The following is a 57671-nucleotide window of genomic DNA, read 5'->3' on the forward strand; positions in this document are numbered from 1 at the left end:
AGCTGGTCAGTGAGCAGCCGTCGCTGGACCTCGAAACCCTGCTGCACAAACCGGCCTTTCTGCAGCTGTCGCCTGACGGCAGCGGCATCCATGGCCAGATCTACCGCGCCGCGCAAGGCGATTCCGGCAAGCGCTTGACCCGTTATTCGGTGACCTTGCGTCCGCAACTGGCGTATCTCGCGCACCGCATCAACCAGCGCATCTTCCAGAACCTCAGCGTGCCGAAAATCATCGGCCAGGTACTGGAAGAGCACGGCATTCAAGGCAACGCCTACGAATTCAAGACCGGCTCGATCTATCCCGAGCGCATCTACTGCGTGCAATACGACGAGTCGGATCTGCACTTCATCCAGCGCCTGTGCGAGGAAGAAGGCATTCACTTCCACTTCCAGCACAGCGCCAACGCGCACAAGCTCGTTTTCGGCGATGACCAGACGGTGTTCCCGAAACTGGCCCCGGTGCCCTATCAGCAAGACTCCGGCATGGTCGCCAGCAACCCGGTGATCAAGCGCTTCGACCTGCGCCTGGAAACCCGCACCAGCCGCACCACCCGTCGCGACTACGACTTCGAAAAACCGCGCCTGACCCTGGAAAGCGAAAACCGTGGTGACGCCCTGCCCGACCTCGAAGACTACGATTACCCGGGCCGCTTCATCGACCGCGAGCGCGGCAAGCACTTGGCCAAACGCGCCCTCGAACGCCACCGCAGCGACTTCCAATTGGCCGAAGGCAAGAGTGATCAGCCACTGCTGGTCAGCGGCCATTTCCTCGCTCTGACCGAGCACCCGAAAGCCAAATGGAACGACCTGTGGCTGCTCACTGAAGTCCTGCACGAAGGCAAGCAGCCGCAAGTGCTCGAAGAGTCGGTGACCAGCGACACCACCGCACTCAAAGACGATTTCCACCAGGGCTACCGCAACCGCTTCCAGGCCACGCCATGGGACGTGCCCAACCGCCCGCCGCTACGCCACCCGAAACCGCGCATTCTCGGCAGCCAGAGCGCGGTGGTCACCGGCCCGAAAGGCGAAGAAATCCACTGCGACGAATACGGCCGAGTCAAAGTCCAGTTCCACTGGGATCGCGAGGGTCAGGCCGACGACAAGACCAGCTGCTGGCTGCGCGTCTCCAGCGCCTGGGCCGGCGCCCAGTACGGCGGCATCGCCATCCCGCGCATCGGCATGGAAGTGCTGGTCACCTTCCTTGAGGGCGACCCCGATCAACCGCTGATCAGCGGCTGCCTGTACCACAAGGAAAACACCGTCCCCTATCCACTGCCGGCGAACAAGACCCGCAGCACCTTCAAGACCCTGAGTTCGATGGGTGGTGGCGGCTACAACGAACTGCGCATCGAAGACAAAAAAGGCCAGGAACAAATCTACCTGCACGCCCAGCGCGACTGGGACGAGAACATCGAGCACGACCAGAAGATCCGCGTCGGCAACGAACGCCACGACACCGTCGAGCAAAACAGCTACAGCGAATTCAAGGCCGAAGAACACCACACCGTCTACGCCGACCGCAAAGTCGAAACCCGCGCCAATGACCACCTAACCGTCGGCGTGAACCAGCACATCAAGATCGGCACCGGCCAGTTCATCGACGCAGGGCAAGAAATCCACCTGAGCAGCGGCATGAAAGTGGTGATGGAAGCCGGCGCCGAACTCACGCTGGTGGGTGGCGGCAGCTTCATCAAGATCGATGCTGGCGGCGTGACCATGAGCGGCCCGGTGATCAACATGAACTCCGGCGGCAGCCCCGGCAGCGGCACCGGCGCCGCGCCCTTGATGCCCGGCGTGTTGAAACAAGCGGATGCCGACAAGGCTGGCCAGGTTCTGACCCCGGCGCAAATCAACACCCTCAAACGCAACGCGCCGTTCTGCGAAGAATGTGAAAAATGCAAGGCAGGTGCCTGTGCCATCTGAACGAATCACCCCCAAAGACTGGCTGGCGCAACAGCCGCTGCAAAGCGGCGAGCGCCTGTACCTGATCGTCAGCGCCGCCAGCGACGCCGACGCCCTGAAAACCCTGTACCTCACCGAACCCACCGCCCAGCTCATCCCGATCTGGGGCGGCACGCCCTACTCCACCTGGCAACCGGTGATGCCCTACCTCACCGAACTCAAATCCAACTCCGCTTTCCTGCCCTGGATCGCCGAAACCGACGCCCTCGACTGGGGCTGGCTGGCGGTGTCGCGTTCAGAACCGAACGAAGTGTTCGAGCATCTGCGCAGCCTGACGCAGGTGAAAATGCCGGATGGTACCGAGGTGTTTTTCCGGTTTTGGGATGGCCGGCATATTTATCCGATTCTGCGGGGGCTTGGGGAGAAGGCTGGTGAAGTGCTGCCGGTGTTTGAGCGGTATCTGATCAATGGGCAGGCGCTGGAAGTGGGCACGCGGGTGGTGCCGAAGGTCAAGGACTGGCCGTGGTGGGAGGTGCCGAAGGGGTTGCTGGAAGGGTTGAGCAAGGACAATCCGGCGACGCTGGTCAGCAACCTGATGCAATGGCTGGAAGAAGACCGCCCGGACCTCTACACCGCGTGGCCCGAGAACAATCTGAAGCTGAAAATCACCCGCTTCGTGCGCCGCCCGGATGCGCCGCAAAATCTTAAAGAAGCATTGATAAACCACCTGATTCTGGAGCAAGGCTGATGGATCGCGTTGCCTTTGTTGACAACCAACTGAACACCTTCAAGGACAGTCTGAAGCTGTATCAGGAACAAACCAAAACCTGGTATGCACAGGCCCTCGACAAGGGTAGCCGTGCCGCGGACATGCCGTCCTTGTTGGGCATGGAGCGTGTCATCAAGGCGGGCAACACCAGTAAAACGGTGAGCATGACCGACGGTAACTTCACCTCGAACGTGGCTCAATGTCCGCTCAAGGGTCCGTTGCTGATCGAGAGCAAATTCGAATCGGTTTACGACATTCCCGTCGGCGATATCGAAGTCGAAATCGTGGCCGTGGACGGTGGTGCGGTCAGCAAGGTCAAACTCGACGCCCAAGGCAAAGCCGCATGGACCGGCGGTGTGCCCGGCAAGTTCTACACGATTCGCGTCCATAACGAAGTGACCCCGGCGCAGATCGACGCCCTCTTCAGTTCTTACAGCGGCGTGACTGCGGACCTTGAAGGTTTCCTGCGCAAGGAATGGGCCGGCTTCAAACCGCAATGGTCGAATCTTTCGACCTCCGGCACAGCCATGGCCATCGGCAACGGCATTCTTGAAGGTGGCTGGGAAGCGATCAAGGGCGTATGGGACGGCATCAGTCTCGTGCTCGACATCCTTCAGGACCCAGGAAAGTTTGCGAAGGATCTCGGCGCTGGCGCAGACGAGCTGATCAAAGTCGCCAAGAGCTCGCCGGACATCATGAAAAAGGCCATGTTGCTGGCCAGCGACGAGGCGGCTTTGTTTTTGCTGGTGCGCAGTGCGGTGATCTGGCTCGCGGGCTTGCCGCCGATGAAGATGGCGGGCGACGTAGCGAAGATGACCACGGCCATTGTCGTAGGCATTGCGATCGACATCGTGATCGGCGTGGTATTGACCATCGCGGCAGAAGGTACCGGCGTCATCTACCTTGCGGCCCGACTCAAGAAGTACGGAGAGCTTGTCATCAAGGCTGTGATCGGCTTCGTGAAGTCGGTGTTCAAGATCATCAACGGCTTTATGGAGTATGTCGCCAAGTACACCGCAGTGGCGGCCCGAGGGGTGACGGCGAAGGTCAGGAACGGGATTTCCGAGTTGCGTTTTGATGGCAAGAAAAACGCCAGACTTGCTGACGGTAAAGTCGCTGATGACGTATCGAACCAGGCGACGAATCCCGCCGAAAAGAGCGCAGAACCTGCTGCAAAGACTTGCACTAACGGGTGCCCTGTTTCGATGGTCACTGGCGAAGAGTTATTGACGTTAACTGACGGCCAACTCGACGGCCTGCTGCCATTCGAATGGACCCGTCTCTATCGCACCAGCGCTGTGGAAATCGACTGCGGTCTCGGCTATGGCTGGAGCCACGCGCTCGCCCACCGCATCGAGATCAATGGCGATGAAGTCATCTGGACCGATCAGGAAAACCGCTCCACCATTTTCCCACTTCCGAGCGAGCAGCGTCCCGCCATCACCAACAGCCTATCGCACGCGGCCATTTTTCTAGGTGACGATCCATCCGAGCTGATTCTCGCGCAGGCTGGCAAGCGACCATCGTTCTATCACTTCCGCTTCGACAGCAAAGGCGCGACCCTGATCGCCATCAGCGATAGCTATGGCAACCGCTTGCACGTTACTCGAGACATCCATGGGCGCATCAAACGTCTCGACAACGGTGCCGGCCGCGCCCTGCTCCTGCGCTACGATCGCAAGCACATCATCGCCGTCGACTATCAACAGTTCCTGCCAGCGGACAATCTTGAGGCCGCATGGAACACAGTGCAGACGCTGGTCACTTACAGCTACGACACGCAGCATCGCCTGATCGAGGCGAAGAATGCCGCCGACGAAGCCGAACGCTATCGCTACAACGACCAGCACGTCATTCTCGAGCGGCAATTGGCAGGCGGCGCGGCGTTCTACTGGGAGTGGGAAAACGAAGGCAAACTGTCTCGGTGTACACGTCACTGGGCCAACTTTTCCCAGATGGAAGCGCAATACGCCTGGGACGACAAAGGCAGCGTTACCGTTACCAACGCCGATGGTAGCGAAGAGGTCTACACCCACGATGATCAGGCGCGACTGATCAGCAAAATTGATCCCGATGGTGCCGAGCATCAAAAAGCCTATAACGACAAGGGTCAATTGATCGCGGAAAAGGACCCATTGGGCGCCGTTACCGAATACCGCTACGACGACAACGGACTGATGACCGCTGTCATCCCCCCAGAAGACGAAGCTACAACTTACGAATATATCAACGGCTTCGTCAGCGACGTTCGTCGCGGCAAAGCCAGTTGGAAGTATCAACGCAACCGACAGGGTGATGTCACTGCGCAGATTGACCCGGACGGCAATGCCACCCATTACAGCTATGACCCGCAGGGTCGTCTGTTGGAAATCCGTCACCCGGACGGCAGCCGTCATCAACTCGGTTGGAACAATCTCGGTCAACTGCTTGAAGAACGTCTTCCCGACGGCGGTCAGCGCAAGTACCGTTACGATGCACTAGGCAGGCAGATCACTCGCCAGGAAGAGTCCGGCGCGATCACTCATTACCAATGGGATGCTGCCAATCGCCTTGCCCAAGTTACGCTGCCCGGCGGCGCCACTCGCGCATTCAGCTACAACGCCTATGGCAATGTCACCGCCGAACGCGATGAACTGGGTCGCATCACCCGCTACGAATACGCCGACAATCTGCACCTCGTCAGCCGCCGCATCAATCCCGACGGTAGCCAACTTCGCTACCGCTACGACAACTCGCGCCTGCTGCTCACTGAAATCGAAAACGAGCGCGGCGAGCATTACCATCTCGATTACTACGCCAACGGTCTGATCCAGCAGGAAACCGGCTTCGACGGTCGTCGCACCGCGTACGAATACGACCTCAACGGCCAACTACTGAAGAAAACCGAATTCGGCGATGACGGTAGCGAACTGGTCACCGAATACCAGCGTGATGCCGCAGGCCGCTTGCTGGTAAAAACGCTACCCGATGGTGAGGAGATTCACTACAGCTACGACGCACTTGGTCGCCTCGTTAACGTCGACGACGGCCACTGGCCGCTCGCCTATAAATACGATCTGCAAGACCGGCTCATCGAGGAACACCAAGGCTGGGGTACTCTGCGCTACGAATACGACAGCGTTGGCCAGCTCAAGCACTGCCGTTTGCCCGATGGCAGCAAACTCGATTACCGCCACCAGCCTGGCGGGCAACTCAGCAGCATCGACCTCAACGGTTCTCGCCTGACCTCTCATCAGTTCAACGCCGGTCGAGAGCAACAGCGCCAACAAGGTCTGCTGCTTAGCCAATACCAATACGATGAACAGGGACGTCTGCAAGCGCACAGCGTCAGCCAACGGGACAAGCACCTGTTCCAGCGTCGCTACAACTACGACGCCAACGGCAATCTCGCCGGAATCGACGACAGCCGCAAAGGCAACCGCAGCTATCACTACGACCCGCTGGATCGCCTGATCAGCGTGCGCGGCGCCATGCCAGAGAGCTTCGCCCATGACCCGGCAGGCAACCTCCTCGGACAAAATGACCTGCCCGTTGCGAACCTCGCAAACGTCAAAGGCAACCGCCTGCTGATGCAAGGCGACCGCCATTACGATTACGACGCCTACGGCAACCTGATCCGCGAGCGTCGCGGCACCGGCCAAAAGCTCATCACCGAATACCGCTACGACTGCCAACACCGCCTGATCGGCGTCAGCCTGCCGGGAGGCAGCACCGCATCTTACAAATACGACGCCTTCGGCCGCCGCATCGAGAAAACCGTCGACGGCCACACCACTGAATTCCTCTGGCAAGGCGAACGCCTCATCGCCGAAAGCGCCAAGAACCGCTACCGCAGCTATATCTACGAACCGGGCAGCTTTCGACCCTTGGCAATGCTCGACGGCGAAGGCCCGCTAAAAGCGGCCCCGTTTTACTACCAACTCGACCACCTCGGCACGCCGCAGGAACTGACCGACTACAGTGGCGAAATCATGTGGTCGGCGAAGTACCGCGCCTATGGCAACCTAGCGGCGCTGGACGTCAGCGAAATCGATAACCCGCTGCGCTTCCAAGGTCAGTATTTCGACGCCGAGACAGGGTTACATTACAACCGCCACCGCTACTACAATCCGGGGACTGGACGGTTTTTGACGCCGGATCCGATCAAGCTTGCGGGTGGGTTGAATAGCTACCAGTACGTGCCTAACCCTACGGGGTGGGTGGACCCGTTAGGCTTAAGCTGTAATGTTGCGCAGTGCCCAAAAGTGCGATCCATTGACCCAAATGAGGTAAGGTTTTCCCAAACCTCTGTCTCATACAACAAGGTCGACAGAGCAGGAAACAATTACACCTATGACAATTTAGTCGCGAGCATGAGAGAAAAAGGTTGGCAAGGTGATCCCATTGATGTGGTCCGAATGCCGGACGGCCATCTCACCAGCATGGATAACACCCGGGTCCGTGCCGCACGCGAAGCCGGTATAAAAGTAGAAGCCAGAGAGCGCGGATATAACGATCCAGTAACTGAGCCAGAACAACAACGCTTTGCTGTTAAGGGAAAAAAACCAGATACGTGGGGCCAGGCGATCGAATTAAGAGTTGGAAAGCAGTCGCCAAAACGTTTCGGAAAGGAAACTCCTTACGGATCTCACGAACTACCAAAATTGAGCGGCAAAGAATGAATAACTATTTAGAAATCACAGGCCGAAGTCATTTTTCTTATCCAAGTGACTTCATTGAAACAATCAACCTAACACCTGCCATAGATATTGAACCTTGGTGGTTCATTGTTTTTGAAGAGGGGGATGTAAATTACTGGTACCACACCTTAAAAAAACTTTACCCACAGAGGGAGCTAATCCCCTTTGCAAGGTTCAACGCAAACGATGACATAGCCTGCTTCGATGGCCGTGATGAATCCGGAAACCCGGAAGTCCTCATAATCCACGCCTACGCTTCAGAAGGCTGGGAGCTTCATGGAACTTATGAGAATTTCAAAGAGTGGTTGAGTGAAGCCATTCAAACTCATTCTACTTGGGAGGAAGAATGAGCAAACTAGGCATCTGCAAGCGAATAAATAAATTGCGGAGGCACGAAGCTTGTTAACCAAACATCATTTTCAGCTTTAAAAAATTTGAACCCTTTCACAAACATCTCGTGACTATCAATGCGTAAAACCACAGATTTACCGTAACGACGTCCGATATCGCATGCTAACGTTTCACTTTGTGTTAAATGAACATGATGCCTAGCCCCGGGCATTAGACCGTTTTTCAAAATAGAGTCAAGGAAACGTATAGCCGTTCCATGATACAAAAAATCCGGAGGTTGAATTTCAGGGTAGTTGCGGCTCACCGATTCCGACGAATGCCCCTGAATTGCTCGAATATATGCTCCATCGCTGGATATCTCAAAACGCTTTTTATCACTATGAAAGACGATATTACTTATAACTTCATAGCTTAATAACTTCCCGACCCTCTCTGAACCTTTTATTAACTCATCTACATTTGCCCAGCCCTCGACATCCAGCAGCAACCCAATCGACTCGGGTTTGTGACGTAACACATAACTTATAAACTTACTAAAATCTTCAAACGAGTCAGTCATCAAACACCTCAAATACAAAAAAACCTGAAAAAACTACAACAACCTTATCAAAGTCTCAACCGTTCAGGAAAAACGCTCCACTGTTTCCCCACTCCCGAGTGAGCAGCGTCCCGCCATCACCAACAGCCTATCGCGCGCGGCCATCTTTTTCTGACGATCTATCCGAGCTGGTTCTCGCAGGCTAGCAAGCGACCATCGTTCTATCACTTCAGCTTCGACTCGGTTGGAACAATCTCGGTCAATTGCTTGAGGAACGCCTACCCGACGGCGGTCAGCGCAAGTACCGTTACGATGCACTAGGCAGGCAGATCACTCGCCAGGAAGAGTCCGGCGCGATCACTCATTACCAATGGGATGCTGCCAATCGCCTTGCCCAAGTTACGCTGCCCGGCGGCGCCACTCGCGCATTCAGCTACAACGCCTACGGCAATGTCACTGCTGAACGCGACGAACTTGGCCGTATCACCCGCTACGAATACGCCGACAACCTGCACCTCGTCAGCCGCCGGATTAATCCCGACGGCAGCCAACTGCGCTATCGCTACGACAACTCGCAACTCAACCTCACCGAGATCGAAAACGAGCGCGGCGAACGCTACCAACTCGATTATTACCCGAACGGCCTGATCCAGCAGGAAACCGGCTTCGACGGCCGCCGCACCGCGTACGAGTACGACCTGAACGGCCAACTGCTGAAGAAAACCGAGTTCGGCGACGACGGTAGCGAACTGGTTACCGAATACCAGCGCGATGCCGCAGGCCGTTTGCTGGTCAAGACGCTGCCCGATGGCGAAGAAATTCACTACAGCTACGACGCACTCGGTCGCCTGGTAAATGTCGACGACGGCCATTGGCCGCTCGCTTATGAATACGACGTGCAAGATCGCTTGATTACCGAGCATCAGGGCTGGGGCACCACGCATTATGCATACGACAGCGTCGGCCAACTCAGCCACTGCCGTCTGCCGGATGGCTGCACGCTCGATTACCGTCATTTGTCCGGTGGACGCCTGAGCAGCATCGACCTGAACGGTTCACGCCTGACCAGCCACCAATTCAATGCAGGCCGCGAGCAACAGCGCCAACAAGGCTTGCTGCTTAGCCAATACCAATACGATGAACAGGGACGTCTGCAAGCGCACAGCGTCAGCCAACGGGACAAACACCTGTTCCAGCGTCGCTACAACTACGATGCCAACGGCAACCTCGCCGGTATTAACGACAGCCGCAAAGGCAACCGCAGCTATCACTACGATCCACTCGACCGACTGATCAGCGTACGCGGCGCCATGCCAGAGAGCTTCGCTCACGACCCGGCAGGCAACCTCCTCGGACAAAATGACCTGCCCGCAGCCAACCTCGCCAACGTCAAAGGCAATCGCCTGCTCATGCAAGGCGACCGCCACTACGATTACGACGCCTACGGCAACCTAGTCCGCGATAGTCGAGGAACAGGCCAAAAACTTGTCACCGAATACCGCTACGACTGCCAGCACCGTCTGATCGGCGTCAGCCTGCCGGGCGGCAGCACAGCAACCTACAAATACGACGCCTTTGGCCGCCGCATTGAAAAGTCAGTCGACGGTCACACCACCGAGTTTCTGTGGCAAGGCGAACGCCTCATCGCTGAAAGCGCCGAGAACCGCTACCGCAGTTACATCTACGAACCGGGCACCTTCCGCCCGTTGGCAATGCTCGACGGCGAAGGCCCCTTAAAAGCGGCCCCGTTCTACTACCAACTCGACCACCTTGGCACGCCGCAGGAACTGACCGACTACAGTGGCGAAATCATGTGGTCGGCAAAATACCGCGCCTACGGCAATCTCGCGGCGCTGGATGTGAGCGAAATCGATAATCCGCTGCGTTTTCAGGGTCAGTATTTCGACGCCGAGACAGGCTTACATTACAACCGCCACCGCTACTACAATCCGGGGACTGGACGGTTCTTGACCCCGGATCCGATCAAGCTTGCGGGTGGGTTGAATAGCTACCAGTACGTGCCTAACCCTACTGGGTGGGTGGATCCGTTGGGGCTGAGCAGCAATAACTGCCCTCCCAAGCGCGTTGATACTAGCGATTACCAGACGCGGAAAGAGTTAAGATCCGACGTCTATAACGCGCTGAGGCCAGGAGGTTTCCATAAAACGAAACATCTGAATGCGAAATCTGCCGACCAAGCCAGAGAATTGAGTTTGGGTAATGGATCACGTGGTGGTCAACCCGAAGCTTCTTATCTGCCCGACATCGCAAACAATGTTAAAGGATTCGAAAAACAAGCTGCATATGGGGCGATAAAAGATGGAAACGTATTCGACCACGGTGGCACTCGATTCATGTTTTACAGATCCGAACACCCTGTAGGCTACAACGAGGGACAACTTACAAACTGGACAAGAATTGAACTAACTGATGGAGGAAATAAGCCTGTGATCCACAGCTTTCCGGCATCACCACAGCAAGTGAAAAAATACATGGGTAAAGCAAAATGAAAAAACTAGAATTCGAACTACAGCCACTCCGAGTGCCTAGCGACTGGACAATAACCATAAATAATTTGTACGAAATAGAACTAACACCGGAAACCGCGCACTGGTTTAGCAGTTCTGTTTTATTAGGTGGTGCAAGACAAAGCACAGGCTATTGCTTCGATTCTAGAGTAGAACCTGAGGGAGACCCAAAGGGCGAGTTCGTGGTAGAGTTTCTTACAATTAAATACGATCGAAAAGGCGAACCAATCGGCGACTCTGCCAAAACCTTGGAAATATTCCGAACAACATGCAAAAAAAAATATATTGAGAAAATAGAGCAATACATGCGCGAAAATTGAAAACAACGAGCCAATCATTAATAAACTACGCATGCTATTTTTCATCAAAAACAAAACCAACTTCAACACTGTTACCTACAGAAGCTTGGGCTTCGGAGAGGCTTCAACCCCTACGAATTTAGGGATACAAACTAAATCATTCACGCAGATCAAATGAAAATTGTATAACCGCCAGCTGGCGGTCACCTGACTAACATCGGCCTCAAGGTTCACGCCTCACGTCTCACCAATTCAACGCCGGTCGCGAGCAAGAGCGGCAGCAAGGCTTGCTGCTCAGCCAATACCAATAACGATGAATAGGGCCGACTGCAAGCGCAAAGCGTCAGCCAGCGGGACAAACACCTGTTCCAGCACCGCTATCAATACGACGCCAATGGCAATCTGGCCGGCATCGACGACAGCCGCAAAGGCAACCGCGGCTATCGCTACGATCCACTCGACCGACTGATCAGCGTACGCGGCGCCATACCAGAGAGCTTCGCCCATGACCCGGCAGGCAACCTCCTCGGACAAAATGACCTGCCCGCAGCCACCCTCGCCAACGTCAAAGGCAATCGCCTGCTCATGCAGGGCGACCGCCATTACGACTACGACGCGTACGGCAACCTGATTCGCGAACGTCGCGGAACCGGCCAAAAGCTCGTCACCTAATACCGCTACGACTGCCAGCATCGCCTGAACGGCGTCAGTCTGCCGGGTGGCAGCACCGCAAGCTACAAATACGACGCTTTCGACCGCCGCATCGAGAAAAAACCGTCGACGACCACACCACTGAATTCCTCTGGCAAGGCGAACGCCTCATCGCTGAGAGCGCAGAGAACGGCTACCGCAGCTACATCTACGAACCGGGCGCCTTCCGGCCGTTGGCAATGCTCGACGGCGAAGGCCCGCTAAAAGCAGCACCGTTCTGCTATCAACTCGATCACCTCGGCACGCCGCAGGAACTCACCGATTACAGCGGCGAGATCAGGTGGTCACCGAAGTACCGCGCCTACGGCAACCTCGCAGCGCTGGATGTCAGCGACATCGATAAGCCGCTGCGTTTTCAAGGGCAGTATTTCGACGCCGAGACAGGGTTACATTACAACCGCTAATGCAATCCGAGCACTGGACGGTTCTTGACGCCGGATCCATTCAAGCTTGCGGGAGGGTTGAATAACTATCAGTACGTGCCTAACGCTACGGGGTGGGTGGATCCTTTGGGGTTGAATACTTGTCTTGGGGGCGAAAACTGTACGCCTAGCATAGGTACTGATGATTCCGCTATAAAACCAAAAGTAGATGACGGCGATCAAAAAGCGCCCGAAACAGGCGGAGCTGCCCGCGCGGCTCTATATTCCGCGAATTGGCCTATAGCAAATTCAAACAGTGCCGTTGAAAAATTCGCTGGAAGCAATCCAATCGTCAGCACCACGGACAAAGGCAAAAGAATATACAAAAATCCTCAAAACGGGATAGAAGTGGTTGAAGATATGGACGGAAACCATTTCAGAATTTATGATCCCTCCTTACCTAGAAAGCGTAAGCATTTAAACCTTGAAGAAATTATTCCGAGCAAAAAAACGCTTCCAAACAGAGGCAAGCCGGAAGAACACAAAGCGAATACAACGAAGTAACACACTTCAACAAGGAACCATAAAAATTGAAAACAATTTCAGTACCCATATCTAAAGATGCAATGTATCGCCTGGACTCAGATGAATGCATACTTGGCGACCTAGAAGAACTATCAGTCTCAGAAGAAGAATTTTTAGCCCTTTCAAAAACGGGAGTGTTTGAGGAAATCAACTCGACGCTAAATAAACTTATCGATGAATATGAAGACGAAAGCATACAAGGTCAAACCGAACTAGAGACAGCCCTCAAGATATTACAAAAATTATTCGCCACTACCAATTTCGACACACTAAAGAAGATCATACATCTCAACGAAATGGCGATGAAATACAATACAGGTATGTTTTTCTACTTCTAACCTCATACTCGACGGCTAAAGCCAATTAAAGCTACGCCGTTCCACAACAAGCTTGGCCACCTAGCACGCCGCAGGAACTTATCGACTACAACAGCGAATAATGTAGACGGCGAAGTACCGCGCCTACGACAATCTCGCAGCGCTTGATGTCAGCGAAATCGATAATCCGCTGCGTTTTCAAGGGCAGTATTTCGACGCCGAGACAGGGTTACATTACAACCGCCACCGCTACTACAGTCCGGGGACTGGCCGGTTCTTGACGCCGGATCCGATCAAGCTTGCGGGCGGGTTGAATAGCTACCAGTACGTGCCTAACCCTACGGGGTGGGCGGATCCCCTAGGGTTGAATACTTGTCCAGGCGGAGATAAATGCGTTCCGGGGCAAAGCGCTGAAATACCTGAAGGAAAAGCCAGTGTAAGCGATGGAGGCCCCCCTCCTCCCGACGTTCAATGGACAAATCATGGCAATAAACATGTGGCGCCTAAGGCTCCTTGGCCATCTGTTGTAAAATCGACCGCTAATGGAGGTGCAGCTAAATATCTACCCGGCACGGACATTGAAGCGTTAGAGCGGCACGCGTTTGCAAATGGTCAAGATGTTAACAACGGAAAACCATGGAAAGTAATTGACATGGGAAAAACCATAGGCGCCAATGACGGAAAAGAAACACAGTACATGCGAGTGGAGTTAAGTGCAAACACAATACATGGACATCCAATATCAGAAGAATCGTTTAGAAAACTAACGAAAAAGAAGAAATAATTTATGAATCTTGAAAACATAAAAAAACTTGGTGGCAAGATAACTTTTGACGAAATATCCAGCCTAGTCGGATCGGATATTTCGCTCATTACAGATGAATTAAGAGAGGATCTTTTGCAAGCGCTACTTCCGCACGAGCAAACAATAGACATTGGTTGGTATCCCGAATTCAGTGAACACGGCGCCTTCAGAATCTCATTAATCGCAAATCAAAATTGGGCATCGCCTATATACACCGAAACGGCCAAAACCTGGGCCGATCTTGAAAAAGCGTTAGACCATACATTGAATAAAGTAAAAATTTAATGGATCGACGAGCTCGCGTTGACTAGCCAGCGTCGACGACGGTCGTTAGCCTTTCGCCTATAAATATGACTTGCAGACCAACTCATCGAGGAACACCAAGTCTGGGGCACCTTGAGCTACGAATACGACAGCGTCGGCCAACTCAGCCACTGCCGTCTGCCGGATGGCTGCACGCTCGATTACCGTCATTTGTCCGGTGGACGCCTGAGCAGCATCGACCTCAATGGCTCACGCCTGACCAGCCACCAGTTCAACGCCGGTCGCGAACAACAGCGCCAGCAAGGTCTGTTACTCAGCCAATACCAATACGATGAACAGGGCCGCCTGCAAGCGCACAGCGTTAGCCAACGGGACAAACACCTGTTCCAGCGTCGCTACCAATACGACGCGAACGGCAACCTCGCCGGCATTAACGACAGCCGCAAAGGCAATCTCAGCTATCACTACGACCCGCTGGATCGCCTGATCAGCGTGCGCGGTGCTATACCTGAAAGCTTCGCCCATGACCCCGCAGGCAACCTGCTCAGCCTAAATGAACTACCTGCGGCGAACCTCGCCAACGTCAAAGGCAACCGCCTGCTGATGCAAGGCGACCGCCATTACGATTACGACGCCTACGGCAACCTGATCCGCGAACGCCGTGGCACCGGCCAAAAGCTCGTCACTGAATACAATTACGACTGCCAGCACCGCCTGATCGGCGTCAGCCTGCCGGGTGGCAGCACCGCAAGCTACAAATACGACGCCTTTGGCCGCCGCATTGAAAAGTCAGTCGACGGTCACACCACCGAGTTTCTGTGGCAAGGCGAACGCCTCATCGCTGAAAGCGCCGAAAACCGCTACCGCAGTTACATCTACGAACCGGGCACCTTCCGCCCGCTGGCAATGCTCGACGGCGAAGGCCCGCTAAAAGCGGCCCCGTTCTACTACCAACTCGACCACCTCGGCACGCCGCAGGAACTGACCGACTACAGCGGCGAAATCATGTGGTCGGCGAAGTATCGCGCGTACGGCAACCTCGCATCGCTGGATGTCAGCGAAATCGATAATCCGCTGCGTTTTCAAGGGCAGTATTTCGACGCCGAGACAGGGTTACATTACAACCGCCACCGCTACTACAATCCGGGGACTGGACGGTTCTTGACGCCGGACCCGATCAAGCTTGCGGGTGGGTTGAATAGCTATCAGTACGTGACCAATCCTACGGGGTGGGTGGATCCTCTAGGATTGAATACATGTCCCGGAGCCGGAGATAAAGATTCATCAGGTAACCGAACTGACCAAGAAGAAAAAAAATCGAAAGTTGATGACGGCAGCCCCGAAGCGCCCTATACCGGACCGATTCCCAAGGCAATGCAGAACAAAATACTGTATGGCACACGGAGCCCCGGCCATAACAAACCAGTAGGCGGTCATTCGGCGCAGGTTATGAACTCTCCAAAATATCAGTACGATATTGTCAGCACTAACAAGGACGGAACTACCAGCGTTAAAAATTTTAAAATGATTTTAGAGCGTAAGGATGGAACCATCGGCTGGTCTGCAGCAAAGTCTCCAAATAGACATACATTTGCGCCGAAATCTTGGAGTGACGCGAAGATCTTGAGAGTTACTGATGAGGTAGCAGCAGAGCCAGGCAGAGTGTTACGGAACGATCCAGGCGCGGTAGTAACCGAACACACCAAAATCGTGGACGGAGTTCAATGGCAGGTTATTAAAGAAAACGATGTCATCACTTCTTCATACCCTACGGGAGCAACACCATGACGACTGGCAATGAAGAAAATCTATATAAAAAGCTCTGCTCATGGATAGGTGAATCTGAAGATTCACCATGGACTGAATACAGCACCGAGCTAGTTGCTAAAACGGTACTCATAGACTTCAGTGATAAGGACTGGGAAGTCCTAAAAAAAGCAATACTCAAAATGCCGGAATTTTGGCAACAAAGATGCGCCGTTTCACTTGGAGAAAATCGTACCACCCAAGCCATAGAAATTTTAAAGATTCTACTTTCAAAATCGGAATATAAAGACGTTAAAGTTATTTCTATTTACGAGCTCGACTGGGCCGAAGTAGCGATTGAAAAAAAGTACGCTCACCATGTAAAACAGATAATAGATACCACACCAAAAAGTGAAATAGAACCAGAAATATATAGTTTACTTGCGAAAGCAGAATCATCAGAAATATAATAGCAAAGCCCACCAAATCTTGTACAAGCGAACTTTTACAATATTGCCGACAAACGCCCAACGCCACTTACCAAAAAGGCGCCAATAAAGAACCAACAATCAATTAAGACAGCCTCTAATCAATCGGCAATCAAAAGAGCAAAATGAATATCTACATTGACATTACAGAATCTTTTGGCGCAATCGATTACGACAATGCAGGCGGAATTATATCCTACATAAATATTCCTCCTACTGAAAACACACAGGATAAACTCCAAGTAGAAATTTTCAATTTTGTTCTCAACCTATTAGATGAGCCAATAACGCCTTCAATAGAAAGCCAAGACTTAAACTTTCTCAAAAACATGGACGAGGATGGCTTCCTAATAATCAAAAAAGCAACCGTTACATTTGAAAAAATAAAAGGCCACGAAACACTGGTACGATTCTTAGATCAAGATGAAGACTACTTATTAAATGAAATTTACAGACCCAAACTGGAAAATAAAGACAAGATCTATGACATTGGCGGTAGATCATTCACATCACCTCAGCTACTAATCAATCTTGCGATTATCTCACCTCAAAAGGTGACTCTTGACTTCTCCGCTTCCGATCATGCCTACATAGCAACATACCATGAACTTCGAAACGTAGCAGAAACTCTAAATTTACAGGCGAAACGCACGCAACCGCCAATTGAAGGAATATTCGAAGTAAATTACAGCAACATGCATACCATAAGCGACTTTGATGCCGGCTATCGAGTTTTCAAAACATAGGAAAGTGTCGACACAAGATCTACGATGCTTGCCCCTTCTCAATGCGGCTTTTTTACAAATGGAACGCCGCGAGTCACATGGCACATCTAACCTGCTCAGCGTACCACGCGCGCGTATACCAACAATACTGACGATCGCGTCACTGCCGAATAGAACGAACTCGGCAGTACTACCCGCTACGAATACACCGACAACCTGGACGTGAACAGCAAAAATCACGACGAGCACAAATACTGGCCTCGAATAAATAATAGACATCGGACGGCATCAATTATTTAGCAAAAAAGGCACTTTTAGAACTTCATTAATTGCAAATCAAGCTTGGAGAATTTCCAATATTCACCGACACCGCCAAAACCTGGAGCGACCTAGAAAAAATTTTAGATCACACACTACATAAAGTTAAACAAATCTGATGCAGCCTTTACAAATCTGGAGTATACGGGGAAAGCAGTGGACCTGACATTGGCTAATACATAGGGTGTGGCGGCGCTACTCTCTCAGCAAAAAAATTGTTTAAGCAACACCCTAAGCTAAAGCAGTCCGCGTTCGATGCCGATGCCGATGCCGATGCAATTAATTTGGGAAAAGCCTCAGACCTGTAGTACAAGGGAGTTTTCTTTCGGTTAAAAAATCTCGACAACCAAACCTATAACAGCGAAAGCAAAACCATGATATTTAAGTGCTCGGGCAACGCAGTCAATCCAAGTACCGTATCTTATAGAAGCTTGGGATTCGGAGAGGCGGTTACGATCAAGACTCAGCCCTACATACTGCAAATCAAACCCGGCGACTTTCCAAGAGAGTTTAAAATCATTGCAGACACGTTTATTTCGGAATGCAGGATTGATGATACCGAGCAAGGCTATGTGGACATCCCAGAGCTTGCGACAGTTGATTACCCGACTTTTAACGAACTTCTGAACAACCATCCAAATCTAGCAGCAAGTTTGATCGAAGATTATCTATATTTCGAACTCTTCTATCATCTTTTTCAAAACCCAACCAACCTACAGCTGGTTATCAACAATATCAACAGCGTATATACAGAGAAAGATTCAATAATAATTACGGGAGACACATACCCATTCAGATACTTCTAGCAGAAGGAAACTTGCTCGACGGCAGGCCCGCCGACTCAGACCTCAACGGTCGACTGTTGAATAAAACCGATCTGGCGACGACGTCAGTGCGCTAATCACCGATTGCTAGTGATCTATTTGCCAGCTCTATTACGCGGTCAGCCTAAAAGTATGTACAGAGCCAGCGGCATGCGCAATGTCCACCATCGGGACAAAGATTGAAACAACGCCGTTACGAGAGCGACTGAAACGCATGAAGTCTAGCTAATGTAAAAGGGTAACCGCCCGCTGATGCCGGGCGATCGCCACTACGATTACACGCTATCCGCCCCCGCCAACCGCACCTGCCTCTCCAACTCCACCTTCAACCCCGGCTCCAATTTCAACTGCCGTGCCAGTTCATCCAGATAGCTCTTCTCCATAAAATTCTCCTCATCCACCAGCATCACACTGGCGATGTACATCTCCGCCGCCATTTCCGGCGTGCTGGCCGCGCGGGCGACGTCGGTGGGGTCGAGGGGTTTGTTGAGTTCGGCGTGGAGCCAGTGTTGCAGCTCCTGGTCGTTGTCGAGTTTGGTGAATTCGCCTTCGATCAGTTCGCGCTCGCGCTCGTCGATGTGGCCGTCGGCTTTGGCGGCGGCGACCAGGGCTTTGAGGATTGCCTGGCTGTGCTCCTCGACTTGCGCGGGTGGCAGGCGGTCGAGGGTTTGTGGTTCGCGTTGTGGTGCGCTGCCTTTTTGGGCGTTGTAGTTGCCGTAGGCCTTGTAGGCCAGTACGCCCAGCGCAGCGAGGCCGCCGTAGATCGCGACTTTGCCGCCGACCTTGCGGACCTTTTTATTGCCGAGCAGCAGGCCCATCGCGCCTGCGGCCAATGCGCCGCCACCCGCGCCTGAAAGCAGGCCGCCGAGGCCGCTGGAGCCAGACGAGCCACCGAGCAAGCCGCCAAGCCCGCTGGCAGCCGATTTGCTGGAAGCGCCGCCGGCCTTGTTCTGCAGCATTTCCTGCCCGGACTTGAGCAGTTGATCGAGCAATCCACGGGTGTTCATGTTCCGTCTCCAAACAAGGGTTATCCGGATCTAAGGCCCTCAGCCTAGTTCGAAAGTGCCCCAATCCGCCCCGTGAGTGTGCTTCGAGATGTTGCTCGCCACTCAGAAGGGCCCGTTCCGAGCGTTACCCAATGAAAAGGGGCGGGCCTTTCGACCTGCCCCCTTATCCCCTCCTCCTTAAAACCGCGAAACACTCCGCATCGCATCCACCAGATAGCGCATGGCGATCCGGTCGCTTTCCGATAGCTCTCGATAACGTTCCACCAGCTTCAATTCCTCGGAATTGAGACGGCGTCTTCTGCGCCCGCCGCCCAAGCAAGGAAAGATGCCCAACATTTCGGTGATGCCCTGTATTTTTGCCATGGACGATGTCCTTCTCTATTGAGTCAAGAAACTGCTGAACCTCACATCGCCCTGCCTCTTCGAGCAGCGTCGTGTGCCCCGCCGGCACGAAGGCTTGTATCCGGTCTTGTCCATAGAATAGGAATTAAATCGGCGTTGAAAAGTGGTTTTTAGAGTAATTAATCGAAAAAAGCAGATATGCCCTCTAAATCAGAGGGCCCTGTCAGAAAAATTACAGACATGTCTTGTTTCATTGCCAGATGGCGCAACGCAAACAAGTCTTTTTGCCCGACAATCGAACCGATTAAGCTAGCGGGCATCTGTTTATAGTCCGTTGCGTTTGGCCGAAGGCATGACCGAACCGTAATTTCCGATCCGACAGGTGCCAGGAACGGCGCTGGATTGCACACGACAGGTTGTATTTATGCACCGCAGGAATTTGCTCAAAGCGTCCATGGCCATTGCGGCCTATACCGGTCTTTCCGCGTCGGGCCTGTTGGCCGCTCGCGCTTGGGCAGCCAATGGCGGCGCCGCCGATGGCGAGGCTCAGGCCTTCGATTTCGAGGCGTTGAAGCGTCAGGCCAAGCAGCTCGCCGGCAATGCCTATCAGGATACGAAACAGGTGTTGCCGCCAACCCTGGCGACCATGACTCCGCAAAATTTCAACGCGATCCGCTACGACGGCGAGCATTCCTTGTGGAAGGAAAACAAAGGTCAGCTGGACGTGCAGTTTTTCCACGTCGGCATGGGTTTCCGTCAGCCGGTGCGCATGTACAGCGTTGATCCGAAGACGCGCATGGCGCGCGAGGTGCATTTCCGCCCGGCGCTGTTCAATTACGAGAACACTTCGGTCGACACCCAGCAGCTCAAGGGCGATCTGGGTTTTGCCGGCTTCAAGCTGTTCAAGGCGCCGGAGCTGGATCGGCATGACGTGGTGTCGTTTCTCGGCGCCAGCTATTTCCGTGCGGTCGATGCTACTGGCCAATATGGCCTCTCCGCACGCGGCCTGGCCATCGACACGTACGCGAAGAAGCGCGAAGAATTTCCCGACTTCACCAAGTTCTGGTTCGAGACGCCGGACAAGAACGCCACGCGTTTTGTGGTCTACGCCCTGCTCGACTCGCCGAGCGCGACCGGCGCCTATCGCTTCGACATCGATTGCCAAGCCGAGCGCGTGGTCATGGAAATCGACGCGCACATCAACGCACGCACCACTATCGAACAACTCGGCGTGGCGCCGATGACCAGCATGTTCAGTTGCGGCACCCACGAACGGCGCATGTGCGACACCATCCACCCGCAGATCCACGACTCCGATCGCCTGGCAATGTGGCGTGGCAATGGCGAGTGGATCTGCCGTCCGTTGAACAACCCGGCGACGCTGCAATTCAACGCATTTGCCGACAAGGACCCGAAGGGTTTCGGCCTGGTGCAGACCGACCACGAATTCGCCAACTATCAGGACACTGTCGACTGGTACAGCAAGCGCCCGAGCCTGTGGGTAGAACCGACAACCGCTTGGGGCGAAGGCTCGATCGATCTGCTGGAAATTCCCACGACCGGCGAGACGCTGGATAACATCGTCGCGTTCTGGACGCCGAAGAAACCCGTGGCTGCCGGTGATTCGCTGAACTACGGGTACAAGCTGTACTGGAGCGCGCTGCCACCGGTCGGCACGCCACTGGCGCGGGTGCACGCGACGCGTTCGGGCATGGGCGGCTTCACCGAGGGTTGGGCGCCGGGTGAGCATTACCCGCCAGTCTGGGCGCGGCGCTTTGCCGTGGACTTCACCGGTGGCGGCCTTGAGCGCCTGCCACAGGGCACCGGGATCGAGCCGGTGATTACCTGTTCCAACGGCAAGGTGCAGGACTTCAGCGTGCTGGTGCTGGATGACATCAAGGGTTACCGGATTCTGTTCGATTGGTATCCGACCAATGACAGTGTCGAGCCAGTGGAACTGCGCCTGTTCATTCGCACCAATGACCGCACGTTGAGCGAGACCTGGCTGTACCAGTATTTCCCGCCGGCGCCGGACAAGCGTAAATACCCTTGAGGTTCTAAGGCGGCTGTTCTGGCGTCATTCGCGAGCAGGCTCGCTCCCACAGGGGTCCGCATTCCTATTGTGGGAGCGAGCCTGCTCGCGAAGAGGCCCGCCTGACAACGCAAAATTGTGCCGAATAGAAAAGCCCCGACCCTCACCGGCTCGGGGCTTTTGCTTTCCAGCCTTCAATCAATCGCGCAAATCCGATTCATGAATCGGCTGATCCCGATGGGTCGCGCGCTGATACTGTGCAGGCCACACTGCTTTGCGCCCACCCAGATCATCGTCGGCATGCAGCGGCCAGTACGGATCGCGCAGCAGCTCTCGGGCGAGGAAAATGATATCGGCCTGACAGGTGCGCAGAATGTGCTCGGCCTGGGCCGGCTCGGTAATCATTCCGACAGTACCGGTGGCAATGCCTGACTCTTTGCGTACCCGCTCGGCAAAGCGCGTCTGATAACCGGGTCCGACCGGAATTTCCGCGTTTGCAGCTGTCCCTCCTGAAGACACGTCGATGAGATCGGCGCCCAGCGTGTGAAGGCGACGCGCCAGCTCCACGGTTTCGTCCGGATTCCAGCCGTCTTCGACCCAGTCGGTCGCCGAGACGCGGACAAACACTGGCAATTCCTCCGGCCATACCGCCCTCACCGCTTCAGTGACTTGCAGCACCAGACGGATGCGATTCTCGAACGAACCACCGTACTGATCGCGACGTTGGTTGCTCAGCGGCGAAAGAAACTGATGCAGCAGATAGCCGTGCGCGGCATGCACCTCGACCACGCTGAACCCCGCCGTCAGCGCGCGCTTGGCCGCGTCGACAAAGGCCTGGATCACTTCGGCGATCTGCCCTTCATCGAGCTGTTTCGGCTGGGTGTGCTGCGGATCGAAAGCAATCGGCGATGGCCCGACCGGGGTCCAGCCGCCATCCTCGGGTTTGACACTGCCATGCTTGCCGATCCACGGCCGGTGGGTGCTGGCCTTGCGCCCGGCGTGGGCCAGCTGAATGCCAGCGACCGCGCCCTGGGCGGTGATGAAGCGAGTGATGCGTTGCAGCGGTTCGATCTGTTCGTCGTTCCAGAGGCCAAGGTCTTCGGCGGTGATGCGCCCGTCGGCGGTAACCGCCGTGGCTTCGGTGAAAACCAGACCGGCACCGCCCACCGCGCGGCTGCCCAGGTGCACCAGGTGCCAGTCGTTGGCCAAGCCGTCGACGCTGGAGTACTGGCACATCGGCGACACGGCGATGCGGTTGGGCAGGGTCAGTTGGCGCAGGGTAAAGGGTTCAAGCAGCAGACTCATGGGGCACCTCTCGAATCAGTGGGCAGGCTCCAGGGTTCTGTTTGAAAAGTCGACGAGTGACAGAAAAAGGGTGCAGCACCCGCCCCCGCGGGCAAAAAACGACAAAACGTCACAAGGCCAATCAAGCAGTGCTTAGAGCCTAGTCGACAACCGGGAATGACGGAGGGTTCAGAGTAATTCAGTGTGTGAAAGGACACTTTCGCGAGCAGGCTCGCTCCCACAAGACTGCACCGTACCTGTGGGAGCGAACCTGCTCGCGAATGGCTTAACGCGGTTCGATGTGGGCGATCATCAACTGCACAGTCTCGTTGCCACGAAACTCGTTAACGTCGAGCTTGTAAGCCAGTTCAACCCATTGAATCGTCGGGTTCGGCCACACATCGCGATCAATGCCAAACGCGATGCCATCGAGCTTCACCGAACCGCATTCGCTTTTCAGCACCACTTTCAAATGCCGTTCGCCGACCACACGCTGCTCGACCAGTTGAAACACACCGTGAAACAGCGGCTCCGGAAAGTGCTGACCCCATGGCCCGGCGTGGCGCAAGGCGCGAGCCAGTTCGAGATGAAACTCTTCAACGGCCAGCGTGCCGTCCGACAACATGCGCCCGGTGAGGTCTTCTTCGCGAAGTTGCCTACGTACTTCAGCGTCGAATGCCTCGGCGAACAGCGGAAAATTCTCCTGCGGCAAGGTCAGACCAGCGGCCATCGCGTGGCCACCGTACTTGGCGATCAGGTTCGGATGCTGCGCCGCGACCACGCTCAGCGCATCGCGAATATGGAAGCCCTGCACCGAGCGACCGGAGCCCTTGAGCAGACCATCACCGGCATCGGCAAAAGCAATGGTCGGGCGGAAATAGCGCTCTTTCATGCGCGAAGCGAGAATGCCGATCACACCCTGGTGCCACTCCGGGTCGAACAGGCACAGACCGAACGGCATCGACTCGACCGGCAGATCCTTGAGCTGCGCCAGCGCTTCACGCTGCATGCCCTGCTCGATGGATTTGCGATCCTGGTTCATGCCGTCCAGTTGCGCAGCCATTTCCCGCGCCAGATTGGCGTCGGCGGTGAGCAGGCATTCGATGCCCAGGCTCATGTCGTCCAGACGTCCGGCGGCGTTCAGGCGCGGGCCGACGATAAAACCCAAGTCGGTGGAAGTGATCCGCGCAGCCTCTCGCTTGGCGACTTCGAGAATCGCCTTGATCCCTGGCCGCGCCCGGCCGGCGCGAATCCGCTCCAGCCCTTGATGCACAAGAATGCGGTTGTTGGCATCCAGCGGTACAACGTCAGCGACGCTGCCCAGCGCCACCAGATCGAGCAGTTCGCCGATGTTCGGTTGCGGTTTGCTCTCGTACCAGCCAAGGCTGCGCAGGCGTGCGCGCAAGGCCATCAACACATAAAAAATCACCCCGACGCCAGCCAGCGCTTTGCTCGGAAACTCGCAGCCTGGCTGATTCGGATTGACCAGCGCATCAGCCTGCGGCAGTTCATCGCCGGGCAAGTGGTGGTCGGTGATCAACACCTTCAGTCCGGCGCGCTTGGCCGCCGCGACGCCTTCGACACTGGAAATACCATTGTCGACGGTGATCAATAATTGCGGTTCACGGGTCAGCGCGACTTCGACGATTTCCGGCGTCAGGCCATAGCCGTATTCGAAACGGTTGGGCACCAGGTAATCGACATGCGCCGCGCCCAGCAGGCGCAGGCCGAGGACCCCGACGGTGCTGGCGGTGGCGCCGTCCGCGTCGAAGTCGCCAACAATGAGAATGCGCTGACGCTGCTCCAGAGCCGTCACTAGCAGGTCGACCGCCGCATCAATGCCTTTGAGCTGCTGGAACGGGATCAAGCGCGCCAGACTTTTGTCCAGCTCCGCTTCCGATTGCACGCCCCGCGCCGCGTACAGGCGGGTCAGCAGTGGCGGCAGATTACCAAGGAAAGGCAGCGTGGCAGGCAGTTGACGAGGTTCGATACGCATGGGGCGACGGAGGCTTCTCTTTGATTCGTGGGAAATATCAGCGGTGTCACGACCTCAGCCGCGCTCACCTTGCAGCCACTGCAACTGGACTTCGTGCTGACCGCGGTCGTCGGTGACGAAGATTGTGCCTTCGCTGATCATCACGTCCCATTTGATAACGCGCGGCATGTCCTTGGCGAGGGTCTCCAGCACTTCCTGCGGAACAGCTGCGATGTTGACGTTTTTCAGGTTCTTGATCGCCGGGATCACCTTGGTTTCCCAGACACGCAGGCTGCCGTAGGCCAGCAGGCTGGTGCGTTCAGTGCGGCGCGAGCACCAGGTCAGGCGATCGGCATCCGGCTGGCCAACTTCGATCCAGTGCAGGACACGGTCGTCCAGGCTCTTTTCCCACAAGGCCGGTTCATCCACGTCTGACAGACCACGGCCGAACGACAGCTGCTCGTTGTACCAGAGCGCGTAGGCCAGCAGCCGCACGGTCATGCGCTCTTCGGTCTCCGAAGGATGCCGGGCGATGGTCTGCTTGACGCTTTCGTAGACGCTGCGGTCGAGGTCGGTGAGGTTCAGTTCGAATTTGTAGGTAGTGGACGGCTGTGCCATGAACGGGCTTCTTGATACGAGGAAAGTCGGCAAGTCTAACCGATGCCGCAGGCAATCATCGAATTGATGGCAATCCATCTGCGGCGTCTGACAGCCGGCTATGTTAAAACCCTGTATCCGTTCAGCCTTGTCCTACAGGATTTCGCATGCCGTTCACCAGCAAACCGCTCTCGGGTCTGAAAGTCATTGAATTGGGTACGCTGATCGCCGGGCCGTTTGCCTCGCGCATTTGCGGCGAATTCGGCGCCGAGGTGATCAAGATCGAGTCGCCGGACGGCGGCGATCCCCTGCGCAAGTGGCGCAAGTTGTACGAAGGCACCTCGTTGTGGTGGTTCGTCCAGGCGCGCAACAAGAAGTCGCTGACCCTCAATCTGAAACACCCCGACGGTTTGGCGATCCTGAAACAACTGCTGGGCGAAGCCGACATCCTCATCGAGAATTTCCGCCCCGGCGTCTTGGAAAAACTCGGTCTGAGATGGGAAACCCTGCACGCGCTGAACCCGAAACTGGTGATGGTGCGCCTCTCCGGTTTTGGTCAGACCGGGCCGATGAAGGACCAGCCAGGTTTCGGCGCGGTCGGCGAATCCATGGGCGGCCTGCGGTACATCACCGGTTTCGAAGATCGGCCACCGGTGCGTACCGGGATTTCCATCGGTGATTCGATTGCCGCGCTGTGGGGCGTGATCGGTGCGCTGATGGCGCTGCGTCATCGCGAGGTCAACGGCGGGCTGGGCCAAGTGGTCGACGTTGCGCTGTATGAAGCTATCTTCGCGATGATGGAAAGCATGGTGCCGGAGTTCGACGTGTTCGGTTTCATCCGCGAGCGCAGCGGCAACATCATGCCGGGCATCACGCCCTCTTCGATCCACACCAGCGCCGACGGCAAGCATGTACAGATCGGCGCCAATGGTGATGCAATCTTCAAACGCTTCATGCTCGTGATTGGCCGCGAAGATCTTGCCAACGACCCACTGCTGGCCAGTAACGACGGGCGTGACAGTCGCCGGGACGAGTTGTATGGCGTGATTGATCGCTGGGTCAATTCCTTACCGCTGCAGACCGTTCTCGACTTGCTCAATCAGGCCGACGTACCGGTCAGCCGGATCTTCAGCGCCGAGGACATGTTCAACGATCCGCAATACCTGGCGCGGGAGATGTTCCTGCATGCCAAGCTGCCGGACGGCAAGGACTTCAAGATGCCCGGCATCGTGCCGAAGCTGTCGGAAACGCCGGGGTCCTCCGAGTGGGTCGGACCGCAGCTTGGCGAACACAATGCGCAGGTGCTTGGCGATCTGGGCTACGACGCGGCGCAAATCGCTCGGCTGCGTGAAGACGGGGCCATCTGAGCAGCGCCGGGTGCTTCGGTTTTTCAAGCAACAAGCCGCGCACCGCGCAAACGCCGGGCAAAAGAAACCCCGAGAAGTGGGGAGACGACTCGGGGTTAAACGGGGTCTGCTTCGAGACCCGTAGCAGCAAGCGACAAGCACCGGAGCACAATGCTTGATCCTGCTGTTATGGGCTCTGACTGACAGGGATGCAGGAAGGTTCCCACAAAAAATATTTCATCTTTACAGGGCCGGACGCTTGTCCAGAGCTGCATTGCGCAACGCCGCAATGACGCAGGGTTCCAGCCGCCCTTCGGCGATCATCACGTCACGGTGCAGGCCGTCCACCACGTCGGTCAGCAAGCGCTTGTCGCTCAACTGGGCCTGATTGAATTCGCGTTCCACCACAATGGCGCCGCTGCTGTTCTTCAGCGTCACCAGACATTCACCATGGCTGCCGCGAGGGGTCAGCGTCACCTGATACGGGCTCAGAGCCTCACCGAGCAATAGACTGATACTTTCCATCTCGATCTCCACTCAATAGTCCGAAAACACAGTGCCTGGGGCGTGTTCACATTAAATGACCACCGGCCCGAGAAGAAAGTTCTGCCTGTCGCGTCCCGACCTTGCGGCTCCGCGTCTGACAGAGCATGCACGGCGAAGATGACAGAAAAATATTCGCCGGTTTCAGGCCTCGATGAGCTCGTGCGGGGCGATCAGATAACTGTCCAGCAGACCTCTCATCAACACCGCCGAAACCGGCGTTTGCAGCCGTCCCAGCAGGCGCAGGCGTTGCTGGCGGAGCAGCGGCTCCAGATCACTCATCAGACTCTGCGCGACCGAGCCCAGCAGAATCAGGGCACGCGCCTCATGGTGCGCCGCCAGGTGATGAATCAAAGCCAGCCCATCGCCACCTTTGAGCTGCGGATCGCAAATGGCGATATCGACCGCGCCGCGATGCCCCAGTGAACTCAAGGCTGACGCCAGCGAAGGCGCGGTCAATACATCGTAGATGCCGATGGCATTGAGCATTTGATGCAATGCCATCAGCTGGAACGGGTTGGGTTCAAGAATCAGGACTTTAAGCGAGCGCATGGGCGACCTCTGGAGCGATCATCGCGGACTCTCACCGCAGTTGTCGTTCACTCTAGGGCAGGCGTCTTAAGCCTCCCATCAGAAAAGTAGCCGCGTCTTGCAGGACATTTCCCTTCTTTACTGCAGACAGCGACACCCGCTCTCGGTCCTGCGCTGAGTGATATCGGTCCAGCCACCCAACAGGCCGCGCAATTTACCGTCACCGCTGTAAAACGGCACGGTCCACTGATACACCTCGCGAGACCCGCCCTTGAACAGCAGCTGTCGTTTGCTGAAGCGCGACTTGCGGGTCTGCAACTGGGCGATGAATTCATCGTGCAGCATCCGCGCAGTGGTTTCCGGAAACGCATCGACTTCGATCAGCAGGCGCCCCTGCATCTGGTCCAGGCGCACCGACAGTGCTTCCTCGTAACTGCGATTGCAGATGATCAAGCGCCCGTGCAGATCACGGACAAACACCGGATCCGGCATCGAATCGATCAGGGCGTGCTGAAAGGCCAGTTGATCACCCAGCTCCTTTTCCGCTGCGCAGCGCAGCTTGATTACGGCTGCCAGACGCCTGTTCCACACCAGCGACAGCATTCCGAAAACGCCGATTACCCCCATCGCCCAACATGCCCACTCGACCAGCCGTTCCCAGACGGAGGGCACGGGCGGCGGCGAAACGCCTGCCAGCCACTTGAGACGCATCGCCCGCAACTCCGCCGCAGGGAACGCTTCCAGCGCCTTGTTGAGAATACTCAGTAGTTGCGGCATGCCTTTTCGTACAGCCAGATGATCGGCTTCCCACTTGCCCTCTACCAGGGCACCGACCTTGAGCATGCCCAACGGATAGAGCTGCGCGCCGATTTCGTTTTCGATGGTTGCGTAGGCTTCACCGCTCTCGACCAGCGCCCGCGCTTCGGCGTAGGTTTTCACCGAGCGTATTTCAATCGACGGATAATCGCGCCGAATCGCATCCTCCAGGGCATGACGGGCGGGCAGCACCAGAACACGCTTGGCCAGTTGCTCGAAAGACTCCACCCGCGGGGTATTGGCATGTCCGACAAAAACCCAGCCTGCCCCTCCAAAAGCATGACTGAAATCGAGAAACGCCTTGCGATCATCACTCATGGCCAAGGTCGTACTGATGTCCGCGACCCCGCTTTGCAGGCGATCGAGCATATGGTCGGTAGAGAACGATTCCTGGTGCTCGAATTGCAGGCCGGTCATTGCGCTGACGCGCTTGAGCACATCGTTGTTCAGACCGCTCCACTGGCCATGTTCGTCCTGAAACAGGTACAACGGATATTGCACCGATGCCACCGTCACTCTGGGGTTGTCACGTATCCATTGCTGCTCGTGCGCATCCAGCTCGATAGCCTGGACACTGGCTGACGCATTGGCCTGATCGAGTGCCATTTGCGCTGCCATGCCGCTGTGTGTCCACCCCAGCACCGCCAACAAAAACAACCAGCCCAGTGCCGGTTTCAAACCTCTGTAAAACAGCATTGCCATTTCCTTCGTGATCGACTCACCCGTCCTTCGTGGGTGAAAACCCGAGCAGTGTGGCAGCAGAAACAAAAAAGCCCGTCAGGAGACGGGCTTCAAAATGTGACAGCTTTTACTGGCTTAGAGCGGCTTGCCGCGGTTGCCATGCAGGCTGACAAAGGCTTGCACGGCTTTCAGGTCGTTTGGCAGAACCGTGCAGCGCTCGTTTCGCTCAAACAAATCAGAAAGATGTGCAGGTAGTTCGAGCGCTTTTCCTACACCCGCTTTCTCCACTGCCTCAGGAAACTTGACCGGATGGGCAGTACCCAGAATGACCATCGGAATATCCAGGCTGCGACGGCATTCGCGCGCGGCTTTCACACCGATGGCAGTGTGCGGGTCGAGCACCTCACCGGTTTGCTCGTAGATGTCGGCGATGGTTTCGCAGGTCTGCGCATCGTCCACCGCCAGCGAATCGAACAGCTTGCGTGCTTCGGTCCAGCGCTCTTGCTCGACGCTGAAACTGCCGTCCTTTTTGAACGAGTCCATCAGGCCGGCAATCGCCGCACCGTTACGGCCGTGCAGGTCGAACAGCAGGCGCTCGAAGTTCGACGACACCATGATGTCCATCGACGGCGACAGCGTTGCGTGCAGGGTTTCCTTGACGTACTGGTTGCCGCTCATGAAGCGGTGCAGGATGTCGTTGCGGTTGGTCGCGACGATCAACTGGTTGATCGGCAGGCCCATGTTGCGCGCCAGGTAACCGGCGAAGATGTCGCCGAAGTTACCGGTCGGTACCGAGAACGACACCGAACGCGCCGGACCGCCCAACTGCAGGGACGCATGGAAGTAGTAAACGATCTGGGCCATGATCCGCGCCCAGTTGATCGAGTTCACCGCCACCAGACGCGTGCCTTTGAGGAAGCTCTGGTCGGCGAAGCTGTTCTTGACCATTTCCTGGCAGTCGTCGAAGTTGCCTTCGATGGCGATGTTGTGGATGTTCTCGCCGAAGATCGTTGTCATCTGCCGACGCTGCACTTCCGATACGCGCTGATGCGGGTGCAGGATGAAGATGTCGACGTTTTCGCAGTGCTTGCAGCCTTCGATGGCCGCAGAACCGGTGTCACCAGAGGTGGCACCGACAATCACCACGCGCTCGCCGCGCTTTTCCAGCACGTAATCGAGCAGACGACCGAGCAGTTGCAGGGCGAAGTCCTTGAACGCCAGGGTCGGGCCGTGGAACAGCTCAAGCACCCATTCATTACCGTTCAACTGACGCAGTGGCGCCACGGCGCTGTGGGCGAACACACCGTAGGTTTCTTCGAGAATCTTCTTGAAATCGGCATCCGGAATGCTGCCGGTGACAAACGGGCGCATCACCCGGAAGGCCAGTTCGTGATACGGCAGGCCAGCCCAGGAAGCGATCTCTTCCTGAGTAAAACGTGGCAGGTTTTCCGGGACGTACAGACCGCCATCGGTCGCCAGACCGGCCAGCAGGACCTCTTCAAAATTCAGGGCCGGGGCCTGGCCGCGAGTACTGATATAACGCATAGGGGCAAACCTTTGGTTTGAGCTGCAAGCCTCAAGCTGCAAGCTGCAAGTCAAAGCCGAACCGCTTCGTCTTGCCGCTTGTAACTTGCCGCTTGCCGCTGCTTTTAGTTCAAATGTTCGACACGGATCCGTACAACCGGGCCGTCGACGCCAGCCAGTGCTTCCAGCGCGGTGATCGCATCGTTGATGCGTTGCTCGACCACGCGGTGGGTCAGCAGGATCATCGGCACCAGGCCGTCATGCTCTTCGACTTCCTTCTGCATGATCGATTCGATATTGATGCCGCGCTCCGACAGGATGCTCGCCACCTGCGCCAGTACGCCCGGATGATCCTTGGCGTGAATGCGCAGGTAGTAAGCGCTTTCGCAGGCTTCGATCGGCAGGATCGGATGGGCCGATAGCGAGTCCGGCTGGAAGGCCAGGTGCGGCACACGGTTTTCCGGGTCGGAAGTCATCGCGCGAACCACGTCGACCAGATCGGCGATCACCGACGAAGCGGTCGGCTCCATGCCAGCGCCGGCACCGTAGAACAGCGTCGAACCGGCGGCGTCGCCGTTGACCATCACTGCGTTCATCACGCCGTTGACGTTGGCAATCAGGCGATCGGCCGGAATCAGCGTCGGGTGCACGCGCAACTCGATGCCGGCGTCAGTGCTGCGCGCCACGCCGAGGTGCTTGATGCGATAGCCCAGCGCTTCGGCGTAGTTGACGTCGGCGGTGGTCAGTTTGGTGATGCCTTCGGTGTAAGCCTTGTCGAATTGCAGCGGAATGCCGAAGGCAATCGACGCCAGAATGGTCAGCTTGTGCGCGGCATCGATGCCTTCGACGTCGAAGGTCGGGTCGGCTTCGGCGTAACCCAGCGCTTGCGCTTCGGCGAGTACGTCTTCAAACGTACGGCCCTTCTCGCGCATTTCGGTGAGGATGAAGTTGCCGGTACCGTTGATGATCCCGGCAACCCAGTTGATGCGGTTGGCGGACAGGCCTTCGCGGATCGCCTTGATCACCGGAATGCCACCGGCCACCGCCGCTTCGAATGCCACGATCACGCCTTTCTCGCGTGCCTTGGCGAAAATCTCATTACCGTGAACGGCTATCAGCGCCTTGTTCGCGGTGACCACATGCTTGCCATTCTCGATGGCCTTGAGTACCAGCTCGCGGGCAACGGTGTAGCCGCCCATCAGCTCTATGACGATGTCGATCTCAGGGTTCGTGGCCACTTCGAAGACATCGTTGGTAATCGCAATACCGGTCGTCTGGAACTGAGGCTTTGGCGTGCGCGTGGCAATTTGTGCCACTTCGATTCCACGCCCGGCACGACGAGCAATTTCCTCGGCGTTGCGCTGAAGTACGTTGAAGGTACCGCCACCGACGGTCCCTAACCCACAGATGCCTACTTTGACCGGATTCACTGTGAACTCCCCATGAAACGGCCGACACAGGGTCGGCCGGAAAACAACCGCGTGCTCGCGGCTCTCTGTTGATGGCCCGGCGCTGTTGCCGCCGGACCACGATCGTCAACGGTTGCCCGTGACGATGCGAATTACTTCGCGCCCAGCGCCAGTTTGGCGACTTGTGGCGCCGGCTGGTAGCCCGGAATGACCTGGCCGTCGGCCAAAACGATGGCCGGTGTACCGTTCACGCCGATCGACTGACCGAGGGCGAATTGCTTGGAAACCGGGTTATCGCACTTGGCGGCCTTGATTTCCTTGCCATCGACCATTTTGTCCATGGCAGCTTTCTTGTCTTTCGAGCACCACACTGCTTGCAGCTGCTCGTCACCCGGCGAATTCAGGCCTTGGCGCGGGAACGCCACGTAGCGCACTTCAATGCCGCGCTTGTTCAGCTCCGGCACTTCGGCGTGCAGTTTGTGGCAGTACGGGCAAGTGGTGTCAGTGAACACGGTGATATGCGATTTGGTCTCGCCCACGGCCGGGTACACCACGGTTTCGGCCACCGGGATGGCATTGATCAGTTTGGAAATGCCCAGGCGTTCGGTCTTCTCGGTCAGGTTGACCGGTTTGCCATTCGCCAGCTGATACAGGTTGCCCTGCACGATGTACTGGCCATCGGCGCTGGCGTACAGCACGCGGCTGCCTTTGAGTTTGACTTCATACATGCCAGGCAACGGGCTGGCACTGATGCTCTCGACCGGAACCTCGAGTTCGAGTTTTTCCAGGCTTTGACGAATGGCTTTGTCAGCCGCGTCGTCGGCGACGGCAAAGGTGCTCACCAACGCAATGGCGGCGGCGGCGAAAATCTGGGTCAGACGCATGAGTACTCCTGAGGGCGGGCCAATGGAACGGTCAGAACGCCCGTGCGAAACACCGGGTCATAACCGTCCATCGTGCAAACCGGCAAAGCCTAACACATAAGGTCACGAGGGCCGAATGCGCCTGTCGCCACACACTCATGTGCAACTGACACATCTTCATGCTTGTACAACTGAACCACGACCACATGTGGCTGACACACATTATTGTGGCGAGGGGATTTATCCCCGCTGGGTTGCGAAGCAGCCCTAAACCATCCACCGCGATCTTCCAGTCAAAATCGAGCCAGCCGGGTTTGCGACTGCTGCGCAGCCGAACGGGGATAAATCCCCTCGGCACAGGTCAGTGTTTCAACATTATGGGATGTGTCAGCCGCGTGGGTGGTGTTTGGCGTGCAGGTCCTGCAATCGGGCGCGGGCGACGTGGGTATAGATCTGCGTCGTAGACAGGTCGCTGTGGCCGAGCAGCATCTGCACCACGCGCAAGTCCGCGCCATGGTTGAGCAGGTGTGTGGCGAACGCGTGGCGCAAGGTGTGCGGCGACAGCGACTTGCTGATCCCGGCGACCTTGGCCTGATGCTTGATCCGATGCCAGAACGTCTGCCGGGTCATCTGCTCGCCGCGCTGACTGGGGAACAGCACATCGCTGGGGCGGCCACCGAGCAACTCGCCACGACCATCACGCATATAGCGCTCGACCCACACAATCGCCTCCTCGCCCATCGGCACCAGACGCTCCTTGCTGCCCTTGCCCATCACCCGCAATACGCCCTGGCGCAGGTTGACCTGCTCCAGCGTCAGGCTGATCAGTTCGGTCACCCGTAGGCCACAGGCGTACAGCACTTCCAGCATCGCGCGGTCGCGCTGGCCGATGGCTTCGCTCAGATCCGGCGCCTTGAGCAGCGCTTCGACGTCGGCTTCCGACAGCGACTTGGGCAACGGCCGACCCAGTTGCGGCATGTCGACGCGCAACGTCGGGTCTACGCTGATCAGTTTTTCCCGCAACAGATAGCGATAAAAGCCACGCACCCCGGAGAGAAATCTCGCGGTGGAGCGCGGCTTGTAGTTTTGCTCCAGCCGCCACGCCAGATGATCGAGGATCAATTCGCGGCCGGCATTGATCAGTTCGAGATTTTTCTCCTGCAACCAGCCGTTGAACAGCGCGAGGTCACTGCGATAGGCGTCGCGGGTGTTGTCGGACAGGCCTTTCTCCAGCCATAAAGCGTCGAGGAATTGATCAATCAGCGGATGGTCGATGGCAGGCATGGGTGCTCGGGGCAGGCAGTTTTTCACACTGCGCGCAAATAGACAGTGAACGACGGGAATGGCCGCTAGTCTTTCATAGCCAGCCAGATCAAGGAACAGGGAGCATCAATGAACGAGCAGCAAATTCTCTTGGCATTTGGCGGGATCGGCGCGGCGGCGCTGGGTTGTCAGTGGCTGGCATGGCGCCTGAAGCTGCCGGCCATTCTGTTTCTGCTGCTGACCGGCATTCTGGCCGGCCCGCTGCTGGGTTGGCTCGACCCGCAGGAAATGTTCGGCCCGCTGCTGATGCCACTGGTGTCGCTGGCAGTGGCGCTGATCCTGTTCGAAGGCAGCCTGACCCTGCACCTGTCGGAATGGAAAGAGATCGGCAGCGTCGTCCATCGCCTGGTGACCCTCGGTGCGATCTCGACCTGGATCGTCATCGCGGTCGCCACGCACTTTCTGCTGAGCTTCGACTGGATGCTGGCGATTCTGTTTGGCAGCCTGACGCTGGTTACCGGTCCGACCGTAATCGTGCCGATGCTGCGGGTGGTGCGGCCAAAAGCCTCGATCGCCAACATCCTGCGCTGGGAAGGCATCGTCATCGATCCGATCGGCGCTCTGCTCGCGGTCGTGGTGTACAGCTTCATCATCGCCAGCGCTGAAGGCCATGGCCTCAAGCAAAGCCTCTTCACCTTCGGCGGGGTGATTCTCTGCGGCGCCGTGTTTGGTGTCGTCGGGGGTTGGCTGCTGGGGACGGTGATCCGGCGTCAGTGGCTGCCGGAATACTTGCATAACCTGGCCTCGCTGGCAGCCGTGCTGGCGATCTTCATCGGTGCCAACCAAGTGATGCATGAGTCCGGACTGCTGGCGGTGACGCTGATGGGCATGTGGCTGGCCAACATGAAAGGCGTGGACGTGCGGCACATCCTGCACTTCAAGGAAAACCTCAGCGTATTGCTGATTTCCGGACTGTTCATCCTGCTCGCGGCGCGCCTAGACCTGGACGCTTTGCTTGGCCTGGGACCGCTGGTGTTGATTCTGCTGTTGGTGATCCAGCTGATCGCCCGTCCGTTGAATGTTTTGCTCAGCACCGCCGGCTCCAGTCTCAGCTGGCGTGAACGGGCGTTGCTGTGCTGGATCGCGCCGCGCGGGATCGTCGCTGCGGCTGTCTCGGCGATTTTCGCGATTCGCCTGGATGAATCCGGGCATGAAGGCGCCCTGCTCCTGGTGCCGCTGACCTTTGCGGTGATCATCGGCACCGTGGTTTTGCAAAGCGCAACGGCGCGACCGCTGGCACGGCTGTTAAAGGTCGCCGAACCGGCGCCGAGCGGTTTTCTGATCGTTGGTGCCAATGGCCCGGCCCGTGAATTGGGCAAGTCGCTGCAGCAACTGGGCAGTCGCGTGCTGCTGACCGATTCGAGCTGGGAGAATATCCGCGCGGCACGTATGGAAGGCTTGCCGACCTATTTCGGCAACCCGGCGTCGCAGCATGCCGACGCGCATCTGGATCTGGTGGGGTTGGGGCATTTGCTGGCGCTGTCACCGTCAGGCGAGCTGAACACACTGGCGGCGATGCGCTTTCGTCATGACTTCGGTCATCAGCGCCTGTTCGGTCTGGCCAGCGGCCATGAAAGCCGCCGCAGCGACAAGCACCGCGCAAGCCTGGAACACCGGGGCAATCAATTGGGCAGTGAGGCACTGACCTATTCGAAACTGGCTGGCCAGATGGGCCAGGGAGCGGAGCTTTACAGCACGACATTGACGGACGGCTTCGGCTGGGAGGATTACCAAGCGCTGCACGGCAATCGCGCGACGCTGCTGTTCATGCGTGATGACAGCGGCTGGGTGCATGTGGTGACGCCGGAAACGGCGCTGAAGCCTGGGGCTGGATGGACGTTGCTGGCGTTGATTCAACCGCAAGGTTCCAGCGCCTGACGGATCGATTCGCGAGCAGGCTCGCTCCCACTGTATTCCCGTGGGAGCGAGCCTGCTCGCGAAGGCCGCGACTGGGTCACGGACAGACTGAAGATCTTTGCAGCACAAATCCCGGGCAACAAAAAAGCAGCCCGTAGGCTGCTTTTTTCTGCATCGGAAGCTGGGCTTAAGCCAGTTTTTCCTTGATGCGTGCTGCTTTACCCGACAGGTCGCGCAGGTAGTACAGCTTGGCTTTACGTACGTCACCGCGACGTTTAACAGCCATGCTGTCGATCTGCGGGGAGTAGGTCTGGAAAGTACGTTCTACGCCAACACCGTTGGAGATTTTACGAACGGTGAACGCACTGTTCACGCCGCGGTTACGCTTGGCGATTACAACGCCTTCGAACGCTTGCAGACGGGAACGATCGCCTTCCTTCACTTTCACCTGAACGACAATAGTGTCGCCTGGGGCGAAGGTAGGGATTTCTTTGGTCATCTGCTCTGCTTCGAGTGCAAGGATGATTTTGTTGGTCATGCTGTGCTCCTAAGGTAAATCGTTCGATCTACCATCGATACGTTGTTAACTATCGTCCCGCTCGCGGATGTATTCCTCGAGCAGCTTCTTCTCTTCTCCAGAAAGCGAGCGGCTTTCCAGAAGATCGGCGCGTCGTTCATAGGTCCGACCAAGGGACTGCTGTAAACGCCAACGCCGGATATGCGCGTGATTGCCACTCAGCAACACGTCGGGAACACGCTGATCCGCATACACCTCCGGTCGGGTGTAGTGCGGGCAATCCAGCAAACCATCCGTAAAGGAATCTTCCTCGGCGGAGTCCGCATGCCCTAAAGCTCCAGGCAGCAGTCGTGTAACCGCATCGATCAGGACCATCGCCGGCAGCTCGCCGCCAGACAGTACATAGTCGCCAATCGACCACTCTTCATCGACATGAGCCTCAATAAAGCGCTCGTCAATGCCTTCGTAGCGGCCGGCAATCAGGATCAATGCATCCGATTGTGCCAGCTCGCGTACCGCCGACTGAGTCAGTTGACGGCCTTGGGGGGACAGGTAAATCACCTTCGCCGCCTCCCCGGCTGCTGCCTTGGCCTGAGCCAGCGCATCTTCCAGGGGCTTGATCTTCATCACCATGCCCGGACCACCGCCAAACGGGCGATCGTCCACAGTGTGATGCCGATCCGTCGTGTAATCTCGCGGATTCCAACAGGTCAGCTGCAAGAGCCCCTGTTTGACCGCACGACTGGTGATGCCGTAATCGCCAATGGCGGAAAACATCTCGGGAAACAAACTGATCACTTCTACGCGCAAGTTAGCCACGTTCAGAAGTCCGCGTCCCAATCCACCTTCATCTCGCCCGCTTCCAGGTCGACGGCCAACACGCATTGCTCCGTATAGGGCAACAGGCGTTCGCGATCATCCAGGCTGCCAGCGCAAGGCTTGACGACCATTACATCATTGGCGCCGGTTTCCAGAAGATGATCGATTTTCCCGAGCAGTTGCCCAAGGGTGTCGATGACCTTCAGACCTTCCAGCTGGTACCAGTAGTACTCGCCTTCGGTCAATTCAGCGAACAGGTTGCGCGGCACGCAGATCTCATAACCGGCCAGAAGACGAGCTTCTTCACGATCATCGAGACCCTTGAGCTTGGCGACCAGGAACTTGTCGCTCCCGCGTCCACTGACCAGCTCGACCTGTTTGACATTGCCTTCGCGCTTGAGCGTCCAGGTTTTGTACTGCAACAGGTTTTCAGTCGGATCAGTAAAGGAATAAACCTTCACTTCGCCGCGAACGCCATGAACAGAATAAATTTTGCCAATAACGATCAAATCATCGGCAGGGGCTGGCGTCGCGTTCATATTGCTCAGGCCGCAGCCTTGGCAGATTCCTTCAACAACTGAGCAACGCGCTCAGAAGGTTGTGCACCAACGCTCAGCCAGTAGGCAACGCGCTCTTGGTTCACGGACAGACGGATTTCCTGACCACGGGCAACAGGGTTGAAGAAACCAACCTGTTCTTTGTGGGAGCCGTCACGCGGGTTACGCGAGTCGGTTACGGTCAGGTGGTAAAACGGGCGCTTTTTGGAGCCGCCAAGGGCAAGACGGATTGTTAGCATGTGAACATCGTTCCTGTAGTCGGTGCTGCAAATCTAAATGCACAGCGGGCATGGGTGCCCGAAAGGCCGCATATTCTAAGGAATATCCGGACTTTTGCAAATGACTTTTTCCGGCGCCCATGGCATGCCGTGCAGATTTGCATAGAGAGCCGTCGATAAAAACGGCCAGTCAGCTCCCGCCGAGTGCGGGTTTGCTGTTGATCCTGCGTCCTTGCAGGGTCTGCGCCGGTGCGACGACCGGCGAAGTCTTTACATTTTCGGCATGCCGCCGCCGGGCAACATACCGCCCATGCCGCGCATCATTTTTGCCATACCGCCCTTGGCGGTGAATTTCTTCATCATCTTCTGCATCTGCTTGTGCTGCTTGATCAAGCGGCCGATGTCCTGCACCTGCGTGCCGGAACCCATGGCGATCCGGCGCTTGCGCGAACCGCTGATCAGCTCAGGGTCGCGGCGCTCGGCCGGGGTCATGGAATTGATGATGGCTTCCATCTGCTTGAACTGCTTCTCTGCGGCGTTCTGGGCATTGCCCATCTGCGACAGGTTGACCCCGCCGATGCTCGGCAGTTTGTCCATGAGGCCGCCGAGGCCGCCCATGTTCTTCATTTGTTGCAGCTGATCGCGGAAGTCTTCGAGGTCGAAACCCTTGCCCTTCTTCAGCTTCTTGGCCAGTTTGTCGGCCTTGTCCTTGTCCAGCGTCGCTTCGGCCTGTTCGATCAGGCTGAGCACGTCGCCCATGCCGAGGATCCGCGAGGCGATACGCTCAGGGTGGAACGGATCGAGCGCTTCGCTCTTCTCGCCCATACCGATGAACTTGATCGGCTTGCCGGTAATGGCGCGCACCGACAGCGCGGCACCGCCACGGGCGTCGCCGTCGACCTTGGTCAGGATCACACCGGTCAACGGCAGCGCATCGCCAAAGGCCTTGGCCGTGTTGGCGGCGTCCTGACCGGTCATGGCGTCGACCACGAACAGGGTTTCGACCGGGTTGATCGCGGCGTGCAGCGCCTTGATCTCGCCCATCATCTCTTCGTCGATGTGCAGACGACCGGCGGTGTCGACGATGACCACGTCGATGAATTTCAGTTTGGCTTCTTTAATAGCTGCGTTGGCGATGTCGACCGGCTTCTGGCTCAGGTCGGACGGGAAGAACGTCACGCCGATGTCGTTGGCCAGGGTTTCCAGCTGCTTGATCGCCGCCGGACGGTAGATGTCCGCCGAAACAACCATGACCGACTTCTTCTTGCGCTCTTTAAGAAAGCGCGCCAGTTTGCCGGCAGTGGTGGTTTTACCCGCGCCCTGCAGACCGGCCATCAGAATCACGGCTGGCGGAACGGCACTCAGGTTGAGGTCTTCGTTGGCCGCGCCCATCAGGCTTTCGAGCTCGGCCTGGACGATCTTCACGAACGCCTGGCCCGGCGTCAGGCTGCGCGACACCTCGGTGCCGACAGCGCGCTCCTTGACCGAATTGACGAAGTCCTTGACCACCGGCAGTGCGACGTCAGCTTCGAGCAACGCCATGCGCACTTCACGCAGGGTGTCTTTGATATTGTCCTCGGTCAGCTTGGCCTTGCCGGTGACATGGCGCAGCGTCTGCGAGAGACGGTCGGTTAAGTTTTCAAACATTGCGCGATCCTTTCAGGCCCTGTACGAACCGGGATAATGGCGGCCCAGACCGGAATCAACATGTGCTCGGCGAGCCTGCGGCGTGGGCAGGTCGCGGATTATAGCGAAGACTGCGGCTGGCGGACACCTCGCCGTCAGCTTGCGGAGTCTTTCGTGCCGTGGCGGTTCTATGCCAAACTCAGCGCCTTTCGGGCTCGCCTAACAGGATTTATGCTCCCCTTGTCACCCAGTTTGCTGACCACCCTCGCCGCCGCCCTGCTCTATGCCGCTGCGACCGTCTATCAAAGCACCCGCCTGGCCACCGGCGCCAAGGCGAACAAGCGCCTGCTGGTCAGCCTCGGCGTCTTCGCCGTGCTCGCCCACGGCGCCAGCCTGCTTACACATCTATTGACCCCGATCGGCCTTGGCCTGGACTTCTTCAGTGCGTCCAGTCTGATCGCTGCTGCGGTGATTGCCCTGACTCTGCTCGCCTGTTCACGGATCCCGGTGGAAAACCTGCTGGTGCTGCTGTTCCCGCTGGGGGCGATCACGGTATTGCTGGCGCAGTTCGCACCGACCGGCACGGTACAGATCATCGATGAAGAGCCGGGCATCCTCGCGCACATTCTATTGTCGATCCTCGCCTACGGCATGTTCACCATCGCCGTGTTCCAGGCGTTGCTGCTGCTGGTTCAGGACCATCAACTCAAGCACAAGCACCCGTCCGGGCTGATCAAGAACTTCCCGCCCCTGCAAACCATGGAAAGCCTGCTGTTCGGCTTTCTCTGGGCCGGCTGGACGCTGCTGTCGCTGTCGCTGATTTCCGGCTGGCTGTTCGTCGAGAACCTGTTCGCTCAGCATCTGGTGCACAAGACCCTGCTGGCCTGTCTGGCATGGATCGTCTTCAGCGTGCTGTTGTGGGGCCGCAACCGTCTGGGCTGGCGCGGCCACAAGGCAATTCGCTGGACCCTCGCCGGTTTCTGCCTGCTGATGCTGGCGTACTTCGGCAGCAAACTGGTTCGTGAATACATTCTGCACATCTGACGGGCGGCATAAATGGACGGTTTGCCCATAGGGCCGATGCTCGCGGTATTTGTCCTGCTGATTTTATGGTCAGGGCTGTTTACCGCCGTCGAAACCGCGCAGCAACACTTGCTCGCGCAACGTATCGCCTCGCGCGCCAGCGATAAACCGCTGGCGAAGCTGAGCTTCCCGCTCGACAGCCTGATCCTCTGCAACACCCTGTGCCGCGCCCTCGCAGTGATCATCGCGACGCTGCTGGCGATTTTCCTCTGCGAAGAAAACGGCCCGTGGGCGGCCTGCCTTGGCGCCGGTGGCATCCTGTTGGTGTTCGCTGATTATTTCCCGCGCACAGTGGCTCGGCGCTATCCCGACGCTGTGCTGGCGTTCGGCAATGCCCTGCTGACCGTGCCGATGAAAATCGTCTACCCGTTCGCGTGGCTGTTCAGCCGGGTCAGCGCTTTGTTGATAACCCCGTTCACGCGCAAGGCTCAGGTGGTGCAACAGAGCGAGGACGAGTTGCCGACCGATCACGATGAGGATCACGAGCATCCGGTCCGCAGCCATCCGGTATCGGGCATTCATGCGCTGGACAACATCACGGTCAATGACATTCTGGTGCCGCGCAGTGATGTCGACGGCATCAACCTCGACGATTCGATCGAAGAGATCATCGAGCAACTGCGCGAGAACAAGCGCACGCGTCTGCCGGTGTTTCACAGCGACATCAATCAGGTCGAAGCGGTGCTCAACACCCGCCAGATCGGCCATTTGCTGAGCAACGGCGGATTGACCCGCGAGGCGCTGCTGGCCGCCAGCTACGAGCCCTACTTCGTCCCGGAAAGCACGCCGCTGCAACTGCAACTGCTGAACTTCCACAAGCAGCAACGCCGTCTCGGCATGGTCGTGGACGAGTACGGTGAAGTGCTGGGCATCGTCACCCTTGAAGACATTCTCGAAGAAATCGTCGGCGAATTCGAAAGCGAGCACAGCCTCGACAATCCGCACATTCATCCCCAGGCCGACGGGCGTATGTTGATTGATGGCGCCGCGTCGATCCGCGACCTGAACAAGTGCCTGGGCTGGCATCTGCCGAGCGACGGGCCAAAGACCCTGAACGGCCTGGTCACCGAAGCGCTGGAAACCATTCCGGAAAGCGCGGTGTGCCTGAAGATCGGGCGTTATCGACTGGAAATCCTCGAGACCGAGGAGAACCGGGTGAGCAAGGTGTTGATCTGGCTGACCTCATCGGTGCCTGCTCTGATGCCTGCTCGATAAAGCTGCATTGTTTGCGCTTGTTTGATCGTTAGCCCCCTTCCTATAATCGAGGCGCTTACCCAAGCGCCGTCGATCCCTGTGCCTACCCGGCACTGCCCGGATCCTGACTGTTTCCGCTGCAAACCGACGACTGTTCCTACTCGAAACAGCGCTCGCGCCCTACCCCACATCCCTGGGTGTTCGACCATAATAATTCGCTCCACTGGAGCTCATGACTGTCAGGGATCACCGCATGACGACCCATACCGCTTACAGCGAAACCGCGCCTGCCCAGCCGACCAATTCCGCCACCCGCGTGGCCACGGCAAGCTTCATCGGCACCGCCATCGAGTTCTACGACTTCTACGTTTACGCCACTGCTGCGGCACTGGTGATCGGACCAGTGTTCTTTCCGCAGACCTCCGGCACGGCGCAGATGCTTTCCGCTTTTCTCACTTTCGGCATTGCCTTCCTCGCCCGACCACTGGGTTCGGCACTGTTTGGCCACTTCGGCGACCGCATCGGGCGCAAGTCGACGCTGGTCGCCTCGCTGCTGTTGATGGGCGTGTGCACCACCTTGATTGGCGTGTTGCCGGGCTACGACAGCATTGGTGCCTGGGCGCCGATTCTCCTGTGCGTGCTGCGCTTCGGTCAGGGCCTGGGCCTTGGCGGCGAATGGGGCGGTGCGGCGCTGCTGGCTACGGAAAACGCGCCGAAGGGCAAACGCGCCTGGTTCGGCATGTTCCCGCAGCTCGGCCCATCGATTGGTTTTCTTGCGGCCAACGGTCTGTTCCTGACCCTTGCGATGACCCTGGATGATGAACAGTTCCGCAGCTGGGGCTGGCGCATTCCGTTTCTGCTCAGCGCGGCGCTGGTGATGGTCGGCCTGTATGTGCGCCTGAAATTGCATGAAACGCCAGTGTTCGCCAATGCGATCGCCCGTCAGGAGCGAGTGAAAGTGCCGCTGGTGGAGTTGTTCAGCCAATACTGGGCGCCGACCCTGCTCGGGGCGGCGGCGATGGTGGTGTGCTATGCGCTGTTCTATATCTCGACGGTGTTTTCCCTGAGCTACGGCGTGGCCACGCTGGGTTATAGCCGCGAAACGTTCCTCGGCCTGCTGTGCTTTGCTGTGTTGTTCATGGCCGCCGCGACGCCATTATCCGCTTGGGCCAGCGACCGTTACGGGCGCAAACCGGTGCTGATCATCGGAGGCGTGCTGGCGATTCTGTCCGGATTCCTGATGGAACCGTTGCTGACGCAGGGCTCGACCTGGGGCGTGGCGCTGTTTCTGTGCATCGAGCTGTTTTTGATGGGCGTGACATTCGCACCGATGGGCGCGCTTTTGCCTGAGCTGTTTCCAACCCACGTGCGTTATACCGGCGCTTCAGCGGCGTACAACCTGGGCGGGATCGTCGGGGCCTCGGCGGCGCCGTTCTTTGCGCAGAAACTGGTGGCGATGGGTGGGTTGAGCTATGTCGGCGGGTATGTGTCGGCGGCGGCGGTGTTGAGTCTGATTGCGGTGCTGTGCTTGAAGGAGACGCGCAATAACGATCTGAATCAGGTTGCCTGACAGATCGCTATCGCGGGCAAGCCCGCTCCCACAGGGTTTTGGGATTGGTCACAGATTCTGTGTTCACCCAGTCCCATGTGGGAGCGAGCCTGCTCGCGAATAGCTGCCGCGACCCGGTTTACAGCTCGACAACAACCGCCTGCGACGCACGGGTCGCCTTGGCACGTGCGGCCTCGATCGACTCATCACGGGCCAGCGCCACGCCCATGCGGCGCTGACCGTTCACTTCCGGCTTGCCGAACAGACGCAGCGCGGTGTCCGGCTCGCTCAGCGCAGCGCCCAGATTGGCGAATGCAGTCTGGGTCGACTGGCCTTCAACCAGAATCACTGCCGACGCCGACGGGCCGAACTGACGGATCAGCGGTACCGGCAGACCGAGAATGGCGCGGGCATGCAGGGCGAATTGCGACAGGTCCTGAGAAATCAGCGTGACCAGACCGGTGTCATGCGGCCGTGGCGAGACTTCGCTGAACCACACCTGATCACCTTTGATGAACAGCTCGACGCCGAACAGACCACGGCCACCCAGTGCTTCAGTGACTGCTTTGGCAACGCGCTCGGATTCAGCCAGAGCAATCGGGCTCATGGCCTGCGGCTGCCAGGATTCCTGATAGTCGCCTTTCTCCTGACGGTGGCCGACCGGTGCGCAGAACGTGGTGCCGCCAATGTGGCGCACGGTCAGCAGGGTGATTTCGTAGTCAAAGTCGATGAAGCCTTCGATGATCACCCGACCTTTGCCGGCGCGACCGCCCTCTTGCGCGTAATCCCAGGCCTTCTGCACATCATCGGCGCTGCGCAGCAGGCTTTGGCCCTTGCCTGACGAACTCATCACTGGCTTGACCACGCAAGGGAAACCCAGGTCCTGAACGGCTTTGCTGTAGTCCTCGAAGGTGTCGGCAAAGTGGTACGGCGAGGTCGGCAGATCCAGCTCTTCGGCAGCCAGACGACGGATGCCTTCGCGGTTCATTGTCAGCTGCGCCGCACGCGCGGTCGGAATCACGGTGAAGCCTTCGGCTTCCAGCTCGACCAGCGTGGCGGTAGCGATGGCTTCGATTTCCGGCACGATGAAGTGCGGCTTCTCGGCTTCGATCACTGCACGCAGAGCGGCACCGTCGAGCATGTTGATCACGTGGCTGCGATGGGCGACTTGCATGGCCGGCGCGTTGGCGTAGCGGTCGACGGCAATCACTTCAACGCCCAGGCGCTGCAGTTCGATTACCACTTCCTTGCCCAACTCACCACAGCCACACAGCAATACGCGGGTCGCGGTTGGCGACAATGGAGTTCCGATACGGGTCATCTCAGGTCCTCAAAGGAAGCGGATCATCGAGGAAAGCCACGCAGGTGCGCTTTCCATGGGGAGAAAGCGCGGCATTTTACATGAACCCGAGGGTTTGGCTTCAGCTGGCGACAGCCTGTTTGCGATCACGCCAGGCCATGATCAGCCAGACGGCGGTGACGCCGGCGAACTTGGAGGCCAGCGCGGTGATGATCACCGGCGGCGTCAAGGCGTCGATCATGCCGAAGAAGATGAAGGTATCCAGTGGAATGCTCAGCGCCGAACTGATCCACAGACGGTCGCGCAACGGCCGCTTGGTGATGCTGAACACCAGCCAGTCGATGCACTCGGAGACCGCGAACGCCGTGGCGCTGGCCAGCGCGATGGATGGGTCGGACGTGATGTAGGAGAGCACCAGCGCCGCCAGCATCGCCACGATCGCGCCATGACCGAAGCGCGTTTGCACCATGTCGCGCAGCACGAACACCAGGCCGCCCCAGGCCGACCAGATGATGTCCAGGTGCGGTGCGGTGGAAAAGGCGAAGTTGATCAGCACGACGCTGCTGATGTAGGCGATGAGGAAGATCATGGGGGGCGGCCTGTCGATTTGGCGCACAGGTTACTTGAGCGCTGGTATTGCGCCAATAGGTGCGGTGACAGGACCGACGTCTTCGCGAGCAGGCTCGCTCCCACAGTGGAATGCATTTTCAAGGTGGGAGCGAGCCTGCTCGCGAAAGCGGTGGTTCAGACGCCTGACTTCGCGGGAATCATCCAGACCAATCCACTCGCCTTCGCCCGTTCATGACACAACCCCAGCACCACGCGGCGCTCGTCATTGTTCATGCGGCCCCAGCGGGTGATCTCCGCGACCGTGCGCTGGCATCCGGTACAAACGTCATCTTCATCCAGCGCGCAAATATTCACGCACGGCGAGGCGACGGGTCGTTCAACAGTCGTCATTGTTCCTGCTCGACCAGATCGCGGGCGTAACGCTGCGAGTTATGCACATAGTGCGCGGCGCTGGCTTCGAGCATCTTCTTTTGCGCCTCGGTCAGTTCACGCACGACCTTGCCCGGCGAGCCCATCACCAGCGAACCGTCGGGAATTTCCTTGCCTTCGCCGATCAGCGAATTGGCGCCGATGATGCAGTTCTTGCCGATCTTCGCGCCGTTGAGAATCACCGCGTTGATACCGATCAGGCTGTAATCGCCGACCGTGCAGCCGTGGAGCATGGCGTTGTGGCCGATGGTCACGCCGGTACCGATGGTCAGTGGATAGCCCATGTCGGTGTGCATCACCGTACCGTCCTGCACGTTGCTGTTCTTGCCGATGAGGATCAGTTCGTTGTCGCCGCGCAACACAGCGTTGAACCAGACGTTGGCGCCCTCTTCCAGGCGAACCTTGCCCACCAGCACGGCATTGGGCGCGACCCAGCTCTGTGGATGGGTTTCGACACGGGCGTCGCCCAGGCGGTATTTCATCTTGTTTTCCTCAGGGCTCACGGCCGTTCGAACGACGGCTCAGGTATCGATAAAGCTTTTCGGCGGTCGGTGCAGGCTGATTTTGGCGTCATAGAGCAGGTTGATCAACTCGACGATCATGATCGCCGTCAGGCCCCAGATCTTGTACTCGCCGAAGCGATAGCTCGGCACGTACCAACTGCGGCCCTGATAATCGATGCGATGGGTATGCTCACGCGGGTCCTTGCGGAAGAATTCCAGCGGCACGCTGAAGACGGCGGCGATCTCGGCATCATTGGGCTGGTATTCGACAAAGTCGGGAATCACGCCGACATACGGCGTTACCTTGATGCCGTGCAGGGAGATCAGCGGACTCAGCGGGCCGATGACTTCGACCAGACCCGGTGGCAGGCCGATCTCTTCTTCGGCTTCGCGCAGCGCGGTGAATATGAGGTCCGGATCTTCCGGGTCGCGTCGCCCTCCGGGGAAGGCGACCTCGCCGCCATGGGTCGAAAGCCCGCTGGCGCGCAGGGTCAGGACCAGTTCCGGTTCGTCACTGCGGGTGATCGGCACCAGCACGGCGGCTTCGGGAAAACGTGCGTCGGTCTCCAGCGTGCGCGGTGTGTGGTTGCTTACCCTATGCAGTAGCTCGTCCAGCATGAGTGTTCTCGATCGGTGCCTTGCTCCGCATCATGCACCAATCAAAGCGAGCGCCCAAGCCCCCGAAACCCGTCGTGTCGCGAAACGACAACTTGCCGACCGGCCCCGCTGCACGCCAAGATAGGCGCAGCATTCAGGAACCCGAGCATGAAATTTTGCAGCCACTGCGGTAACCCGGTCACCCAGCGCATTCCCGAAGGCGACTCGCGGCTGCGATTTGTCTGCGACAGCTGTCAGACCATTCACTACCAGAACCCCAATATCGTCGCCGGTTGCGTGCCGACCTGGGGGACGAAAGTGCTGCTCTGCCGCCGCGCCATCGAGCCGCGTCTCGGTTACTGGACGCTACCTGCCGGTTTCATGGAAAACGGCGAGACCATCGAGCAGGCCGCCATCCGCGAAACCGCCGAAGAAGCCTGCGCCCGGGTGCGCAACCTGAGCATCTACACGCTGATCGACGTGCCGCACATCAGCCAGGTGCATGTGTTCTTCCGCGCCGAACTGGCCGATCTGCAGTATGCGGCCGGGCCGGAAAGCCTTGAAGTGCAGCTGTTCGAAGAAGCCGACATTCCCTGGGACGAGCTGGCTTTCCGCACGGTCGGGCGCACGCTGGAATGCTTCTTTGCGGATCGGCGCAGCGAGGTTTACCCGGTGCGTTCGGAGTCGATTCCGCCACTGGTGCAGCCGGCGATCACTTGAGCTTCGCGGCACCCTGCCGATAACCACACCTGCATCTATCAATATGTGTCTGCGTCATTCTTGGGGAATCGTTTCAATGCGTTGGTTGCTTGCCCTGTTGTGCCTTTCGTTCGTCAGCGTTTCGCAAGCGTCATTCGTGACCACCGTGACGCCCTCGAACACTCCACTGATCGAAAAAGTCCTGGTACTGAAATCGGCCCACCAACTGCAGTTGATTGCCGACGGCAAGCCGCTGAAGACCTATCGCATCTCCTTGGGCAAGGGCGCGAAGAAAGGCCCGAAACTGATCGAGGGTGACAAACGCACACCCGAAGGTTTCTATTGGATCGACTGGCGCAAGACCAGCGACAAATTCAACCTGTCGATGCACATTTCCTACCCGAACATCAGCGATGCCGCCCGCGCGCGTCGTGAAGGCGTCGAGCCCGGCGGGATGATCATGATCCACGGCACTCCGGATTCGGCAGACAATCCTGAGCAGTTGTTCCACACCCTCGACTGGACCGACGGCTGCATCGCCATGCGCAACGTCGACATGCGTGAAGTGTGGAATCTGGTACCGGACGGCACGATGATCGAGATTCGTCCGTAACCTCGACCGCTGGTCACCGCAAAAAAAATAAATCAAAAGATCGCAGCCTGCGACAGCGCCTACAGGGGTGATACCACTCTCAACTGTAGAAGCTGTCGCAGGCTGCGATCTTTTGCTTTTTATAGGCCATCACTAATACCACTTTAAACACTGCCCCCTGAAACCCGCCAATCCATTGGGCCAGACGCCAGTTCATCGCGTTGACATGGTATTCAAGTGGTATTAGCTTCCGTCGCACAAGCGAGCCACAACAATCCTATACTCGCGACGGAAACGACCTACATGAACGACCTCCAGCCCCTACGTCCCGACGATTCCCAGCCGACGCCGCTGTACTTGCAACTGGCGCGCAATCTGGAAGCGGCGATTCATGCCGGGCAGTGGAAGGCCGAACAGGCGATGCCGTCCGAGCGCAACCTCAGCGACCAGCTCGGCATCTCCCGGGTCACCGCACGCAAGGCTTTGGAAGTTTTGCTCGAGCAAGGCCTGATCCGCCGCCTGCAAGGCTCGGGCACGTTCATCACCCCACGCCTGGAACAACCGCTGTCGCGTCTGTCCGGCTTCAGCGAAATGCTGCGCCTGAAAGGTTTCGTGCCGAGCTCGAAATGGCTGGAGCGGGAGATCACCCTGCCGACCCACGAAGAATTGATCCGCCTCGGCCTGTCGCCGAATGACAAGGTGGCGCGCATGAAGCGCCTGCGCAAAGCCGATGACACGGTCATGGCGATCGAAATGAGCACCCTGCCCGCCTCGATCATGCCCAGGCCGCAAGCGGTGGGCGATTCGCTTTACGAATACCTCGACGGCATCGGCAAACCGATCGTCCGCGCCCTTCAGCACATCCAGGCAATCAACGCCTCGGACGAATTCGCCGCACTGGTCGGCATCGCCCCCGGCACCGCCATGCTGCTGATGACCCGGGTCGGCTATCTGGAAGACAACACGCCGATCGAAGTCACCGACACCTATTGCCGCAACGACTACTACGACTTTGTTGCAGAGCTGCGCCGCTGAGCGCGGCCCCAAGCGAGAACGAAAATGTCCGAAGACAACATCCTCACCGCCAGCGGCTGGGTTCGCGGCCGGCTGATTCACGAACACGGCAAGGTCGTGTCGATCGAAGGCGTGCCCTGCGACCCGGCCACTAACGATCTGCCCTATCTGCTGCCGGGTTTCATCGACCTGCATGTGCATGGCGGCGGTGGCAAAGACATCATGGAAGGCGCCGAAGCCTTCGAAACCATCAGCAAAACCCACGTGCGTTTCGGCACCACTTCGCTGTTGGCCACGACAATGACTGCGCCGAGTGCGGAGATCTCAAATGTCCTGAAAGAGGTAGGACAATTCTGCGAACAGCGTCCGAAAGGCGCCGCGCGTGTTCTCGGCGTGCACCTTGAAGGCCCGTACATCAACCCGGGAAAACTCGGCGCTCAACCGAACTTCGCCCACACCGCATTGATGGCCGAAGTCGAAGAATATCTGGCGCTGGCGCCGATCCGCGTCATCACCATTGCCCCGGAAATCGCCGGTCACGATGCGTTGATCCGTGAGCTGAGCAGTCGGGGCATCCGCATGCAGATCGGGCACACCCTCGGCAGCTACGAGGAAGGCGTGGCCGCGCTGGCTGCCGGTGCCAGCAGTTTCACCCACCTCTACAACGCCATGAGCCCGCTGCATCACCGCGAGCCGGGCATCGTCGGCGCAGCACTGGCCCACGCCAAATACGCCGAGCTGATTCCCGATCTGCTGCACGTGCATCCCGGCGCCATCCGCGTGGCCCTGCGTTCGATCCCGTGCCTGTATTGCGTCACCGATTCGACCGCCGCCGCCGGCATGCCCGACGGTGAATACAAGCTTGGCAGCCACACCGTGACCAAATGCCTGGGCGGCGTGCGCCTGCCCGACGGCACGCTGGCCGGCAGCACCCTGACCATGGATCAGGCCCTGCGCAATCTGGTCAAGATCGGTTTGCCGATCGCCGAAGCCTCGCAGCGTCTGTCGCAATTTCCCGCCGACTACCTCGGCATCACCGAACGCGGGCGCCTTGCCCCCGGCGCCTGGGCCGACTGCGTGCGGCTCGATCGCTCACTCACACTGACCGCCGTCATGGTCGAAGGAGAAGACATTGACTTCAAAAATGCTTGAAGAGGCGCTGTCCTCGTTCGAGGCCGTGCAAGCCCAACTGCAACAGCTCGACGCGCCGATGATCGAGATCGCCGGGCGTCTGCGCCGGCAGCCACCGCAAGTGGCGATGACCGTCGCCCGTGGCAGTTCCGACCACGCGGCGAGCTACTTCGCCTACCTGACCATGCAGCAACTGGGCGTGCCGGTGGCCTCGTTGCCGATGTCGGTGGTGACCATGCAGCAGGCGCCACTGAAAGTCAGCGGTCAGGTCGCCTTTGCGTTTTCGCAGTCGGGACAGAGCCCGGATCTGGTCAACAGCCTGCGCCTGTTGCGCAAGCGTGGCGCGCTGAGCGTGTCGATGGTTAACGCTGCCGACTCGCCACTGGAGGCAGCGTGTGAATTCAGCCTGCCGCTGCTTGCCGGGACTGAAAGCAGCGTCGCCGCGACCAAAAGCTTTATCGCCACTCTCAGCGCCAGCGCGCGTTTGATCGCGCACTGGAAAGAGGACAGCGAATTGCTGCAAGCCCACGATGCGCTGCCAGAAGGCCTGCGCGAAGCGGCGAAACAGGACTGGAGCGTGGCCATCGAGGCCCTGCGCGATTGCGAGCGCCTGATGGTGATCGGCCGTGGCGCCGGTTTCGCGATTGCCCAGGAAGCGGCGCTGAAGTTCAAGGAAACCTCGGCGATTCAGGCCGAAGCGTTCAGCAGTGCCGAAGTCCGTCATGGGCCGATGGCACTGATCGACGAACACTATCCGCTGCTGGTTTTCGCCCCGCGCGGTGCCGAGCAGGCCGGCCTGCTGAGCCTGGCGGCGGAAATGCGCCAGCGCGGCGCCCGGGTCTTGCTCGCCGCGCCAGATGACGTCAACGAACGCGACCTGACCTTGACCCGCGCCGAACACCCGGCCCTCGACCCGATTCTGGCGATCCAGAGCTTTTACGTGATGGCCGCAGGCCTGGCCGTGGCGCGGGGCATGGACCCGGATCAGCCGCGCCATTTGAGCAAAGTGACCCGCACGCATTAAGTCCGACTGACTGCACACCTGATGAGACCCAGCCATGCCCGACAACAATAAAGAGCTGACCCTCAGCGCCCCGCTCAGCGGCCCGGTGCTGACGCTCGCCAACGTCCCGGACGCGGTGTTCGCCAGTGGCGCGATGGGCGACGGCATCGCCATCGACCCGCTCAACGACACGCTGTATTCGCCCTGCGCCGGCGTGGTCATCCACGTTGCCCGCAGCAGCCACGCGGTGACCGTGCGCGCCGACAACGGTGCGGAAATCCTCCTGCATCTGGGCCTCGACACCGTTGAACTTAACGGCGAAGGTTTCGCCATGCTGGTCAAGGAAAGCGATCGCGTCAGCCTCGGTCAGCCGCTGCTGCGCTATGACCTGGACAAGGTCGGCCAGCACTGCAAAAGCCTGGTCAGCCTGTTGATCCTGACCAACAGCGCGGATTTTCAGGTGCGGCCGATCACCCTCAAAGCGGTGAAAGTCGGCGAGCCGTTGCTGCACATCATCGCGCGCAATGTGGTGGCGGCGAATACCGATACAAGCGGCGGGCCTGAGGTTCGTGGTCAAGTGCAGGTCGCTCATCGCGGCGGCTTGCATGCGCGCCCCGCTGCGCTGATCCGCCAGACCGCCCAGGGGTTCAGCAGCCACTCACAGCTGCACTTCAACGGCAAATCGGCGCCGTGCAACAGTCTGATCGGTTTGATGGGGCTGGCGATTGGTGAGCAGGATGAGGTGCAGGTCAGTTGTCAGGGGCCGGACGCCGATGCCGCATTGCAAGCTCTGCTCAGCGCATTGGCCACGGCGCTGCCGGACGATCATCACGCGCAAGCGCCGACCACCCCAGCCGCGCTGAAACGTCCGGCCGAGGCTGGGGTGTTGCATGGTGTTTGCGCCGCGCCAGGGCTGGTCGCCGGGCCGTTGTTTCGCTTGAACGCGATCACCTTGCCGGCGGATACGGGCCATCACGATCCAGTGCAACAGCAGCAGACGCTTGAAAAGGCATTGAACGCGGTGCGCAGCGAAATCGCCGCCACCCTCGCCCAGGCGAAAAAGCACAAGAACGCCGACGAAGAAGCGATCTTCGCCGCACACATGGCGCTGCTCGAAGACCCGGCCCTGCTCGACGCCGCGCAGCAATTCATCGCGCAAGGCACCGCTGCGACGCACGCCTGGAGTCAGTCGATCGACACGCAGTGCGACATGCTGCAAGGCACCGGCAGTCCGCTGCTGGCCGAACGGGCCAACGATTTGCGCGACCTCAAGCAACGCGTGCTGCGTGCCCTGCTTGGCGAGGCCTGGCAATACCAGGTGCCGGCCAACGCTATCGTTGCCGCCCATGAACTGACGCCATCGGATCTGCTGCAACTCAGCGCGCAAGGTGTCGCCGGGTTGTGCATGGCCGAAGGCGGCGCGACCTCGCACGTAGCGATTCTGGCGCGCGGCAAAGGCTTGCCGTGCCTCGTGGCTTTGGGCGCGCAATTGCTAGAGCAACCGCAAGATCAGGCCGTGGTGCTCGACGCTGACGGCGGTCGTCTCGAACTGACCCCGAATGCGCAACGCCTGGCCGACGTGCAACAGGCACAAATCCAGCGCCAGCAGCGTCGCGACAGCCAACAGGCCAAAGCCCATTTGCCCGTTGAAACGCGCAATGGAGTGCACATCGAAGTGGTCGCCAATGTCGCCTCAAGCAACGAAGCGGCAGACGCATTTGCCAACGGTGCTGATGGTGTAGGCCTGTTGCGCACCGAGTTTCTCTTCGTTGATCGCCAGACTGCACCCGACGTCGAAGAACAGCGCAGCGCCTATCAAGCGGTCATCGATGCCATGGGCGACAAGCCAGTGATCATCCGCACCATCGACGTCGGCGGCGACAAGCAACTCGACTACCTGCCACTGCCGGCCGAAGCCAACCCGGTGCTCGGTCTGCGCGGCATTCGGCTGGCCCAGGCGCGGCCGGACATTCTCGATCAGCAACTGCGCGCGCTGCTGCAGGTCAAGCCGTTGTCGCGTTGCCGGATTCTGTTGCCGATGGTCACCGAGGTCGACGAGCTGCTGCACATCCGCCAGCGCGTCGATGCCTTGCGCCTTGAGCTGGGCATTACCGAGCGCCCGGAAATCGGCGTGATGATCGAAGTCCCCGCCGCCGCGCTGCAAGCCGAACAACTGGCCGAACACGCCGACTTTCTCTCGATCGGCACCAACGATCTGTCGCAATACACCCTGGCCATGGACCGCGACCACGCCGGGCTGGCGGCGCGGGTCGATGCCCTGCACCCGGCGTTGCTGCGCCTGATCGCCATGACCTGCGAAGGCGCGGCGGTGCACAAGCGCTGGGTCGGTGTCTGCGGCGCCCTCGCCTCCGACCCGCTGGCCACGCCGGTGTTGATCGGCCTCGGCGTCACTGAACTGTCGGTGAGCCCGGTGCAGATCGGTGAAATCAAGGACCGCGTACGTCAGTTGCATGAAGCCGAATGTCAGCGCCTGAGCCGCGACCTGCTCAAGCTGTCCAGCGCCGCCGCCGTTCGCCACGCCTGTCATCAACATTGGCCTCTGCGCTAACAAAAACAAAAAGGACAAACGCCATGTACCAACTCTTCATCGAAGGCCTGCAACGCCTGGGCCGCGCGCTGATGCTGCCGATCGCGATCCTGCCGATTGCCGGCCTGCTGCTGCGCCTGGGCGACACGGACCTGTTGAACATCGCGATCATTCACGATGCCGGACAAGTGATCTTCGCCAACCTGGCGATGATCTTTGCCATCGGCATCGCCGTCGGTTTCGCCAAGGACAACAACGGCACCGCCGGCCTGGCCGGGGTGATCGGTTATCTGGTGATGATCTCCACGCTCAAGGTGCTCGACTCGACGATCAACATGGGCATGCTCGCCGGGATCGTCAGCGGCCTGATGGCCGGCGCGCTGTACAACCGCTTCAAGGACATCAAGCTGCCGGAGTATCTGGCGTTCTTCGGTGGCCGGCGTTTTGTGCCGATCGTCACCGGGTTCGCGGCGGTGGGTCTGGGCGTGCTGTTCGGCTATATCTGGCCGCCGATCCAGCAGGGCATCAACGCGTTCGGCGCGCTGATGATGGAAAGCGGCAGCATCGGCGCCTTCGTCTTCGGCGTGTTCAACCGCCTGCTGATCGTCACCGGCCTGCACCACATCCTCAACAACATGGCGTGGTTCGTCTTCGGCAACTTCACCGACCCGACCACGGGCGCCTTGGTGACCGGCGATCTGTCGCGATATTTTGCCGGCGATCCGAAGGGCGGCCAGTTCATGACCGGCATGTTCCCGATGATGGTCTTCGGCCTGCCCGCCGCCTGCCTGGCGATGTACCGCAACGCACTGCCGGAGCGGCGCAAGGTGATGGGCGGGATCTTCCTGTCGATGGCGCTGACCTCGTTTCTCACCGGTGTGACCGAGCCGATCGAATTCGCCTTCATGTTTCTCGCGCCGCTGCTGTTCCTCCTGCACGCGCTGCTGACCGGGCTGTCGATGGCGATCACCAACGGCCTGAACATTCATCTGGGCTTCACCTTTTCCGGTGGCTTCATCGACATGATTCTCGGCTGGGGCAAGTCGACCAATGGCTGGCTGGTGGTGCCGGTCGGGCTGGCTTACGCGGTCATTTATTACCTGGTTTTCGACTTCTGTATCCGTCGTTTCAACCTGAAGACGCCGGGGCGCGAAGACGTCGCCAGCGCCGAAAAAGCCGTGCTCTCGGAAACCGAACGCGCCAGTGCGTATATCAAAGCCTTGGGCGGCGCCGAGAATCTGCTCACCGTCGGCGCCTGCACGACCCGACTGCGCCTGGAGATGGTCGATCGCAACAAGGCCTCGGATGCCGAGCTGAAAGCGCTGGGCGCGATGGCGGTGGTGCGCCCGGGCAAGGGCGGCAGCTTGCAGGTCGTGGTCGGGCCGTTGGCTGACAGCATTGCCGATGAAATTCGCTTGGCCATGCCTGCGCTGGGCCGAACAGCGTTGGTGGAAACCGCAGTCATTACCGATGAGCCGAAGAGCGTTGCGCTTACCCGCAACGAGGCGCAGCAATGGCTGGATGCACTGGGCGGTCGCGACAACGTGCTGCAACTCGATTGCATCGCCATGACCCGCATTCGCCTGCAACTGGCCGATGCCAAGGTGTTATCCGATGCGCAGCTCAAAGCGCTCGGCTGTCTGGGTGTCAGCCAGTTGGACGGTGGCGTCTGGCATTTGCTGGTGGGGGACAAGGCCGCGAGTTTGAGCGGGGCGATCGAGGCATTGCTGAGTCGCGGGGAGGTCAGCGCGCAGGTTTGATCTGCGCGGGTAACGGGAGGGCTGGAGCGGGCGGGGAAAATCCGGCCCGCGCACGATACATGGATACCACCCTCCTCCACGCCCCGCTCGCCATGCTGGCCCTTCATCCCCAGCATGGAAATCGTGCCCATGAGCACCCCCAACGCACCCACACCCGATGAGATCAAAAACGATCTCAACCAGATCGGCCGTCTGCTCTTCAACACCGAAACCCCGCTGCTGCCCGAGCACAAACCGAGCACCGAGCAGGCCCATCTCAAACGCCTCGAAGAGCAGCTGAAAACCTATCGCGACGGCTACCTGCAACGCAGTCGCGCGCTCTATCAGGCGCTGGCAACCAGCGACCTGCAAAGCGAGGCAGGCAAGCAACTGATCGCCACGCTGAAGGTGCGCCTCAGCACGCAACTGATCAACATGGATCTGCGTGACCAGATCGACGGCAAACCGGCAAAAACCTTCCTTAAATACGACGCCGGTTTCACCGCGCTCGAGTACGAGGCGCAACAAGCCGTCAAGGATCGCCTGTTGCACCCGCAGGCTGGTGAGCTGATGAAGAAACTGGCGCTGGGCCCGCTGTTGCGTCCGGCCATGTATGCGTTGCAGTTCACTTATCAGCAAACCACTGTCGAGCTCGCCGGGGCCTTTGTCGTTACGCAAAACGACACCCCGAAAGTCAGCGATCTGCTGACCGACCAGAGCGCGGGTTTCGTCGTGTTGTTCACGCCCGCCAGGGGCCTGGAGCTGTTCAATTCGCTGGCTGATCTCGATGCCCATCTGCTCGAGACCATGAAGCACAGCATCAGCCGTAGCGAGTTGATGCAGCTGCTGCCCAGCCGCTACCACGATGTCGGTACAGCAGGAATCTGGCCATTGCAGCTGGCGCCCATCGACAGCCAACCGCTGTTCGAACACATCTACGATGCCTTGATCGAAAAACGCACCCTGGATATCGAATATGCACTGAGTTTCGCCGCTAACCCGCAGCAGGATCCCGCTCGCTTGATCGCCGAGCTGGAGCGCGCCATCGGCGCTGCGCTGCCGGATCTCACTCCGCGTCTGGCCCTTCAGGCACAAACTCTGTTCGAACGGCACCTGCGCAACAGCGCCCCGGACTGGTACCGCAGCGCCGACGCCGCCAAGCGGGCCGAACTGGCGTTGCACCTGGGCAATTACAATCAGGCCCGGCAAAACCTGCTTGACCTCATGGGCCCGGCGGTCAGTCTGATGGCCGTGGCCCGCCAGCAATGGCTGGAGCGTCTGAGTGATGATCTGCAAATCGACGATCTGCAACCAGACAACCTGCAAATCACCACCGACCGGCGGGTACCGGGATACGGCGTATATGTGCACAAGCGCAACCTGCTCGAGCTGACCCTGCGCGGCCCGCACACCGGCGATGAGTTGCCAGGCTCGGAGTTTCTCAGCCACACCCGGCTGACTTACAACGACCTGCCGCTAGCCGACGAGTACGCGGACGTGACGCCCGCCTGGGTGATCAAGCAGGCACTGGAGCTGGAACCGCGAGTCGACTTCGCACGTTTGCAAACGCAGATGCAGGCAAGCTCCGCGATCAAACCTGCCATTGAGCAAATGCTCGATCAGCGCATCGTCGCGCTCGCCCA

The 57671-nt window shown here is 58.3% G+C and carries 47 protein-coding genes and 4 pseudogenes (1 of these 51 running past the window's edge); 28 read left to right on the forward strand and 23 right to left on the reverse strand.

All coding sequences use genetic code 11. The annotated features are described in order from the left end of the window. The 4 genes from tssI to D8U70_RS24885 form a co-directional block, all read left to right on the forward strand. Positions 1–1922: type VI secretion system tip protein TssI/VgrG (gene tssI / locus D8U70_RS24870; RefSeq protein WP_130929989.1), on the forward strand; the 1922-nt coding region annotated here is incomplete at its 5' end. Continuing rightward, a complete protein-coding gene (locus tag D8U70_RS24875) occupies positions 1912–2649 on the forward strand; it encodes a DUF4123 domain-containing protein (protein ID WP_130929990.1) in 738 nt (245 codons plus the stop codon). The genes tssI and D8U70_RS24875, both read left to right, overlap by 11 nt. Beyond that, positions 2649–7331: an RHS repeat-associated core domain-containing protein gene (locus D8U70_RS24880; RefSeq protein WP_130929991.1), complete on the forward strand. Its 4683-nt coding sequence runs from the start codon at positions 2649–2651 to the stop codon at positions 7329–7331. The genes D8U70_RS24875 and D8U70_RS24880 overlap by 1 nt, the downstream gene beginning before the upstream one ends. After that, on the forward strand, positions 7328–7699 hold the full coding sequence (locus tag D8U70_RS24885) for an SMI1/KNR4 family protein (RefSeq protein ID WP_039764143.1): 372 nt from the start codon (positions 7328–7330) through the stop codon (positions 7697–7699). The genes D8U70_RS24880 and D8U70_RS24885 overlap by 4 nt, the downstream gene beginning before the upstream one ends. Before the next feature lie 5 nt (positions 7700–7704). On the opposite strand, the gene D8U70_RS24890 is transcribed toward D8U70_RS24885, so the two are convergent. After that, positions 7705–8259, reverse strand: coding sequence for an RNA 2'-phosphotransferase (locus D8U70_RS24890; RefSeq protein WP_177433994.1), 555 nt, complete (start codon positions 8257–8259; stop codon positions 7705–7707). Between the two features lie 218 nt (positions 8260–8477). Here D8U70_RS24890 and D8U70_RS24895 point away from each other — a divergent pair. The 10 genes and pseudogenes from D8U70_RS24895 to D8U70_RS24935 all read left to right on the forward strand — a co-directional run. After that, positions 8478–10748, forward strand: a pseudogene (locus D8U70_RS24895) (RHS repeat-associated core domain-containing protein); the annotation flags it as partial. Continuing rightward, positions 10745–11086: a hypothetical protein gene (locus D8U70_RS24900; protein WP_129999829.1), complete on the forward strand. Its 342-nt coding sequence runs from the start codon at positions 10745–10747 to the stop codon at positions 11084–11086. The pseudogene D8U70_RS24895 and the gene D8U70_RS24900, both read left to right, overlap by 4 nt. Positions 11087–11292: 206 nt before the next feature. Beyond that, positions 11293–12297 (forward strand): annotated as a pseudogene (locus tag D8U70_RS24905) (RHS repeat-associated core domain-containing protein); the annotation flags it as partial. A 431-nt stretch (positions 12298–12728) separates the two neighbouring features. After that, positions 12729–13061: a hypothetical protein gene (locus D8U70_RS24910; protein ID WP_241664692.1), complete on the forward strand. Its 333-nt coding sequence runs from the start codon at positions 12729–12731 to the stop codon at positions 13059–13061. A 169-nt stretch (positions 13062–13230) separates the two neighbouring features. Further along, positions 13231–13347, forward strand: a pseudogene (locus D8U70_RS28065) (RHS repeat-associated core domain-containing protein); the annotation flags it as partial. A gap of 57 nt (positions 13348–13404) precedes the next feature. Further along, positions 13405–13824, forward strand: a complete 420-nt coding sequence (locus tag D8U70_RS28070) for a hypothetical protein (protein ID WP_241664693.1) — start codon at positions 13405–13407, stop codon at positions 13822–13824. 3 nt (positions 13825–13827) lie between these two features. Next, the gene (locus tag D8U70_RS24920; RefSeq protein WP_041478175.1) at positions 13828–14130 is read left to right on the forward strand and encodes a hypothetical protein; all 303 of its coding nucleotides are present in this window, start codon (positions 13828–13830) and stop codon (positions 14128–14130) included. A gap of 16 nt (positions 14131–14146) precedes the next feature. Continuing rightward, positions 14147–15897: pseudogene (locus D8U70_RS24925) on the forward strand (RHS repeat-associated core domain-containing protein); the annotation flags it as partial. Beyond that, on the forward strand, positions 15894–16325 hold the full coding sequence (locus tag D8U70_RS24930) for a HEAT repeat domain-containing protein (protein ID WP_130899435.1): 432 nt from the start codon (positions 15894–15896) through the stop codon (positions 16323–16325). The pseudogene D8U70_RS24925 and the gene D8U70_RS24930, both read left to right, overlap by 4 nt. A 143-nt stretch (positions 16326–16468) precedes the next feature. Continuing rightward, on the forward strand, positions 16469–17089 hold the full coding sequence (locus D8U70_RS24935; RefSeq protein WP_130929993.1) for a hypothetical protein: 621 nt from the start codon (positions 16469–16471) through the stop codon (positions 17087–17089). Between the two features lie 1396 nt (positions 17090–18485). Here the strand turns inward: D8U70_RS24935 and D8U70_RS24945 are convergent. Beyond that, positions 18486–19217, reverse strand: coding sequence for a tellurite resistance TerB family protein (locus D8U70_RS24945; protein WP_130929994.1), 732 nt, complete (start codon positions 19215–19217; stop codon positions 18486–18488). Between the two features lie 177 nt (positions 19218–19394). Next, positions 19395–19580, reverse strand: a complete 186-nt coding sequence (locus D8U70_RS24950) for a hypothetical protein (RefSeq protein ID WP_016771524.1) — start codon at positions 19578–19580, stop codon at positions 19395–19397. Between the two features lie 403 nt (positions 19581–19983). Here D8U70_RS24950 and D8U70_RS24955 point away from each other — a divergent pair, with 403 nt between their 5' ends. Then, the gene (locus tag D8U70_RS24955; RefSeq protein ID WP_071174494.1) at positions 19984–21612 is read left to right on the forward strand and encodes a glucan biosynthesis protein D; all 1629 of its coding nucleotides are present in this window, start codon (positions 19984–19986) and stop codon (positions 21610–21612) included. 177 nt (positions 21613–21789) lie between these two features. Here the strand turns inward: D8U70_RS24955 and D8U70_RS24960 are convergent, their stop codons facing one another. The 3 genes from D8U70_RS24960 to D8U70_RS24970 form a co-directional block, all read right to left on the reverse strand. After that, positions 21790–22896 (reverse strand): NADH:flavin oxidoreductase/NADH oxidase, encoded by a 1107-nt coding sequence (locus D8U70_RS24960; RefSeq protein WP_039759093.1) that lies wholly within the window; start codon positions 22894–22896, stop codon positions 21790–21792. 265 nt (positions 22897–23161) lie between these two features. After that, entirely contained in the window at positions 23162–24871 is a 1710-nt protein-coding gene (gene recJ / locus D8U70_RS24965) for a single-stranded-DNA-specific exonuclease RecJ (RefSeq protein ID WP_130929995.1), read from the reverse strand. Between the two features lie 54 nt (positions 24872–24925). Further along, positions 24926–25468, reverse strand: a complete 543-nt coding sequence (locus D8U70_RS24970; protein WP_007908961.1) for a YaeQ family protein — start codon at positions 25466–25468, stop codon at positions 24926–24928. A gap of 146 nt (positions 25469–25614) precedes the next feature. On the opposite strand from D8U70_RS24970, the gene D8U70_RS24975 reads away from it, so the two are divergent. Continuing rightward, on the forward strand, positions 25615–26814 hold the full coding sequence (locus D8U70_RS24975) for a CaiB/BaiF CoA-transferase family protein (protein ID WP_130929996.1): 1200 nt from the start codon (positions 25615–25617) through the stop codon (positions 26812–26814). A 222-nt stretch (positions 26815–27036) separates the two neighbouring features. Here D8U70_RS24975 and D8U70_RS24980 read toward each other — a convergent pair whose 3' ends face one another. The 7 genes from D8U70_RS24980 to xerD form a co-directional block, all read right to left on the reverse strand. Continuing rightward, on the reverse strand, positions 27037–27318 hold the full coding sequence (locus tag D8U70_RS24980) for a DUF3509 domain-containing protein (protein WP_016771530.1): 282 nt from the start codon (positions 27316–27318) through the stop codon (positions 27037–27039). A gap of 162 nt (positions 27319–27480) precedes the next feature. Beyond that, positions 27481–27888 (reverse strand): response regulator, encoded by a 408-nt coding sequence (locus D8U70_RS24985; RefSeq protein WP_130929997.1) that lies wholly within the window; start codon positions 27886–27888, stop codon positions 27481–27483. Between the two features lie 117 nt (positions 27889–28005). Beyond that, positions 28006–29379, reverse strand: a complete 1374-nt coding sequence (locus D8U70_RS24990; protein WP_122706120.1) for a transporter substrate-binding domain-containing protein — start codon at positions 29377–29379, stop codon at positions 28006–28008. 120 nt (positions 29380–29499) lie between these two features. Next, positions 29500–30909, reverse strand: a complete 1410-nt coding sequence (thrC, locus tag D8U70_RS24995; protein WP_130929998.1) for a threonine synthase — start codon at positions 30907–30909, stop codon at positions 29500–29502. 104 nt (positions 30910–31013) lie between these two features. Continuing rightward, positions 31014–32318 (reverse strand): homoserine dehydrogenase, encoded by a 1305-nt coding sequence (locus tag D8U70_RS25000; RefSeq protein ID WP_024011722.1) that lies wholly within the window; start codon positions 32316–32318, stop codon positions 31014–31016. A gap of 131 nt (positions 32319–32449) precedes the next feature. After that, positions 32450–33181, reverse strand: coding sequence for a bifunctional protein-disulfide isomerase/oxidoreductase DsbC (gene dsbC, locus D8U70_RS25005; protein WP_016771534.1), 732 nt, complete (start codon positions 33179–33181; stop codon positions 32450–32452). Between the two features lie 366 nt (positions 33182–33547). Then, positions 33548–34444, reverse strand: a complete 897-nt coding sequence (gene xerD / locus D8U70_RS25010) for a site-specific tyrosine recombinase XerD (protein ID WP_071174488.1) — start codon at positions 34442–34444, stop codon at positions 33548–33550. Positions 34445–34552: 108 nt separating this feature from the next. On the opposite strand from xerD, the gene D8U70_RS25015 reads away from it, so the two are divergent. Beyond that, the gene (locus tag D8U70_RS25015) at positions 34553–36361 is read left to right on the forward strand and encodes a sodium:proton antiporter (RefSeq protein ID WP_130929999.1); all 1809 of its coding nucleotides are present in this window, start codon (positions 34553–34555) and stop codon (positions 36359–36361) included. A 166-nt stretch (positions 36362–36527) separates the two neighbouring features. Here D8U70_RS25015 and rplS read toward each other — a convergent pair whose 3' ends face one another. From rplS to ffh, 5 genes are all read right to left on the reverse strand, one after another. After that, a complete protein-coding gene (rplS, locus tag D8U70_RS25020) occupies positions 36528–36878 on the reverse strand; it encodes a 50S ribosomal protein L19 (protein ID WP_003175895.1) in 351 nt (116 codons plus the stop codon). Positions 36879–36923: 45 nt separating this feature from the next. Beyond that, entirely contained in the window at positions 36924–37676 is a 753-nt protein-coding gene (trmD, locus tag D8U70_RS25025) for a tRNA (guanosine(37)-N1)-methyltransferase TrmD (protein WP_038860625.1), read from the reverse strand. Between the two features lie 2 nt (positions 37677–37678). Beyond that, the gene (rimM, locus tag D8U70_RS25030) at positions 37679–38215 is read right to left on the reverse strand and encodes a ribosome maturation factor RimM (RefSeq protein WP_016771538.1); all 537 of its coding nucleotides are present in this window, start codon (positions 38213–38215) and stop codon (positions 37679–37681) included. A 5-nt stretch (positions 38216–38220) separates the two neighbouring features. Continuing rightward, on the reverse strand, positions 38221–38472 hold the full coding sequence (gene rpsP / locus D8U70_RS25035; RefSeq protein WP_003185073.1) for a 30S ribosomal protein S16: 252 nt from the start codon (positions 38470–38472) through the stop codon (positions 38221–38223). Between the two features lie 249 nt (positions 38473–38721). Then, entirely contained in the window at positions 38722–40098 is a 1377-nt protein-coding gene (gene ffh, locus D8U70_RS25040) for a signal recognition particle protein (RefSeq protein ID WP_007967791.1), read from the reverse strand. A gap of 210 nt (positions 40099–40308) precedes the next feature. On the opposite strand from ffh, the gene ccsA reads away from it, so the two are divergent. From ccsA to D8U70_RS25060, 3 genes are all read left to right on the forward strand, one after another. Beyond that, positions 40309–41121 carry a cytochrome c biogenesis protein CcsA gene (gene ccsA, locus D8U70_RS25045; protein ID WP_016771539.1) on the forward strand — a complete coding sequence of 271 codons (813 nt, stop codon included), beginning with the start codon at positions 40309–40311 and terminating at the stop codon, positions 41119–41121. Positions 41122–41133: 12 nt separating this feature from the next. Beyond that, a complete protein-coding gene (locus tag D8U70_RS25050) occupies positions 41134–42375 on the forward strand; it encodes a CNNM domain-containing protein (protein ID WP_130930000.1) in 1242 nt (413 codons plus the stop codon). A 232-nt stretch (positions 42376–42607) separates the two neighbouring features. Continuing rightward, complete coding sequence (locus D8U70_RS25060) at positions 42608–43924, forward strand: MFS transporter (RefSeq protein ID WP_041478199.1); 1317 nt, start codon at positions 42608–42610, stop codon at positions 43922–43924. Between the two features lie 118 nt (positions 43925–44042). Here D8U70_RS25060 and purT read toward each other — a convergent pair whose 3' ends face one another. The 5 genes from purT to D8U70_RS25085 all read right to left on the reverse strand — a co-directional run bounded on the left by purT (position 44043) and on the right by D8U70_RS25085 (position 47323). Beyond that, the gene (purT, locus tag D8U70_RS25065; protein WP_024011715.1) at positions 44043–45224 is read right to left on the reverse strand and encodes a formate-dependent phosphoribosylglycinamide formyltransferase; all 1182 of its coding nucleotides are present in this window, start codon (positions 45222–45224) and stop codon (positions 44043–44045) included. 100 nt (positions 45225–45324) lie between these two features. Then, a complete protein-coding gene (locus D8U70_RS25070; protein ID WP_016771544.1) occupies positions 45325–45792 on the reverse strand; it encodes a VUT family protein in 468 nt (155 codons plus the stop codon). Between the two features lie 155 nt (positions 45793–45947). Then, positions 45948–46163, reverse strand: a complete 216-nt coding sequence (locus D8U70_RS25075) for a DUF1289 domain-containing protein (protein WP_039759143.1) — start codon at positions 46161–46163, stop codon at positions 45948–45950. Next, a complete protein-coding gene (locus D8U70_RS25080; RefSeq protein ID WP_016771546.1) occupies positions 46160–46684 on the reverse strand; it encodes a gamma carbonic anhydrase family protein in 525 nt (174 codons plus the stop codon). Before D8U70_RS25080 ends, D8U70_RS25075 begins: the two co-directional genes overlap by 4 nt. A gap of 39 nt (positions 46685–46723) precedes the next feature. Continuing rightward, a complete protein-coding gene (locus D8U70_RS25085; RefSeq protein WP_016771547.1) occupies positions 46724–47323 on the reverse strand; it encodes a CoA pyrophosphatase in 600 nt (199 codons plus the stop codon). Positions 47324–47470: 147 nt separating this feature from the next. On the opposite strand from D8U70_RS25085, the gene D8U70_RS25090 reads away from it, so the two are divergent. The 8 genes from D8U70_RS25090 to D8U70_RS25125 form a co-directional block, all read left to right on the forward strand. Then, entirely contained in the window at positions 47471–48022 is a 552-nt protein-coding gene (locus D8U70_RS25090) for an NUDIX hydrolase (protein ID WP_016771548.1), read from the forward strand. Positions 48023–48098: 76 nt separating this feature from the next. Then, on the forward strand, positions 48099–48614 hold the full coding sequence (locus D8U70_RS25095) for a L,D-transpeptidase family protein (RefSeq protein ID WP_024011712.1): 516 nt from the start codon (positions 48099–48101) through the stop codon (positions 48612–48614). A gap of 282 nt (positions 48615–48896) precedes the next feature. Next, positions 48897–49628, forward strand: a complete 732-nt coding sequence (locus D8U70_RS25100; RefSeq protein ID WP_122508289.1) for a GntR family transcriptional regulator — start codon at positions 48897–48899, stop codon at positions 49626–49628. Positions 49629–49652: 24 nt separating this feature from the next. Next, entirely contained in the window at positions 49653–50759 is a 1107-nt protein-coding gene (gene nagA, locus D8U70_RS25105; RefSeq protein ID WP_071174482.1) for an N-acetylglucosamine-6-phosphate deacetylase, read from the forward strand. After that, positions 50740–51762, forward strand: a complete 1023-nt coding sequence (locus D8U70_RS25110) for an SIS domain-containing protein (protein WP_095180442.1) — start codon at positions 50740–50742, stop codon at positions 51760–51762. Before nagA ends, D8U70_RS25110 begins: the two co-directional genes overlap by 20 nt. Positions 51763–51796: 34 nt before the next feature. Then, on the forward strand, positions 51797–54310 hold the full coding sequence (ptsP, locus tag D8U70_RS25115) for a phosphoenolpyruvate--protein phosphotransferase (RefSeq protein WP_130930002.1): 2514 nt from the start codon (positions 51797–51799) through the stop codon (positions 54308–54310). Between the two features lie 23 nt (positions 54311–54333). Then, a complete protein-coding gene (gene nagE / locus D8U70_RS25120) occupies positions 54334–56049 on the forward strand; it encodes an N-acetylglucosamine-specific PTS transporter subunit IIBC (RefSeq protein WP_130930003.1) in 1716 nt (571 codons plus the stop codon). Between the two features lie 129 nt (positions 56050–56178). Further along, positions 56179–57671, forward strand: the 5' end (the start) of a protein-coding gene (locus tag D8U70_RS25125; RefSeq protein ID WP_130930004.1) for a membrane-targeted effector domain-containing toxin. The gene runs 4225 nt beyond the window's last position; only the first 1493 of its 5718 coding nucleotides appear in the window; it begins with the start codon at positions 56179–56181; its stop codon lies off the right edge, out of view.

The sequence above is a fragment of the Pseudomonas sp. Sample_20 genome (genome assembly GCF_004307585.1).
In the GTDB taxonomy this organism is placed as follows: domain Bacteria; phylum Pseudomonadota; class Gammaproteobacteria; order Pseudomonadales; family Pseudomonadaceae; genus Aquipseudomonas; species Aquipseudomonas atacamensis.

Bases quoted from the DNA above. Each gene is read 5' to 3' on its own strand.
- D8U70_RS24880 (WP_130929991.1), top strand. From the start codon at position 2,649: ATGGATCGCGTTGCCTTTGTTGACAACCAACTGAACACCTTCAAGGAC.
- D8U70_RS24885 (WP_039764143.1), top strand. From the start codon at position 7,328: ATGAATAACTATTTAGAAATCACAGGCCGAAGTCATTTTTCTTATCCA.
- D8U70_RS24890 (WP_177433994.1), bottom strand. From the start codon at position 8,259: ATGACTGACTCGTTTGAAGATTTTAGTAAGTTTATAAGTTATGTGTTA.
- D8U70_RS24900 (WP_129999829.1), top strand. From the start codon at position 10,745: ATGAAAAAACTAGAATTCGAACTACAGCCACTCCGAGTGCCTAGCGAC.
- D8U70_RS24920 (WP_041478175.1), top strand. From the start codon at position 13,828: ATGAATCTTGAAAACATAAAAAAACTTGGTGGCAAGATAACTTTTGAC.
- D8U70_RS24930 (WP_130899435.1), top strand. From the start codon at position 15,894: ATGACGACTGGCAATGAAGAAAATCTATATAAAAAGCTCTGCTCATGG.
- D8U70_RS24935 (WP_130929993.1), top strand. From the start codon at position 16,469: ATGAATATCTACATTGACATTACAGAATCTTTTGGCGCAATCGATTAC.
- D8U70_RS24945 (WP_130929994.1), bottom strand. From the start codon at position 19,217: ATGAACACCCGTGGATTGCTCGATCAACTGCTCAAGTCCGGGCAGGAA.
- D8U70_RS24950 (WP_016771524.1), bottom strand. From the start codon at position 19,580: ATGGCAAAAATACAGGGCATCACCGAAATGTTGGGCATCTTTCCTTGC.
- D8U70_RS24955 (WP_071174494.1), top strand. From the start codon at position 19,984: ATGCACCGCAGGAATTTGCTCAAAGCGTCCATGGCCATTGCGGCCTAT.
- D8U70_RS24960 (WP_039759093.1), bottom strand. From the start codon at position 22,896: ATGAGTCTGCTGCTTGAACCCTTTACCCTGCGCCAACTGACCCTGCCC.
- recJ (WP_130929995.1), bottom strand. From the start codon at position 24,871: ATGCGTATCGAACCTCGTCAACTGCCTGCCACGCTGCCTTTCCTTGGT.
- D8U70_RS24970 (WP_007908961.1), bottom strand. From the start codon at position 25,468: ATGGCACAGCCGTCCACTACCTACAAATTCGAACTGAACCTCACCGAC.
- D8U70_RS24975 (WP_130929996.1), top strand. From the start codon at position 25,615: ATGCCGTTCACCAGCAAACCGCTCTCGGGTCTGAAAGTCATTGAATTG.
- D8U70_RS24980 (WP_016771530.1), bottom strand. From the start codon at position 27,318: ATGGAAAGTATCAGTCTATTGCTCGGTGAGGCTCTGAGCCCGTATCAG.
- D8U70_RS24985 (WP_130929997.1), bottom strand. From the start codon at position 27,888: ATGCGCTCGCTTAAAGTCCTGATTCTTGAACCCAACCCGTTCCAGCTG.
- D8U70_RS24990 (WP_122706120.1), bottom strand. From the start codon at position 29,379: ATGCTGTTTTACAGAGGTTTGAAACCGGCACTGGGCTGGTTGTTTTTG.
- thrC (WP_130929998.1), bottom strand. From the start codon at position 30,909: ATGCGTTATATCAGTACTCGCGGCCAGGCCCCGGCCCTGAATTTTGAA.
- dsbC (WP_016771534.1), bottom strand. From the start codon at position 33,181: ATGCGTCTGACCCAGATTTTCGCCGCCGCCGCCATTGCGTTGGTGAGC.
- xerD (WP_071174488.1), bottom strand. From the start codon at position 34,444: ATGCCTGCCATCGACCATCCGCTGATTGATCAATTCCTCGACGCTTTA.
- D8U70_RS25015 (WP_130929999.1), top strand. From the start codon at position 34,553: ATGAACGAGCAGCAAATTCTCTTGGCATTTGGCGGGATCGGCGCGGCG.
- rplS (WP_003175895.1), bottom strand. From the start codon at position 36,878: ATGACCAACAAAATCATCCTTGCACTCGAAGCAGAGCAGATGACCAAA.
- rimM (WP_016771538.1), bottom strand. From the start codon at position 38,215: ATGAACGCGACGCCAGCCCCTGCCGATGATTTGATCGTTATTGGCAAA.
- rpsP (WP_003185073.1), bottom strand. From the start codon at position 38,472: ATGCTAACAATCCGTCTTGCCCTTGGCGGCTCCAAAAAGCGCCCGTTT.
- ffh (WP_007967791.1), bottom strand. From the start codon at position 40,098: ATGTTTGAAAACTTAACCGACCGTCTCTCGCAGACGCTGCGCCATGTC.
- ccsA (WP_016771539.1), top strand. From the start codon at position 40,309: ATGCTCCCCTTGTCACCCAGTTTGCTGACCACCCTCGCCGCCGCCCTG.
- D8U70_RS25050 (WP_130930000.1), top strand. From the start codon at position 41,134: ATGGACGGTTTGCCCATAGGGCCGATGCTCGCGGTATTTGTCCTGCTG.
- D8U70_RS25060 (WP_041478199.1), top strand. From the start codon at position 42,608: ATGACGACCCATACCGCTTACAGCGAAACCGCGCCTGCCCAGCCGACC.
- purT (WP_024011715.1), bottom strand. From the start codon at position 45,224: ATGACCCGTATCGGAACTCCATTGTCGCCAACCGCGACCCGCGTATTG.
- D8U70_RS25070 (WP_016771544.1), bottom strand. From the start codon at position 45,792: ATGATCTTCCTCATCGCCTACATCAGCAGCGTCGTGCTGATCAACTTC.
- D8U70_RS25075 (WP_039759143.1), bottom strand. From the start codon at position 46,163: ATGACGACTGTTGAACGACCCGTCGCCTCGCCGTGCGTGAATATTTGC.
- D8U70_RS25080 (WP_016771546.1), bottom strand. From the start codon at position 46,684: ATGAAATACCGCCTGGGCGACGCCCGTGTCGAAACCCATCCACAGAGC.
- D8U70_RS25085 (WP_016771547.1), bottom strand. From the start codon at position 47,323: ATGCTGGACGAGCTACTGCATAGGGTAAGCAACCACACACCGCGCACG.
- D8U70_RS25090 (WP_016771548.1), top strand. From the start codon at position 47,471: ATGAAATTTTGCAGCCACTGCGGTAACCCGGTCACCCAGCGCATTCCC.
- D8U70_RS25095 (WP_024011712.1), top strand. From the start codon at position 48,099: ATGCGTTGGTTGCTTGCCCTGTTGTGCCTTTCGTTCGTCAGCGTTTCG.
- D8U70_RS25100 (WP_122508289.1), top strand. From the start codon at position 48,897: ATGAACGACCTCCAGCCCCTACGTCCCGACGATTCCCAGCCGACGCCG.
- nagA (WP_071174482.1), top strand. From the start codon at position 49,653: ATGTCCGAAGACAACATCCTCACCGCCAGCGGCTGGGTTCGCGGCCGG.
- ptsP (WP_130930002.1), top strand. From the start codon at position 51,797: ATGCCCGACAACAATAAAGAGCTGACCCTCAGCGCCCCGCTCAGCGGC.
- nagE (WP_130930003.1), top strand. From the start codon at position 54,334: ATGTACCAACTCTTCATCGAAGGCCTGCAACGCCTGGGCCGCGCGCTG.